The sequence below is a fragment of the Amycolatopsis sp. NPDC021455 genome (assembly GCF_040640995.1).
In the GTDB taxonomy this organism is placed as follows: Bacteria; Actinomycetota; Actinomycetes; order Mycobacteriales; family Pseudonocardiaceae; genus Amycolatopsis.
The window spans coordinates 172,064-229,734 of sequence record NZ_JBFACT010000006.1; the positions used below are offsets into that span (position 1 = coordinate 172,064).

At 72.2% G+C, this 57,671-nt stretch carries 45 protein-coding genes (1 of these 45 cut by a window edge); 24 read left to right on the forward strand and 21 right to left on the reverse strand.

Going from position 1 to position 57,671, the window contains the following annotated elements; translation table 11 throughout:
• The 5 genes from AB0G28_RS11865 to AB0G28_RS11885 all read right to left on the reverse strand — a co-directional run.
• Positions 1-1,133, reverse strand: partial view of a GH25 family lysozyme gene (locus tag AB0G28_RS11865; RefSeq protein ID WP_361086899.1) — the 5' portion only. The gene continues 406 nt to the left of window position 1, outside the view; only the first 1,133 of its 1,539 coding nucleotides appear in the window; it begins with the start codon at positions 1,131-1,133; the stop codon falls past the left edge of the window.
• 279 nt (positions 1,134-1,412) lie between these two features.
• On the reverse strand, positions 1,413-3,014 hold the full coding sequence (locus AB0G28_RS11870) for a metallophosphoesterase family protein (RefSeq protein ID WP_361086676.1): 1,602 nt from the start codon (positions 3,012-3,014) through the stop codon (positions 1,413-1,415).
• 74 nt (positions 3,015-3,088) lie between these two features.
• Positions 3,089-4,714 carry a M28 family peptidase gene (locus tag AB0G28_RS11875; protein ID WP_361086679.1) on the reverse strand — a complete coding sequence of 542 codons (1,626 nt, stop codon included), beginning with the start codon at positions 4,712-4,714 and terminating at the stop codon, positions 3,089-3,091.
• A 655-nt stretch (positions 4,715-5,369) separates the two neighbouring features.
• Positions 5,370-5,828, reverse strand: a complete 459-nt coding sequence (locus tag AB0G28_RS11880) for a hypothetical protein (protein ID WP_361086682.1) — start codon at positions 5,826-5,828, stop codon at positions 5,370-5,372.
• A gap of 338 nt (positions 5,829-6,166) precedes the next feature.
• Positions 6,167-6,850, reverse strand: coding sequence for a TetR/AcrR family transcriptional regulator C-terminal domain-containing protein (locus tag AB0G28_RS11885; RefSeq protein ID WP_361086685.1), 684 nt, complete (start codon positions 6,848-6,850; stop codon positions 6,167-6,169).
• A gap of 108 nt (positions 6,851-6,958) precedes the next feature.
• On the opposite strand from AB0G28_RS11885, the gene AB0G28_RS11890 reads away from it, so the two are divergent.
• The 3 genes from AB0G28_RS11890 to AB0G28_RS11900 all read left to right on the forward strand — a co-directional run bounded on the left by AB0G28_RS11890 (position 6,959) and on the right by AB0G28_RS11900 (position 9,672).
• Complete coding sequence (locus AB0G28_RS11890) at positions 6,959-8,110, forward strand: NAD(P)/FAD-dependent oxidoreductase (RefSeq protein ID WP_361086688.1); 1,152 nt, start codon at positions 6,959-6,961, stop codon at positions 8,108-8,110.
• Between the two features lie 236 nt (positions 8,111-8,346).
• Positions 8,347-8,508, forward strand: a complete 162-nt coding sequence (locus AB0G28_RS11895) for a hypothetical protein (RefSeq protein WP_361086689.1) — start codon at positions 8,347-8,349, stop codon at positions 8,506-8,508.
• A gap of 93 nt (positions 8,509-8,601) precedes the next feature.
• On the forward strand, positions 8,602-9,672 hold the full coding sequence (locus AB0G28_RS11900) for a class I SAM-dependent methyltransferase (protein WP_361086693.1): 1,071 nt from the start codon (positions 8,602-8,604) through the stop codon (positions 9,670-9,672).
• A 107-nt stretch (positions 9,673-9,779) separates the two neighbouring features.
• On the opposite strand, the gene AB0G28_RS11905 is transcribed toward AB0G28_RS11900, so the two are convergent.
• Positions 9,780-10,628, reverse strand: coding sequence for a helix-turn-helix transcriptional regulator (locus tag AB0G28_RS11905; RefSeq protein WP_361086696.1), 849 nt, complete (start codon positions 10,626-10,628; stop codon positions 9,780-9,782).
• Positions 10,629-10,713: 85 nt separating this feature from the next.
• Between AB0G28_RS11905 and AB0G28_RS11910 the strand changes: the two genes are divergently transcribed.
• The 11 genes from AB0G28_RS11910 (at position 10,714) to AB0G28_RS11960 (ending at position 21,424) form a co-directional block, all read left to right on the forward strand.
• Entirely contained in the window at positions 10,714-11,496 is a 783-nt protein-coding gene (locus AB0G28_RS11910; protein ID WP_361086699.1) for an SDR family oxidoreductase, read from the forward strand.
• A 261-nt stretch (positions 11,497-11,757) separates the two neighbouring features.
• A complete protein-coding gene (locus AB0G28_RS11915; RefSeq protein WP_361086702.1) occupies positions 11,758-12,402 on the forward strand; it encodes a response regulator transcription factor in 645 nt (214 codons plus the stop codon).
• A 297-nt stretch (positions 12,403-12,699) separates the two neighbouring features.
• Positions 12,700-13,611 (forward strand): AraC family transcriptional regulator, encoded by a 912-nt coding sequence (locus tag AB0G28_RS11920; RefSeq protein WP_361086704.1) that lies wholly within the window; start codon positions 12,700-12,702, stop codon positions 13,609-13,611.
• A gap of 21 nt (positions 13,612-13,632) precedes the next feature.
• On the forward strand, positions 13,633-13,770 hold the full coding sequence (locus AB0G28_RS11925; RefSeq protein ID WP_361086707.1) for a hypothetical protein: 138 nt from the start codon (positions 13,633-13,635) through the stop codon (positions 13,768-13,770).
• 44 nt (positions 13,771-13,814) lie between these two features.
• Positions 13,815-14,795 (forward strand): ATP-binding cassette domain-containing protein, encoded by a 981-nt coding sequence (locus AB0G28_RS11930; protein ID WP_361086710.1) that lies wholly within the window; start codon positions 13,815-13,817, stop codon positions 14,793-14,795.
• Complete coding sequence (locus AB0G28_RS11935; protein ID WP_361086713.1) at positions 14,792-15,571, forward strand: ABC transporter permease; 780 nt, start codon at positions 14,792-14,794, stop codon at positions 15,569-15,571. The genes AB0G28_RS11930 and AB0G28_RS11935 overlap by 4 nt, the downstream gene beginning before the upstream one ends.
• Positions 15,572-15,590: 19 nt before the next feature.
• Positions 15,591-15,791 carry a DUF5988 family protein gene (locus tag AB0G28_RS11940; protein ID WP_361086716.1) on the forward strand — a complete coding sequence of 67 codons (201 nt, stop codon included), beginning with the start codon at positions 15,591-15,593 and terminating at the stop codon, positions 15,789-15,791.
• A gap of 10 nt (positions 15,792-15,801) precedes the next feature.
• Positions 15,802-16,812: a beta-ketoacyl-ACP synthase III gene (locus tag AB0G28_RS11945; RefSeq protein WP_361086719.1), complete on the forward strand. Its 1,011-nt coding sequence runs from the start codon at positions 15,802-15,804 to the stop codon at positions 16,810-16,812.
• Positions 16,809-18,794, forward strand: a complete 1,986-nt coding sequence (locus tag AB0G28_RS11950; protein WP_361086722.1) for a CocE/NonD family hydrolase — start codon at positions 16,809-16,811, stop codon at positions 18,792-18,794. The genes AB0G28_RS11945 and AB0G28_RS11950 overlap by 4 nt, the downstream gene beginning before the upstream one ends.
• Positions 18,785-19,981: a hypothetical protein gene (locus tag AB0G28_RS11955; protein WP_361086724.1), complete on the forward strand. Its 1,197-nt coding sequence runs from the start codon at positions 18,785-18,787 to the stop codon at positions 19,979-19,981. Before AB0G28_RS11950 ends, AB0G28_RS11955 begins: the two co-directional genes overlap by 10 nt.
• Positions 19,982-20,128: 147 nt before the next feature.
• Entirely contained in the window at positions 20,129-21,424 is a 1,296-nt protein-coding gene (locus AB0G28_RS11960) for a glycosyltransferase (RefSeq protein ID WP_361086727.1), read from the forward strand.
• 69 nt (positions 21,425-21,493) lie between these two features.
• Here AB0G28_RS11960 and AB0G28_RS11965 read toward each other — a convergent pair whose 3' ends face one another.
• From AB0G28_RS11965 to AB0G28_RS12000, 8 genes are all read right to left on the reverse strand, one after another.
• Positions 21,494-22,198, reverse strand: a complete 705-nt coding sequence (locus AB0G28_RS11965) for a dipeptide/oligopeptide/nickel ABC transporter ATP-binding protein (RefSeq protein WP_361086730.1) — start codon at positions 22,196-22,198, stop codon at positions 21,494-21,496.
• Positions 22,185-24,107: a dipeptide/oligopeptide/nickel ABC transporter permease/ATP-binding protein gene (locus tag AB0G28_RS11970; protein WP_361086733.1), complete on the reverse strand. Its 1,923-nt coding sequence runs from the start codon at positions 24,105-24,107 to the stop codon at positions 22,185-22,187. The genes AB0G28_RS11965 and AB0G28_RS11970 overlap by 14 nt, the downstream gene beginning before the upstream one ends.
• Complete coding sequence (locus AB0G28_RS11975; RefSeq protein ID WP_361086736.1) at positions 24,104-25,045, reverse strand: ABC transporter permease; 942 nt, start codon at positions 25,043-25,045, stop codon at positions 24,104-24,106. The genes AB0G28_RS11970 and AB0G28_RS11975 overlap by 4 nt, the downstream gene beginning before the upstream one ends.
• Positions 25,033-26,385, reverse strand: coding sequence for a GH1 family beta-glucosidase (locus AB0G28_RS11980; protein WP_361086739.1), 1,353 nt, complete (start codon positions 26,383-26,385; stop codon positions 25,033-25,035). Before AB0G28_RS11980 ends, AB0G28_RS11975 begins: the two co-directional genes overlap by 13 nt.
• Before the next feature lies 1 nt (position 26,386).
• On the reverse strand, positions 26,387-27,925 hold the full coding sequence (locus AB0G28_RS11985; protein ID WP_361086742.1) for an ABC transporter substrate-binding protein: 1,539 nt from the start codon (positions 27,923-27,925) through the stop codon (positions 26,387-26,389).
• A gap of 26 nt (positions 27,926-27,951) precedes the next feature.
• Positions 27,952-29,817 carry a CocE/NonD family hydrolase gene (locus AB0G28_RS11990; protein WP_361086745.1) on the reverse strand — a complete coding sequence of 622 codons (1,866 nt, stop codon included), beginning with the start codon at positions 29,815-29,817 and terminating at the stop codon, positions 27,952-27,954.
• A 209-nt stretch (positions 29,818-30,026) separates the two neighbouring features.
• Positions 30,027-30,599 (reverse strand): TetR/AcrR family transcriptional regulator, encoded by a 573-nt coding sequence (locus tag AB0G28_RS11995; RefSeq protein ID WP_361086748.1) that lies wholly within the window; start codon positions 30,597-30,599, stop codon positions 30,027-30,029.
• A 128-nt stretch (positions 30,600-30,727) separates the two neighbouring features.
• Positions 30,728-31,576 (reverse strand): LuxR C-terminal-related transcriptional regulator, encoded by an 849-nt coding sequence (locus tag AB0G28_RS12000; protein ID WP_361086751.1) that lies wholly within the window; start codon positions 31,574-31,576, stop codon positions 30,728-30,730.
• A gap of 132 nt (positions 31,577-31,708) precedes the next feature.
• Here AB0G28_RS12000 and AB0G28_RS12005 point away from each other — a divergent pair, with 132 nt between their 5' ends.
• From AB0G28_RS12005 to AB0G28_RS12030, 6 genes are all read left to right on the forward strand, one after another.
• Positions 31,709-33,328, forward strand: a complete 1,620-nt coding sequence (locus AB0G28_RS12005; protein ID WP_361086754.1) for an AMP-binding protein — start codon at positions 31,709-31,711, stop codon at positions 33,326-33,328.
• A 247-nt stretch (positions 33,329-33,575) separates the two neighbouring features.
• On the forward strand, positions 33,576-34,643 hold the full coding sequence (locus tag AB0G28_RS12010) for an alpha/beta hydrolase family protein (RefSeq protein ID WP_361086757.1): 1,068 nt from the start codon (positions 33,576-33,578) through the stop codon (positions 34,641-34,643).
• 289 nt (positions 34,644-34,932) lie between these two features.
• Entirely contained in the window at positions 34,933-36,192 is a 1,260-nt protein-coding gene (locus tag AB0G28_RS12015; protein ID WP_361086760.1) for an aspartate kinase, read from the forward strand.
• A complete protein-coding gene (locus tag AB0G28_RS12020) occupies positions 36,189-40,247 on the forward strand; it encodes a Pls/PosA family non-ribosomal peptide synthetase (protein ID WP_361086762.1) in 4,059 nt (1,352 codons plus the stop codon). Before AB0G28_RS12015 ends, AB0G28_RS12020 begins: the two co-directional genes overlap by 4 nt.
• Positions 40,244-41,605, forward strand: a complete 1,362-nt coding sequence (locus AB0G28_RS12025) for a diaminobutyrate--2-oxoglutarate transaminase family protein (RefSeq protein ID WP_361086765.1) — start codon at positions 40,244-40,246, stop codon at positions 41,603-41,605. Before AB0G28_RS12020 ends, AB0G28_RS12025 begins: the two co-directional genes overlap by 4 nt.
• A 116-nt stretch (positions 41,606-41,721) precedes the next feature.
• Positions 41,722-42,246 carry a DUF4142 domain-containing protein gene (locus AB0G28_RS12030; RefSeq protein ID WP_361086768.1) on the forward strand — a complete coding sequence of 175 codons (525 nt, stop codon included), beginning with the start codon at positions 41,722-41,724 and terminating at the stop codon, positions 42,244-42,246.
• 70 nt (positions 42,247-42,316) lie between these two features.
• Here the strand turns inward: AB0G28_RS12030 and AB0G28_RS12035 are convergent, their stop codons facing one another.
• Positions 42,317-43,513 (reverse strand): MFS transporter, encoded by a 1,197-nt coding sequence (locus AB0G28_RS12035; RefSeq protein ID WP_361086771.1) that lies wholly within the window; start codon positions 43,511-43,513, stop codon positions 42,317-42,319.
• 256 nt (positions 43,514-43,769) lie between these two features.
• Here AB0G28_RS12035 and AB0G28_RS12040 point away from each other — a divergent pair, with 256 nt between their 5' ends.
• Entirely contained in the window at positions 43,770-47,468 is a 3,699-nt protein-coding gene (locus AB0G28_RS12040) for an ACP S-malonyltransferase (protein WP_361086774.1), read from the forward strand.
• 3 nt (positions 47,469-47,471) lie between these two features.
• The gene (locus tag AB0G28_RS12045) at positions 47,472-48,947 is read left to right on the forward strand and encodes a hypothetical protein (protein ID WP_361086776.1); all 1,476 of its coding nucleotides are present in this window, start codon (positions 47,472-47,474) and stop codon (positions 48,945-48,947) included.
• A 323-nt stretch (positions 48,948-49,270) separates the two neighbouring features.
• Here the strand turns inward: AB0G28_RS12045 and AB0G28_RS12050 are convergent, their stop codons facing one another.
• From AB0G28_RS12050 to AB0G28_RS12060, 3 genes are read right to left on the reverse strand one after another with little or no spacing between them, the layout of a single operon-like run.
• Positions 49,271-49,921, reverse strand: coding sequence for a response regulator transcription factor (locus AB0G28_RS12050; RefSeq protein WP_361086779.1), 651 nt, complete (start codon positions 49,919-49,921; stop codon positions 49,271-49,273).
• Positions 49,918-50,982, reverse strand: coding sequence for a sensor histidine kinase (locus tag AB0G28_RS12055; protein ID WP_361086782.1), 1,065 nt, complete (start codon positions 50,980-50,982; stop codon positions 49,918-49,920). Before AB0G28_RS12055 ends, AB0G28_RS12050 begins: the two co-directional genes overlap by 4 nt.
• A 13-nt stretch (positions 50,983-50,995) precedes the next feature.
• Complete coding sequence (locus AB0G28_RS12060; RefSeq protein ID WP_361086785.1) at positions 50,996-51,934, reverse strand: UbiA family prenyltransferase; 939 nt, start codon at positions 51,932-51,934, stop codon at positions 50,996-50,998.
• Positions 51,935-52,186: 252 nt separating this feature from the next.
• On the opposite strand from AB0G28_RS12060, the gene AB0G28_RS12065 reads away from it, so the two are divergent.
• Positions 52,187-53,050, forward strand: coding sequence for a BTAD domain-containing putative transcriptional regulator (locus AB0G28_RS12065; protein ID WP_361086788.1), 864 nt, complete (start codon positions 52,187-52,189; stop codon positions 53,048-53,050).
• Between the two features lie 76 nt (positions 53,051-53,126).
• Here the strand turns inward: AB0G28_RS12065 and AB0G28_RS12070 are convergent, their stop codons facing one another.
• Entirely contained in the window at positions 53,127-53,504 is a 378-nt protein-coding gene (locus AB0G28_RS12070) for a winged helix-turn-helix domain-containing protein (RefSeq protein WP_361086791.1), read from the reverse strand.
• Entirely contained in the window at positions 53,501-54,148 is a 648-nt protein-coding gene (locus AB0G28_RS12075; protein WP_361086795.1) for a hypothetical protein, read from the reverse strand. The genes AB0G28_RS12070 and AB0G28_RS12075 overlap by 4 nt, the downstream gene beginning before the upstream one ends.
• A 71-nt stretch (positions 54,149-54,219) precedes the next feature.
• Between AB0G28_RS12075 and AB0G28_RS12080 the strand changes: the two genes are divergently transcribed.
• Positions 54,220-54,462, forward strand: coding sequence for a hypothetical protein (locus AB0G28_RS12080; protein ID WP_361086798.1), 243 nt, complete (start codon positions 54,220-54,222; stop codon positions 54,460-54,462).
• Between the two features lie 6 nt (positions 54,463-54,468).
• Here AB0G28_RS12080 and AB0G28_RS12085 read toward each other — a convergent pair whose 3' ends face one another.
• Positions 54,469-57,657 carry a discoidin domain-containing protein gene (locus AB0G28_RS12085; RefSeq protein ID WP_361086801.1) on the reverse strand — a complete coding sequence of 1,063 codons (3,189 nt, stop codon included), beginning with the start codon at positions 57,655-57,657 and terminating at the stop codon, positions 54,469-54,471.
• Positions 57,658-57,671 lie beyond the last annotated feature (14 nt).

The window sequence follows — 57,671 nt, forward strand, 5'->3', positions numbered from 1 at the left end:
CGGCCGACGCCGTCCGGAGTCCCGGTCTCGTCGGTGGTGGGGTAGCCCAGTCCGGTTTCCCAGCCGAGCGCGGCCCACTTCTGCCGGATCACGCCGTAGACCGCCTTGGCACCGGTCGACGTCGTGTAGTAGATCGAGGCGCCCAGCGAACCGGTGAAGTGGTTGTAGCGCCCGACGCCGTCGGGCGTGCCGGTCTCGTCCGTGGTCGGCAGGCCCAGCACCCCGCCGGGGCCGCCGAGCTGCTGGTAGTGCTGCCAGATCGCGCCGTGCACCGCGTACGCCCCGGTCGCCGGGAAGTAGCCGATGATGCCTTGCTCGTAGTTCTGCGCCCAGCCGCCGGCGGCCGCGTATTCGCCGCCGGACGGGTTGCCGAGGTAGGAGGACGCGCCGCCGAGGTCGGTGTAGTGCTGCGTGATCTTGTCGGCGACGGTGCCGGTGCCGAAGGCCAGCAGATCGGCCAGGCTGCCGTTGAACACGTCCTGGTCACCGGCGAACGTGCCGGACGACGCGGTCTGGTCGAACGTGAAGTCCGTCCAGCTCGCCGGCATCGTGACCGTTCCCGCGATCCACAGTGGATCGTTGGTGAAGTTCGGGTCGTTCGCGGTGCAGTGCGTCCACCAGCCGTTGGTGGTGTAGATGACCGGCCACCGGTTCGTGCGGTCGTGGATCGTCGTGACGAAGTCCGAGATCCACGCCGAAACCTGCGCCGGGGTCATGTTGTAGCAGTACCCCGCCCAGTCCTGCGTGCTGTAGGGGTTGTACTCGATGTCGAGCACCGGCGGCAGCGTCTTGCCGTCCGCGACCCAGCCGCCACCGTGGCTCAGGAAGAACTGCGCCTGCGCCGCGCCGGACGAGGTGTCCGGCAGTCCGAAGTGGTACGCGCCACGCAGCAGCCCGGCGTTCGCGGAACCGGCGAAGTTCGTCGTGAACTGCGGGTCCACATAGGTCGTGCTCTCCGTGGCCTTCATGTACGCGAACTTCGCGCCCTGGTTCGCCGCCGCGCCCCAGTCCACAGTGCCCTGGTAGTGGGACACGTCCATGCCCGGCGTCGTCACCCCCGAGGCCGAGGTCGCCGCCGCGCGCGCGGCGGCCTTGGGCGTCGCGGTGTCGTGCGCACCGATCGTCGAGCCCATGTAGTCCGAGCCCGGATGAGCCGGCGCGCTCGCTTTCCCGGCGGCGCTCGTGACCGCCGGACCGCCCGATGCCGTGGCCGCCGCCGGAACCCCGGCCAGCACACCCGTGAACAAGGCGGTGACCGCACCCGCGGTCACCGCACGCTGAACCCAACCCACCGCAACCTCCACCCGGTATTCGTTCACACCGCTATCGACGGGAGCCCGGAAGCGTTACCGATGCACACGAGGAAATCTTCCCCGGGGGAAGTGTCGCCGCGTTTGTCCGAAAAGGACGTGTCAGCCGTCGGAGCGATGCCGTTCCAGGAGGAAAGTTTCGAACGGTTTCAGGGTGCCGTCAGTGCCGACCACGTCGTAGTACGTCACCCGCATCGTCGTCGTCCCGCCGGGGCGGGTGCCCGGGTCGACCGTGAAGGCCGCGAAGCCGTAGGAGTTCGCCGCGTCGCGGACCGCCGACCAGGGGGCGTCTTCGGTGACGTACACCGGTGGCCGTTTGCCGGTCGCCGGGTCGGGGTCGCCGACCTTCGTGATCACCCGGCACCGCGGCGGGGTGAAGAACAGCTGGTTCGACGGCGCCGACGTGCCACCGCCGCCGAGTACCATGTGGACAGTGCCGTTCGTGGTGTCGACGACGTCGGTGCGCGTCGACACCGGCACGGGGGTGCGCGTCGGGTTCGCCGTCGCGCCGCGGATCGGGTGGGAGCGCTCGTAGTGGTGCTCGTGGCCGCAGACGACGAGGTCGACACCGTAGCGGTCGAACAGCGGCACCCACTCTTCGCGGACGCCGAGGTCGGCGCCGTTGAACTGGTCGGCGGTGCTGATCGCGACCTGGTGCATGCAGACGACCACCCAGTCGACGCCGCGGTCGGCCCGGGCCGCCGCTAGCTCGCGCTCCAGCCACGCCTTCTGCGCGCCGCCGGAATAACCGCGGACGTAGGAGTTGCCGCCGTCCTGGTAGCAGATGTCGTCGTTGGCGAGGCTGATCACCCGCACCGAGCCGACCGTGAAGGAGTACCAGAGGCCGCGCGTGAGGTCCGTCTGACCGGACGCCGGCGGCACGGCGAAGTACGTCTGGTAGGCGGCGTAACCGATCGGGCCGTTGCCCAGCTCGTTCTCGTGGTTGCCGGCGGCGGGCATCCACGGCCGGTTGCGCGCGCTGCGGCTGTTGTTGGTCCAGAAGTCCCACCAGGTGCGGACCCGGTCGGTGGCCAGGTTGGCGTAGCAGAGGTCGCCGTTGAAGAGGTGGAACAGCGGCCGCACGCGCTCGACGCCGGCGGTGGTGTCGCCCGCGGCCGGCGAGCCGAGGTTGTCGTTGACCAGCGGCGGGTTCGGCAGCGTGACACCGGCCGGCGGGACGTAGCGCTTGCCCAGCGTCGGGGTGCCCTGGTCGCCGAAGCTGGTGAAGGTGAACTTCCCGCGCCCGCGCGGCGCGGTGCGGAACGTCGCGAGCACCGGCTCGGCGCCGTCGTGCAGCGCCGCGTAGATGTACTCGCGGTCCGGCTGCAGCCCCCGAAGCGACGCGTGGAAGGCGTAGACGATCTGCCCGGACTTCGCGTCGGTGTAGCTGACGGTCTTCGCCGGGGCACTGCGCTCGTACCGGCCGTCGGCGCGGCCGAGGAGCACGCGCGCGTTTCGCGTCGGCTGCAGCGCGTGCCACGAAACGACCACTTCACCGGCGGCGTCCGCCCCGAACTGCAGGTGCAGCCCGGCGACCGGCGGGGTCTTCGCCGGGTCGGCGCCGGCGGTCGCGGTGAGTTCCGCGGCCGGCTCGGCCTCCGCCGTCCCGGCGCCGGCGGCCCCGGCGGCGAGGGCGGCCCCGGCGGCGGTGAGGAACCCGCGGCGGCTCACGTGGTGGGTGAAGATCTTTTCGTCGTCGGTCATCCGCACACGGTGGTCCACCGGTGCCGGGCTTTCCACCCCCGTTCGGTGAACGGGGGTGGAACTCGGCCGGTCGGTTACCGTGCCGGCCCGCCCGTGCCGGCCGCCGCCGTCGCCTTGGCGGCCACCTTGCCGCCCGAGGACAGCACACTCGTGTCGAAGGCCATGTCGACCACCATGGTGGCGAATCCGCGGGACACGAACGTCATGACCTTCGGATCGTTGTTCGCGAGGTTGTCGCACCAGCGGAAGGGGTTGTCGACGCAGCCGCCGTCGGTGCCCGGGACGGTTCCCTCGAAATTGCCGAGCGAGCCGCCGAAGAGGTCGACGTCCGACTGCAGCTTGCAGCAGTCCTGTCCGGTCAGCACTCCGCTCGCGGGAATTCCCGCCTGGTTGAAGCTGAACGCGTCCGTGCCGACCGGCGAGAACAGGATGTTCTTCTTCCCGATCGAGGTGAAGTACCCGATGCCCTGGTCCCGCGCCACCTTCGACGGCTCGTACACCTGCGGCGGGAACTGCGTGGAAACCGTGCGGGTGAACAGGTCCACACCGGCCGGGTCGAGGACGCCGACGACGTAGTTCGGTGTCGCGGTGACGTCCGCGTCGAGGTCGTAGCCGATCTTGGACAGCTCGGCGGGGCTGAGGTTGTCGACGTAGAACGACGAACCCAGCAGGCCCAGTTCCTCGCCGCCGAACCAGATGAACCGCAGCTTGTTGCGCGGCTTGACCTTGTGCATCATCTGGGCGATGTCGAGGATCGTCGCGGACCCGGACGCGTTGTCGAGCATGCCGGCGCCGTAGATCGCGTCGAGGTGCGCGTCGACGACCACGACGTGGTCCGGGTCGCCGCCCCGGGATTCGGCGATGACGTTGTAGTCGTCGGCGTTCGGGTTGACGACCGCCTTGACGGCGAGGTTGATCACCGGCGGCGCGGTCCCGCCCTGGACGGCCGCGTTGTACTGGCTGAGCAGGTCCTGGCCGGTCGCGAACGAGGTGAACGAGACCGGGATCGTCGGGACGATCCGGTTGCCGGCGGCGTCGGTCAGGCTGCCGTTGAGCACCGCCGTCCGTCCCGGGTTGCCCTCGTTGAAGACGACCACGCCGGACGCCCCGGCGGCCTGCGCGTTCTGGACCTTGACGCCGAAGGGACAGGTGCCCCGCTGGACCAGCGCGACGCGGCCCGCGACGAACCCGGTGAAGTCACCCGCCGTGCATCCGCTGGCGGAGCTGGGCGTCTGCGTCGGCGGGACGACGATGCCGCCCGCGGGCTGCAGGGCCGCCGTCGTGGACCCGGTGGCCTGGCCCGGGTTCCAGTCGGTGACGACGGTGTAGTCGTGCGCCGTGGGAGAGGTTTCCCGGAACACGGGCAAGGCCGTGTAGGCGAAGTAGAAGAACTTGTAGGTTTGGATCTTGACGTCGTAACCGGCTTGCCGCATCACCCTGGCGACGTAGTCCGCGGAAGCCTTGTACCCCGGCTCGCCGGAATTGCGCGACGGATGGCCGTCGGGGCCGGGATGGGCGTTGGCGATCGCCTGGAAGACCCGCATGTGGTGCCAGAGATCGTCGGTTCTGATGCAGGGCACCAGCTTGCTCGCCGTGTTGTTGACCCGGTCGAAGCAGTCACCCGGACCACCACCCCCGTTCAATGCGGCGGCGGCTTGCGCCGTCGTGAACCCGGCGACGAGCGCGGCAACCGCGGCCACGACGCCGATCCGACCCGATGAACCCCGCAGAAAACCGGACATTCGGCAGCTCCCATCGTAGCGATCACATTCGCCAACCCGACCGAACCTTCCCACCGTCCCACACTTCGGACCGGGTGACCAGACGCACATTTGTGCATTGATTTTTTCCGGAACGGATGGCGTGTCGAATGTGTGAGAATCACTGTTTCGCGGGAAACATTGTTGACTGGTTTGCCGGTTGTGTGCCGGGGATCTGGAATGTCGATTTCGTCCTTATCTTGCTGTGTCGCGCAGGTCGCGGATTGCCGAAAATGCTCCCGGCGCCGTAACGCGGCGATAGGCGGGAGTGACTTGCCGTGCGGAGGTGGTGTCGTTGACCTTGGACTCGACAGCAGGAGCCGCATTGGATCGAAGACGCCGCGGTGATCGTCGCCGGCGTCCGGAGTACCTATCGCTGGCAGGAGAACTGGATCTCCCGCAGTCGGGCCCGCTACGCCATCGAACGCCGGATCGCGCACTTCAAGCACGGCGTCGCCCGTACGGCACCGCCGACGAGGCTGCCGTCCTGGTCCAGGCGGTGGGAGACATCGCGGAGGCCGAAGGGCGCGCCTGGGAGAACGACCAGCGCTCATGCCCGTACCGCCGACGTTTGGAAGGGCCGGTCTGCGGCGTCTCAGTGTCCCAGCAGGGCGTAGAGCACCGAGCCGAGGCAGAGTACACCTGATACACCGAATGCGATCAGTGAAGGAACATATCGCGGCGTGCGCACCGGCGGATTTTGAACCATGCGGAAGGAGTCGACCTCCAACCTCGTGGCGATGAGGTCCTGCAGATCGGAGAGGGCGAGCTCGCTCTTGGAAGCAAGGCGTCTTTGTTGGATTCCCGCCGAGAACGAAGCTGCTGTCAAGGCGGCTGACGCCAGTCCGATCACGGCGGCTACGGCGTAGAGTTTCGAATTCATCGCGTTGACATAGGCGGTGGCCAGGACCGCGATGGCCACGAGGAAGTAGTTGACCACCTGGAGGCCCCGGCCGATACGAGCGTCGTACCAGGCCCAGGAATGATTGAGTGCGGCGACTACGAGTGCTGTGTCGTCGTCGGAGTCGCTCTCCGGTGAAACCTGTTCGGCCATGCGGCATGATCGCCCGGCTGCGGCCGGCAAGTCAACGGTGGCGCGGCCGGCGGCGTGTTCCGCTAGCTTTCCGATTCCCTCGCCCACGCGAACGGAGGCGGCGTCCCCGGTGCGATCACGAAGTTCCCCGGGTAGTCGGCGGCGCAGACCGCGCACCGCGCGCGAAGGTCGTTCATCCGGGTCCGCGGACTGCCGTGCTCCGCCGGGATGGCGGGCATCGAATAGCCGTTCTGCTCCGTGACCAGCGAGGGCCACTGTGGATCGCAACGACATCCTCTGCGCTTCAGCCACCTGATGGCCATCCCCGCCCCCTCTGCTGACAGCCGCTTCACCGGAGCTTAGTGGGGCGATAAACCCGCGCGCGAAAGGATGCCGCGGAGGAGGACGTCGATCGACCAGGCGAACCTTTCCTCGCCGGTGCCCGACATGATCTCGGTGCGTGCCGCGTGGACGCGGGGGTACTCGTCCGCCGGGGCGCGGTTGATCGCCTGGGCGATCGGGCCGTCCGGTGCTCCCGGGTCCGGGCCTTGGGCGTGTTCCGCCGCGACCGCGGTGACGAACATCGTCAGCATGTCGATGGCCCAGGCCGCGTTCGCCCGGTCGGCGCCGGCTTCGGCGAGGAGTCCGAGGAGGTTCTCGGCGATGCGCAGCGCGTTGGGTCCCACGGCGGTGGTCCGGATGGCCATCAGGGCGACGGCCGGGCTGCTCATCAGGACTTCGGTGTAGGAGCGGAGGAGTCGTTCGAGCCGGTCGCGCCAGGTGCCTTCCGTCCGGCCGACCTCGACGGCCTCCAGGACGCGGTCGAGGACGAGTGCCTGGAGCTCGCCCACGTCGTTGACGTAGGCGTAGAGCGACGCCGGACCCGTGTCGAGTGCCTTCGCGATCTTGCGGAGGCTCATGACCCCGTCCGAGGTGATCTGACGCAGCGCCTCCTCGACGATCGCCTCCCGGCTGAGCAGTGGTTTCGCTGCTCTGCGACGGCTCTCGACCTCGGCGGCGCTGAAGGGATCATGCTGCGGCACGCCGTCGAGAGTAGCCTTCGCGAACCCTGTTCGTCAACTTGACGAACGGGGTTCGTCAAGCCTACTGTCCGTGGGGTCTCCACGAGAAAGAGGAAAGGTGGAATCGACATGTCCCCACGCGGTATCGCCATTGTGGGCGCCGGCCTGAGCGGTCTCGTCTGCGCGCGAATCCTCCAGCGGAACGGAATACCCGTCACCGTCTACGAGGCGGACGCCGCCCCGGATTCCCGTAGGCAGGGCGGCTCGCTCGACATTCACGACGACAGCGGGCAGATCGCGCTCAAGGAAGCCGGCCTTTACGAGGAGTTCCGTGCTCGTACGCACGTCGGCGGCGAGGACGTGCGATTGCTCGACAAGACCGGACGCGTGCTCGTCGACCGGCCTGAACCGGCGGGCGGCGGTGGCCGGCCGGAAATCGACCGGACGGAACTGCGGCAGCTGCTCCTCGGCTCGCTGGAGCCGGGCACGATCGCCTGGGGGCGCAAGGTCGTCGCCGCGCGGCCCGCCGAGCCGGGGTACGCACTGGAGTTCGCGGACGGGTCCGGGGTCCGCGCCGATCTCGTCGTCGGCGCGGACGGCGCGTGGTCGAGGATCCGGTCGCTGCTGACTCCGGCGAAGCCCCGCTACACCGGGATCACCGTGGTCGAAATGCGCCTGACCGACGCGGTGACCGAACACCCGGAAGCGCTGGAACTCACCGGGCGAGGGAGTTTCTTCGCGCTGTCGGACAACAAGTACATCGGCGGGCACGGCGGGAACACCATCGCGTTCGGCTGCGGCCTGCGTGTCCCCGAGAACTGGGTCGCCGACAGCGGCATCGACTGGCAGGACCCGGAATCCGTGCGCGCGGGACTGCTTCGCGAGTATTCCGGCTGGGACCCGGCCCTGACCGGCCTGATCCGCGAGTGCGACGACGACGCCGTCTGGTGCCGGCCGATCCACGCCCTGCCGACCGGGCTCACGTGGGAGCGCGTGCCCGGCGTGACCCTGGTCGGCGACGCCGCGCACCTGATGTCGCCGTTCGCGGGCGAAGGCGCCAACATCGCGCTGATCGACGGCGCCGACCTGGCGCGGGAGATTCTCGGTGGTTCCGACGTGGAAACCGCGCTCGCGCGTTACGAGAAAACGATGTTCCCCCGCGGCGCCGAATCCGCGGCGGCGTCGCAGAACGGTCTCGACATGATGTTCGTCGACGGCCGGCCGCTGAAGATGGTCGCGTTCTTCGAGGGTCTTTTCGCCGGCAACAGCGAGGGGAAATGACGACCGGCCGGCTGGACGCCGGCCTGACGCTGGGTGCGATCGAACCGACGGTCGCCTCAAGGTGACCGACACGGACTCGAGGCCACCGAGCCGTTCTACGTCGACCTGCTCGGCTTCGAGGTCCTTGGCAGGCCGGGGAACGCGTTCCTGGCGGTCGGGGTGACCGACCACCGGGCCCTGCTCGTCCTCGCCGACCGGTTCGGTGCCGGCGGGGCCGAACCCGTCCCGGCTACGCCGTGCGCCTTGTCGGCGTCGACCTGCTGCTGCCTGCGGCGGAGGACGTGCGCGCACCGGCCGGGCGGCTCGCCGCGGCCGGCCATCCCCACGCGCTCTCGGCCTTCCTCTACAGCGGAACGAAGGTCGCACCCCTTGTCCCGTCGGTGTCCTTCGGCTCCTGACACACGGAGCGGGAACGCCGGCCTGTTCCTCACACGCACTTTCGTCCCTTCGACGGTGCACTCCCGGTGGTCCGCGCACTAGGCTCCGCCTCCATGATCGAGGACGACGCGCCGGCCGATCAGGTCGCTTCCCGCCGACCGGCCTACCTGGAGGACTTGGCCGGCGGTGTGGATCGGTTCTTCGAGCCGCGCCGCACCCGCTGTCCGTGGTGTGACTCCGATGCCCTTCGTGCCCGGTTGCGCACGACCGACTTGCTGCAGCACAAGCCGGGCCGGTTCGTCCTCGACGAATGCCGGGACTGCGGGCACATCTTCCAGAACCCCAGGCTGAACCCGGCCGGGCTCGAGTTCTACTACCGGGACTGCTACGACGGGCTCGGCGAGAAGAACATGACCGGGATGTTCGAAAGCAACCGGGCGGGCTATCGCTCCCGGGCCGAGCTGGTCCGCGACATCGGCACATCGGGTGAGTGGCTCGACGTCGGCATGGGACACGGCCATTTCTGCCAGGAAGCCGCCACGGTGCTGCCCGGCGTCGAGTTCGACGGTCTCGATCTCGGCGACGGAGTGGAGTCGGCGCGCCGCCAGGGCTGGATCCGTACCGGCTATCGGGGGTCGTTCGTGGACGTGGCCGAGGACCTCGCCGGGCGTTACGACGTGGTCAGCATGTACCACTACCTGGAGCACACCACGGAACCCAAGCGTGAGCTGGCGGCGGCGATGACGGTGTTGCGGCCCGGCGGGTTGCTGGCGATCGAGCTGCCCGATCCGGAGTGCCGCTGGGCGAGGCTGCTCGGCCGGTGGTGGATGCCCTGGCTGCAACCCCAGCACCTGAACCTGATGCCGATCGCCAACCTCCGCGCGGAGCTGGCGGCCCTCGGCTTCACGGTGATCGCCGAGCAGCGCGCCGAGCCGCATTCCGCGATCGACGTACTGGCCGTCTCGCTCATGGCGGTCAACGCCCTGACCATCGCCGGCGAAGATCTTCCGTGGCGGGACGCCCCGCCGCGGCGGTGGCGGCGGATCGTGCGCAAGGCCACGTTCGTGGTGTGCGTGCCGTTGTTCGTACTGGCCTCGGTGGTGGACCGGATCAGCGCACCGTTCGGCCGGCAGCGGGGGTGGTCCAACGCGTATCGGGTGGTGGCCCGCCGGGACGCCGCATAGCCCGCACGTGCGCCTTCCGTCCGGGGAACGGTCGTGGCCCCGGGACGACGGGCGGCTGTTCGAGCCGATCGGGCTCGGCCACGTCGGACTCGAGTTCGTCCGGCCGCTCACAGCCCTCTTCCGGCCCCGGCCCCCAGCACGTCGAGAAGGGCCAGGGCCTCGGCGCCGGGGGATCCCGGCGGTGCGCTGTAGAGCACGAGGTGCTGGTCGCGGTCGGTGAGGGTGAGCGAGTCGCAGTCGACGGTGATCTCCCCGACGACCGGGTGGCGGAACGTCTTCGTGAGCGTCGGCGGGGCCTGCACGTCGTGGCGCTCCCAGAGCCGGGCGAAGTCGGGGCTGGCGGCGCGGAGTTCGTCGACGAGGCCGGTCACCGCGGGGTCCGACGGGTAGCGGGCGAGGGTGGCGTGGAGCTGCATGACCACGTGGTGGCGGAATTCGGCGGCGTCGGAGATGCCGTACAGCGCCGCGTCGGGGTGCGCCGGTCCGAGGAACGCCCGGCGCGCGAGGTTCCGGTCCTGCGGGGCGAGCTCGGCGAAGTCTTCCATGAGCGCGGCCGCGAGGTCGTTCCACGCGAGCACCTCGAACGCGGCGGAAATCACGAAGCCCGCCGTCTGCGGCAGCCGCTCGAGGAGCGCGAGGATGCTCGGGCGGACGTCGCGCCGGTGCCGCCGGGTACGGGTCGGCGCGGTACCCGCGAGGACGTGGAGGTGGTCGGACTCGGCGTCGGTGAGCCGCAGCGCGCCGGCGATCCCGGCGAGGACCTCGCCCGACGGCCGCGGTGCCCGGCCCTGCTCGAGCCGGACGTAGTACTCGGTGGAGATGTGCGCGAGGACCGCGGCTTCCTCGCGGCGAAGACCCGGTGTCCGGCGCCGCGGACCCGAAGGGAGGCCGGCGTCCTCCGGCCGGAGCCGCTCGCGACGGCTGCGGAGGAACGCCCCGAGCTGCTGCTTGTCCATACCCCGATTCTGCCCGCCGCGTGACGGCGGATCCTGGTACCGCCTGTGCCTGCCTCCCGCCGGGGACCGGGCCGAAGCTGTCGTCATGACGAACACCAGTGACATCGCACCCATCGGCCTGCTCACCGGCAAGGTCGTGTTCATCACCGGCGCCAGCCGCGGCATCGGGGCGGCCGCGGCCCGGCTCTTCGCCGCCGAGGGCGCCGCCGTCGTGCTCGCCGCCCGCGGCACCGACGCTCTCCAGCGGATCGTCGCCGAGATCCGCGCCGACGGCGGCGTCGCCGACGCCGTCACCCTGGACCTCGCCGACCGCGTGAGCATCCGCGCGGCGGTCGACCGCGTCGAGCAGCTGCACGGACGGCTCGACGGCGCCTTCAACAACGGCGCGGTGATCCAGCGGCCCGGTCCGCTCGACACCACCGGCGACGACGACATCGACGCGCAGTTCGCCGTGAACTTCCGTGCGCATTGGACGGCCATGACCGCCGAGGCCGCGCTCATGCGACGCCACGGTGGCGGGGCGATCGTCAACACCTCCAGCATCGGCAGCCGCCGCGCGAACCCCGCGCTTCCCGCCTACGGCGCCATGAAGCGCGCGCTCAACAGCATCACCGAGACCGCGGCCGTGACGTGGGGCCCGCACGGTGTCCGGGTGAACGGCATCACCCCCGGCGGCACCGCCACGGAAATGATCGACGCGTGGGAGGCGGTGTCCCCGGGCATCGTCGAGGCCAACAACGCGGCGACTCCCCTCGGCCGCATGGCCGAACCCCGCGAGGTGGCCGAGGCGGCGGCGTGGCTGCTCAGCGACCGAGCCTCGATGGTGACCGGCGCGATCGTGCCGGTGGACGGAGGCGCGGGCGCCTGAGCGCGTCGCCGTCCACCGCGGACCGGCGATTTCTCCTTGCCTGTAAGCATTCCTGACACGCACGGGCGAGGACCTCGTGCGGGAATCGGACGAAGATCGACGGTGGACCGCTGGTGCGCTTCGTCATCGCCGCGCTACTTTCCGGAGCCGATCCGTCGTGACGTGCGGCGGACCGTCTGCGGAGGTGACGCGGGTGCTCGCGGCGATTGGTCCGAACCATTGTCGGCTCGATGCGGGTGCCGGGGGCGGGCTGCCGCGATCGTGATCCGTGTCCTCTTGATCCTGGCCCGTGGCTGCCGTGCCCGCCGCATCGGGCGGCAGCTCGCCGCGGAGGTGGACATCGAGGTGCGGCAGCAGGCGCCGGAGACCTGGAGTGACATCATGACCGCGCTCGAGGACTTCGCGCCGTCCGTGGTCGTGCTCGATCGCGGCGTGCTCGGCGCGGACGGCCTCGCCGTCGCCGGGGACATCACCCGCGGCGGCCGGCCGCCCGCCGTCGCGCTCCTGACCGATACCTACCACCGGGAAGACGTGGTCCCCGCCGCGAAGGCCGGCGTGCGGGGCTACGTCGTCGACAGCGCCGGCGTCTGCCCGTGGGGCACCATCGTCCGGACCCTCGCGGCCGGCGGCGGCTGGCTGGCCCCCGCGGCGGCCGGCGAACTGCTCGACGAGTTCCGCGCCCGGGCCGCGCACCGGCTGCCGGAACGCACGCGGATCCCGCTGACCGACCGGGAACTGAGCGTCCTGCGGCTCGTCGCGCAGGGCTGCTCGAACCTCGAGGTCGCGACCGAGCTGGGGCTGAGCCAGTCCACGATCAAGACCCACGTCTCCCGGATGCTGGCCCGGCTCGACCTGCGCAGCCGCACCCAGCTGGCCGCCTTCGCCCGCGACCTCGGCCTGGTGTGAAACTGTCGATATTCGTTCTTTCGACCGATGTGTCGCCGCGGCCGCCCTCCTACCATGATTCCTGGCCGGCCACGCCCGCGGATTCGGGCCCCGGCCGCTGTTCCGATCACCCCGATGGCGGAGTCGGCTGGTCTCCCCGGGTGTCCAGAATGATCACGGAAGTCGCGACGGTGCGGGTTCCTGCCCGAAGAAAACCGTGAATAGTGGACGGAGGTCGATTTGTCCAGGGAAGACGACTCCGCGCCGGTGTTGCCGCTGGCGCGTTACGAGCTCTTCCATTCTTGTGACGCAGATCATGTGCGCGAGGAAGTGAGCCGGGTGTGGGCGCCGCACATACTGCGGGTGCACGGCGAGGGGCTCGACGCGCGGATGCATCACGTGCGGCTGTGCGACCTGTCGCTGAGCGTCCTCCGCTACGGCGAGGCCGTCCGCTTCGAATCCGGGCCCGTGGAGACGTTCTTCACCGTGTTCGTCCCCCTCAGCGGCCAAGCCGAGGCACGCTGCGGCGGCGACCGGGTGCGGCTGACCGCCGCGACCGCCGGGGTGCTTTCGCCGGCGGACCCCGTGGCGCTGCGCTGGCCGGGCGACTGCGCCCAGCTGGTCGTCCGCGTGGAGCGGGCCGGTCTCGAAGCCCGCCTCAGCGACCTGCTCGGTGCGCCGCTGCGGCGGCCGCTGCGGTTCGACCCCGCGATGGCGCTCGACTCGGGGAACGGCCGGAGCTGGCTGCGCGGGCTGCGGATGCTGGTCACCGAGCTCGGGCGCCCGGGATCGCTCATCGAGCAACGCGCCGTCGCCGAAACGTTCGAGCGCACGCTGATGACCGCGTTGCTGATGGGACACCCCAGCAACTACACCAGGATGCTCGACGGCGAGGTGCCCGCGGCGCCGACCCGGGCGGTGAGCATCGCCCTCGAGTGGATCGACAACCACCCGAAGTGGCGGCACACGACGGCGAGCCTGGCCCGCGAGGCCGACGTCACCGAGCGGTCGCTGCAGCTGGGGTTCCGCAAGCACCTGAAGATGGGGCCGATGGAGTACCTGCGGGAAATCCGGCTCCGCGGGGTGCACGACCAGCTGCGGGCGGCCCAGTCCGACGCGGTCACGGTGACCGGAGTGGCCGCGGAATGGGGATTCCTGCACGCCGGGCATTTCGCCGCCCGCTACCAGCAGCGATTCGGGGAACGCCCGTCGGAAACGCTCCGCCGCTGAAGCGGGCGCCACCCCGGGCGCATGACAGAAAAGGTGCCGGCCGAGGTCGGCACCTTTTTTGTGTTCCCGGTCACCCGGGAAGAAGACTTCGTTTTTCGGATGTCCCGGCCCGCGGTCGCCGGTGAATCATGGAACTCGGGCCGGACAAGCTTTCCGTGAAAAGGGAAAACGGCCGGTCACGAGCACGCGCCAAGGGAGGAAAAGTGCCACCGATGATCCGCGTGGAGAATCTGGTCAAACGGTTCGGGTCGGTCACCGCGCTCGACGGGGTCAGTTTCGCCGTTCCCGCGGGCACGGTGGTCGGCGTGCTCGGGCCGAACGGCGCCGGGAAGACGACCATGGTCCGGGTCCTGGCCACGCTCCTGCGGCCCGACCGCGGCCTGGTCCGGGTCGGGGGCTTCGACGTGGAGCGCGAACCGGCGCGGGTTCGCGCTCTGCTCGGGCTCACCGGCCAGTACGCGTCCGTCGACGGGGACCTGACGGGCACGGAGAACCTGGTGCTGCTCGGCCGCCTGCTGGGCCTGTCCCGCCCCGCGGCGCGGGACCGGGCGGCGGAGCTGCTCGAGCGCTTCGAGCTCGGGACGGCCGCCGCCCGGCCCGCGTCGACGTACTCCGGCGGCATGCGCCGCCGCCTCGATCTCGCGGCCAGCCTGGTCGGCCGGCCGCGGGTGCTCTGCCTCGACGAGCCGACCACCGGGCTCGACCCGCACGTCCGCCGGGAGCTGTGGCAGGTCGTGCGGGAGCTGGTGGCCGAAGGCGTCACCGTGCTCCTCACCACGCAGTACCTGGAAGAGGCCGACCGGCTCGCGGACCGCGTCACGGTCTTCGACGCCGGACGCGTCGTCGCCGACGGCACGCCCGACGAGCTCAAGCACCGCGTCGGCGGCCGCACGGTGCAGGTCCGGCCGGTGGTGGCCGAGGACATGGACGCCACCGCGCGGGTGCTCGGCAAGCTGACCGGCACCACCCCGGCCCGGGATTTCGGCACCGGCCTGCTCACCGCGCCGGCCGCCGACCCGATGGTGCTGTCCACCCTGGTCCGCAGGCTCGACCAGGCCGGGCTGGCCGCCGCGGAGCTGGGCCTGCGGCTGCCCAGCCTCGACGAGGTCTTCCTGGCGCTGACCGGGAAACCGGCCGAACGACCACCGGACGACCCGGCGGCGCGGGCCGGGAGCGCGTCGTGAAGGGCCGGGTCGCGCCCGCGGACGCCGTGCGGCACGGGCTGATCCTGGCCGGGCGGGGCGTGCTCAAGATCCGCCGCAACCCCGAGCACCTGGTCGACGTCACCGTGCAGCCGCTGCTGTTCCTGGTCATGTTCGGGTACCTGTTCGGCGGCGCCATCGCCGGCAGCCCGGGCGCGTACCTGACGGACCTGGTGCCGGGGCTGATGGTGCCGAGCGTGCTGATGGCCACCCTGTCGGCCGGCGTCGGCCTCAACAGCGACGCGGGCAGCGGCGTGTTCGACCGCTTCCGCAGCATGCCGATCGCCCGCTCGGCCCCGCTGACCGGGGTGGTGCTCGCCGGCGCGGTCCGCTACCTCGTCGCGATCGTCGTGCTGCTGGCGGCGGGTGCGGTCCTCGGCTACCGCGTGCGCACCGGCCCGCCGGAAGTGCTGGCCGCCACGGCGATCCTGGTGACGGCCGGCCTGTGCTTCTGCTGGGTCACCGTGTTCCTCGGCATGGTGCTGCGCGACCGGGACGCGGTGCAGGGCACCGCCGTGGCGCTGTTCATGCCGCTGGTGTTCGCGAGCAACGTCTTCGTCCCGGCCGCGACCATGCCCGGCTGGCTGCGGGCCTGGTCCGCCGTGAACCCGGTGAGCCTGCTCGCGGACGTGGTGCGGGGACTGCTGAACGGCGGTCCCGTCGCGGGCCCGCTCACCGGGGCGCTGGCCTGGTCGGCCGGCGTGCTCCTCGTGTTCTTCCCCTTGGCGATCCGCGCCTACCACCGGCGCGTCGCATGACGGAGAGGTGAAACCGGCGATGCCGACCGTGAAAGTGACCCTGAAGGGAGCACCCGAAGGAATGCCCGAAACCGTGCTCGTCGCCGCCCGCGCGCACGACCGGCTGAAGATCCCGTTCCGGGCGGGCTACGAGCACTTCGTCCCCGAAACCACCACCCGCGGAGTACCGGAAGACGGCGCCGTCTTCGTCTGGTGCGACCGGACGAAATTCGCGGAATAGAGAGGCGCCCATGAACACCGCCATTCTCGGTACCGGCTCGTACCTGCCGGAGACCGTCCTGACCAGTGCCGAGCTGGGCCGCCGGCTGGGGCTCGGCGAGCAGTGGATCTACGACAAGACGTGCATCGCCGAGCGCCGGGTCGCGGCGCCGGACGAGGCGACGTCCGACCTGGCCACCCGGGCCGCGGAGCACGCCCTGCGCGCGGCGAACCTGGCCGCGACCGACATCGACCTGCTGATCGTCGCCACCTCGACGCCCGACCAGCCGATCCCGGCGACGGCCTGCGCCGTGCAGGCCAACCTCGGCGCGATGCGCGCGGCGGCCTTCGACGTCGATTCCGTCTGCAGCGGTTTCGTCTACGCCCTGGTCACCGCGCACGCGCTGCTCGAGGCGGATCCCTTGCCCCGCAACGCTCTGGTCATCGGCGCGGACACCTACTCGCGCATCCTGAACTACGAGGACCGGCGCACCTGCGTGCTGTTCGGCGACGGCGCCGGCGCCGTCGTGCTCGGCAAGCGCGGCAACGGCCGCGGCCTGCTGTCGAGCGCGCTCGGTTCGGACGGGACGACCGCCGACTTCGTCACCGTGCCCGGCGGCGGGAGCAGGCGGCCGGCGAGCGAGGAGACCCTCGCCCTCGGCGAGCACTACTTCGCCATGCGCGGCAGGCAGGTCCGGGAGCTCGCCGCCCGGGTGCTGCCGGACCTCGTCGTCGACGTCGCGAAGTCGGCGGAGCTCGAGGTGTCGGAGATCGACCTCATCGTGCCGCACCAGGCGAACGGCCGGATGCTGCAGGACCTGGCGAAGACCCTGGACCTGCGGCCGGAGCAGATGCACCTGACCGTCGAGCGGTACGGCAACACCGGCGCCGCCTCGGTCCCCATCACCCTCGACGACGCCGTCCGCTCCGGCCTGCTGTTCGACGACGACGTCGTCCTGCTCGTGGCGTTCGGCGGCGGAATGAGCTGGGGCGGGGCCACGCTGCGCTGGACGCGTCCCCGCACGCCCGGGGAGATCCGGTGATCCGGCCCCCGGTGCGGCTGCCGCCGTCCCGGCCGCCCCGCCACGAGGTCGAGTTCCGCGGCGACGTCCGCATCCCGTCGAGCGAGCCGGGCCTGACCCTCGGCGCGGACCTGTACCTGCCCAAGACCGCGCACCGCGTGCCCGCGCTGGTGACCGTCCACACGGGACGCAAGGACGGCCTCGGCGGAGTCGCGGCCAGCCGCTACCTGCGCTACTTCGCGGAGCGGGGATACGCGGTCCTCTACGTGGACAGCTTCGGCATCGGGACTTCCGAGGGGACGCCAAGGCCGCTGCTCAGCCCGGGCGAGGTCGCCGACGGCGTGTCGGTGGTGGAATGGGCCGCCGCGCAGCCGTGGTGCACCGGCCGGGTCGGCATGTGGGGCCTGTCGCACGGCGGCATGACGACGCTGGCGGTCGCGGCCGAGCGGCCGCCGTCGCTGAAGGCGATCTTCCCGGTGATGGGCTGGACCGACGTCGAACGCGACCTCGTGCACCCGGCCGGCCAGCGCGGCGGGATCGGCATGTTCGGGCACCTGAGCCTGTACAACATCTTCTGCGCGCTGCTGCCGCCGCTGCGGGAGGCGGATCGGGAGAACTACGAAAGCCTGTGGAAGGAACGGCTGGAGAAGTTCGAACCGTGGTTCGCCGACGCCTGGCAGCACCCGCCGGGCCACGCGGTGTGGGCGCGGCGCCGGATCGACGCCCGGCGGATCACCGTGCCATCGCTGTGCGTTGCGGGCTGGCGTGACCTGTTCTGCGACGCGATGATCGACGCCTACCAGCAGATCCGCGCCCCGAAGCAGCTGATCGCCGGCCCGTGGCTGCACACCTTCCCGGACGTCGCGGCGGCCGGGCCGTTCCCGTCGGCGGTGCTGGCCTGCTCGTGGTGGGACCGGTGGCTGCACGGCCGGGCCCCGCGGGCCGGCCAGAACGAGCGGACCGCGACCTTCTTCGTCCAGGGCTCGGGCGCCCGCTGGGTGCGGGCGGCGCAGTGGCCGCCGGAGAAGAAGGCCGACCACCTCTTCGTCGCGTCCCGCTCCGGGCACCTCTACCGGTCCGCGCCGGGCGGCCGGACGTCCGCGGCCGCGACGGTGACCGGCCGGGGCGACCCGACCGTGGGCGCGCTGAGCGGCCTCACCAAGCACCCGACCGACCGGTTCGGCTACCCGCTCGACCAGCACGACGACGACGCCCGGACGCTGGCGTTCACCAGCGCGCCGCTGCCGGAGCCGCTGCTCGTCGCCGGCTCCCCGTCCGTCCGGCTGCTGCCGGCCCCCGGGACCACCGCGACCCGGTGCGTGCTCAAGGTGACCGACGTCGACGAGCAGGACCGGTCGCTGCTGGTCGCTTCGGGCACGGTGGACCTGACCGAGCGCGCCGACGTGGTCCAGGTGCAGCTCGACCCGACGTGCTACCGGTTCGCCGCCGGCCACCGCGTGCGGCTGGTGCTGGCCGAGGCGGACATCCCGCGGCTGTGGCCGTCCGCCGAAGCCGGGCGGCTCGGCGTCCGCGTGATCCGCGGTCCCGGCGACTACGTCGGCCTGGCCGCCGAGGAGTACGACGGCGAGCAAGCCACCACGCTCAGCCTGCCGGCCGCCGACCCGGAGGCACTCGCCGACGTCGTGGTCCCGGTGCCGTCGCGCCGGGCCACGGCGGCCTCCCGCCGCGACCGCTGGGAGATCGCCCGCGACCACCTCCGCTCGTCGGTCCGGCTGACCGTCGAGAAACGGGACCGGATCCGGTTCCCGGGCGAGGACCGCGACTTCCTCGCCATGACCACGCAGGTCGAGCTCGGGGTGCCCGAGCACCGGCCGGCGGCGGCGCGCATGACGGCGTCGGGGGAGAAGAGCGCGGAGACCCCGGACGGCGACCGGGTCGTCGTCCGGGCCGGGATCGAGATGGGAGCCGTGGACGCGGCCGTCACGGCCGAGGTGCTCGTCAACGGCAAGCAGTTCTTCACGCGGGAGTGGAAATGGACCTGACCATGCTGGAACGTCCGCTGAACTACCTGGAGCTCGCCCACCTCGACCGCGTGGTGATCATGGCCGCGGAGTACCGCGGCGACCTCGACGCCGACGCGCTCGCCCGGGCGTTCCGGCACCTGTGCACGGCACACCCGGTGCTGCGGGCCCGCGTCCGCGGCACCGCTCCCGAAGCGGTGCTCGCGGTGTCGCCGGAGCACGAACCGGAGCTGATCGTCCTGGCGGACGAGCCGGACGTGCTCACGAAGATCGCCGGGCTGCCGTGGGACGCCACGGCCGGCGTCGCCGACCTCGTGCTCGTCCGGGGCGACGGGCGCGGGTACGTCGCCCTCCGCACGGACCACTCGATCACCGACGCGAACGCCTGGCTCGGCACCTTCCGCGAGCTGCTGCGGCTCTTCACCGCCTACGCGTCGGGGGACGAGCCGGGCTGCGAGCCGGGGACGTCGCTGCCCGCCCCGCCCGCCGCGCTCTTCCACGAGCGGCTCGGCCTGATCCCGTACGACCGGCGGCTGTTCCACTCCGCCGTCCCGCCCGAGCCGCCGGCCGGGCCGGCCGGCCTGCTCAGCGGCTACCTGCGCCTGAGCGTCGAGGAGACCGAGTGGCTCAGGCGCGCGGCGCGGCGGTACGAGACGACGGTGCACGGGCTGGTCGCCGGGGCGATCCTGCTGGCCCAGCGGGTCCTGGCCGGCGGGCGCGAGGCCACGCCGATGTACTGCGTGTCGCCGGTCGACTTCCGGCGGCGCGTCGACCCGCCGGTGGGCGAGCTGGAAACGACCAACTTCATGATGTCCTACGTCGCCGAAACGGCCGTGTCCCCGCGCCTGAGCCCGATCCTGGTCGGCCGGGAGGTCAAGGCGCGGATGGACGAGGTGCTGGCGGTGCCGGAAGGGCTCCGCGACGCGGCGCCGATGGAGGACACGCTGGGGCGCAACCTTTCCTACGCGCTGATCAGCAACCTCGGGGTGGTCGGCGAGTTCCCCGCCCCGGCCGGGCTGGAGTTCACCGAGATCCACATCCTGAACACCGTCGGCGACACGTTCTTCCCCGGCTACTACGTCTCCACCTACCGGGACCGGCTGACGGTGCTGCACATCTTCACCGAGCGGTTCTTCACCCGGGGCGAGGTCGACCGCCTCGTCCGGGAGCTGTACGAGCAGCTGCTGATCATCGGCGCGTCGGCCTAGGGAGCGGGCCGGTTTCAAACGCCCCAATGTGGCGTTGGTTGCGTCCAACGCACCGAACGCCACATTGGGTGCGTCCAACGCACCCAATGCCACATTGGGGCGCTGGGGAGCCGGGCCGCGATCACGGGAAATCCAGGAGGAACGTTCGTGAAAGCCCTGTTGCTGACCCACGGCAGCCGCGGCGACGTCCAGCCGTTCGCCGCGCTCGCCGCCGCCCTCACCGGCGCCGGGCACGAAGTGGTGCTGGCCGCGCCCGCGTCGTCGGCCGCGATGGCCGATCCGTTCTGCGCGCGGGTGATCCCGCTCGACGACGGGACGAACAAGCTGGTCGAAGACCGGGCGGCGTGGGAGGCGGTCGAGCGCAACTTCCGCGGCCTGCGCGGGAAACGGCTCGGGCTGCGGCTGCTGCGCCACAACCGCGTCGCGATGCGGCGCGTGTTCGACGACCTCGCGGTGCTCGGGCGGATGCTCGCCGCGGAGGACGACGTCGACGTCGTGGTGCACCAGGTCAACGTGCCCGGCCACGCGATCGCCGAGCTGCTGGGCGTCCCGGCGGTACCGGTGTGCCTGCAGCCGTTCTGGGTGCCGACGCCGTCGTTCGCCGACCCGCTGTTCCCGTACCCGCTGCCCGCGGCGCTCAACCGGGTGTCGTACGCGTCGACCCGGACGTTCGTCCGTGCCCTCACCGGGGGCGCCGCGCGGTTCCGGCGCGAGGGGCTCGGCCTCCCTCGCCGCCGCTTCGCCCACGACCCGCTCCGGCGGCCGGACGGCACCCGGGCACCGGTGCTGCAGGCGTTCAGCCGGCACGTGCTGCCGCCGCGGGCGCGGTACCCGGAGTCAGTGCACACGCCCGGGTTCTTCTTCCTGCCGCCGGCCCCGTGGACGCCGCCCGCCGACCTGGCCGCCTTCCTGGCCGCGGGGCCGCCGCCGGTCTACGTCGGGTTCGGCAGCATGGTCGGCAGCGACCCGGCCCGCACCGGGCAGATCGTGGCGACGGCCCTGCGCGCGACCGGAGTCAGGGCGGTCGTCGCGCTCGGCCGCGGCGGCATCCGCCCGGACGGCCTCGGCCGCGACGCGTTCTGCCTGACGCAGGCCCCGCACGACTGGCTGTTCCCGAGAATGGCGGCGATCGTGCACCACGGCGGCGCGGGCACGACGGGCGCGGCACTGGCCGCCGGCCGCCCGCAGGTGGTGTGCCCGTTCATGTTCGACCAGCCCTGGTTCGGCCGGCGCCTGTCGGCGCTGGGCGTCGCCCCGCGGCCGCAGCCGTTGCGGGAGTTGACGGCGGGTGGCCTGGCCCGCGCGATCGGCGACGCCGTCCGCGGGACGGCGCCGGATCGGGCACGGGAGCTGGGCGAGCTGGTGCGGGCGGAGGACGGGACCGGGCACGCGGTGAAGGTGCTGGAGGCGCTGCACCTGGGGATCGGGTCGGCAAAGCCGTGAAGGCCTCCTTACCGGCTCTTATGGCCGGTAAGGAGGCCTTCACGGACAGCACCGTCCGAGTCGTTCACGTCATGGGGTTCCGCCCAGCGGGGCCGGGCCCTGCTCGACGATCCGCCCGCCGCGCAGCACCACGGTCCGGTGGCAGACGAAGCGGACGACGTCGATGTCGTGGGAGATGAACAGGTAGCTCAGGCCGAGCTGCTGCTGCAGGTCCAGCAGCAGGTTGAGGATCTGGGCCTGCACGGACAGGTCCAGCGCGCTGGTCGGCTCGTCGCAGACGACCAGCTCCGGCTCGAGCACCAGCGCGCGGGCGATGGCGATCCGCTGGAGCTGGCCGCCGGAGAACGCGCCGGGGTACCGGCTCGCCGCCGCGCGGGGCATCCCGACCCGGGCCAGGACCTCGGCGACCCGGGCCTCGGCCGCGCGGCGCGGCAGCTTGCGGACGGCTCGCAGCGGCTCCGCCAGCGTGCTGCCGATCGTGCGGGACGGGTTCAGCGAGCCGTGCGGGTCCTGGAACACGATCTGCACGTGCCGGCCCAGCTCGCGCCGCCGCCGGGCGGGTGCGTGCGTGATGTCCTCGCCGCGGAACAGGACCTGGCCCGCCGACGGCCGGACCAGGCCGACGACGGCGTGCCCGATCGTCGACTTGCCGGAGCCGGACTCGCCGAGCAGTCCGAGGGTTTCCCCTTGCCGGACCACGAAGTTCACCCCGTCCACGACCGGGTGGTGCGGGCGGTAGGCGACGCGGAGGTCGCGGACTTCAAGCAGAGGCACGTTCTCCTCCGGGGGACAGCTGCGCGTGGTGCAGGCACCGGGTGCGGTGCCCGGTTTCGGGTTCGGACACGGGGACGGGCCCGGTGGTGCAGCCGGCCGTCGCCAGGCGGCACCGCGGGGCGAAGTGGCAGCCCCGCGGCCAGTGCGCGGGTTCCGGGACCGACCCGGGGATGGCCGCCAGCCGCGAGCCCGGCTCGGCGCGCCGGGGCATCGCGCCGAGCAGCGCCTCGGTGTAGGGGTGGCGCGGCCGGGTCAGGAGGTCACCGACCGCGCCGGACTCGACGATGTGTCCCGCGTACATGACGTACGCGCGCCGGCAGAACGAAGAAACCACCGACCAGTCGTGGGTGATGAGCAGGATCGCCATGCCGCGTTCGTCCTGCAGCCGCCGGAGGAGCCCGAGCACCTCGGCCTGCACCGTGACGTCCAGGGCCGTGGTCGGCTCGTCGGCGATCAGCAGGCTCGGCTCCCCGGCCAGCGCCATGGCGATCGCGACGCGCTGGGCCATGCCGCCGGACAGTTCGTGCGGGTACCGGCGGGCCACCTGCCCGGGCTCGGGCAGGTTGACGTCGCGCAGCAGGGCGAGCGTCCGCTCCCGCACCGAAGCCCGCGATCCGCCGTGCCGCAGCCGGACCAGCTCGCCCACCTGGTGCCCCACGGTGAACACCGGGTCCAGCGCGCCCACCGGGTCCTGCGAGATCAGGGCGATCCGCGAGCCGCGCAGCCCGCGGATCGCCCGCGGCCCGGCGAGGGCGAGGTCCGTGCCGTCGAACACGAGGCTCCCGGCGGTGACCGCGCCGCCCGCCGGGAGCAGGTCGAGCACCGCGCGGCCGGTGATCGTCTTGCCGCAGCCGGATTCGCCGACCAGCGCGACCGTCTCGCCGCGGCCGACGTCCAGGTCGAGGTCCTCCACCACGACCTGCCCCTCGGGGAGAGTCACTTCCATGCCCCGCAGCGAAAGCAGCGCCGTCGAGGGCTCCTCCCGCGGTGTCAGCACCGGTGCCGGCGCGCGGTGCGCCCGGTGCAGGCGGTTCGACGGCGGCGCCGCGTGCCCGGCGGTCGCGTCCCGGACGACGTCGCCGAGCAGGCCGAAGGCCAGGATCGCCAGGCCCAGCACGACACCCGGGGGCACCAGCAGCCACGGCTGGCGGTCGATCACCGACGCCGCCTGCGCGATCATGTCGCCCCACGTGGGGTTCGGCGGCTGCGCGCCGAACCCCAGGTAGCTCAGCCCGGCGTCGATGAGCAGCGCCCCGCCGGCCAGCAGCGAGACCTGGACGATGATCGGCCCGGCGATCCGCGGCAGGACGTGGGCCACCACGATCCGGCGGTGCGGCAGCCCGCAAACGCGCGCCGCGGAGACGTAGAGCTCCTTGCGCACGGCCAAAGTCGCGCCCCGGACCACCCGGGCCAGGCCGGGGGAGACGAGGATGCCGAGCGCGACCATCACGACGGTCTGGTGCTCGCCCACGACGGCCAGCACCACCAGCAGGGTCATCAGGACCGGGATCGCGAGCAGCACGTCGACCACCCAGGTGAAGGCCCGGTCGAACCACCCGTCGGCGTACCCCGCGACGATCCCGCTGGTGACGCCGGCGCCGATCACCGTGACGACGACGATCCCGGCGTGCAGCAGGCTGACCTGACCGCCGTACATGAGCCGCGTCAGGACGTCGCGGCCGAGCGCGTCGGTGCCGAGCCAGTGCGCGGGGCCGGGCCCGGCCAGCACGTGCTCCAGGTCGGTCGCCACCGGGCTGTAGGGCGCCAGGACGGGCGCCAGCACCGAACCCGCGACGAGCAGGGTGAGATACCCCAGCGGCACCCACGCGAGCGGGCGCCGGAGCGCGGCCCGCCACCGCCCGCCGGGCCGCACGCCCCGGGCGACGAACTCCTCGACCCCCGCGGTCACCGGACCCGGGCCTTCGGGTTGAGCCGGCCGTAGGCCAGGTCGACGATCAGGTTCACCGCGACGACGATGACCGTGAACACCACCACCACCCCCTGGATCATCCGGATGTCGTGCTGCGAGGTGGCTTGGACCGCCAAGCCGCCGAGTCCCGGCATGGCGAAGACCGACTCGACGAACACCGTCCCGCTCAGCAGCCCGATGAACGTCAGCCCCACCAGGGTCGCCACCGGGATGGCCGCGTTGCGCAGCGCGTGCCGCAGGACCACCGACGTTTCGGGGACACCGTTGGCCCGCAACGCGGTCACGTAGTCGCGGGAGAGCGCTTCCAGCATGGCGTCGCGGGTCTGCTTGGCGAACACGGCGATGCCGGGCAGCGCGAGGGTCGCCACCGGCAGGATCAGGCTGCGGGCCCACCCGGCGGGCGAAGCCCCGAGCGGGACGTAGCCGGTGGCCGGCAGCAGCTGGATCGTGACCGCGAAGAGCGTCACCATCGTCAGCGCGAACCAGAAGCTGGGCAGCGCGTAGCCGACCAGCGAAAGCACGTCGACGACGCGGCCGATCCGGCCACCGTGGACGGCGCTGACGACCCCCAGCGCGACCCCGACGAAGGCCGTCACCGCCGTGGCGCAGCCGATCAGGGACAACGTGACGGGCAGCCGGTGGCCGATCTCCTCCGCCACCGAGAGCCCGCTGATCGGGGACGAGCCGAGGTCGCCGTGGAGCGCGTCCTCGAGCCAGTGCCAGTACTGCGTCAGCACGGGCTGGTCCAGGCCGAGCTGGTGGCGCAGCTGTTCGTAGGCGGGGACGCTGAAGTTCTGGCCCAGGATGGCGCGTGCCAGGTCACCCGGCGCGGCGGACTGCAGGAGGAAGGCCACGAGGGAGACGATGAAGACGAGCACCACCGACACGAGCAGCCGGTGCGTGATCAGGCGGAGCATCCCGGCACCTCCGTCCCGCCGCGCCGCTGGGCGGCGAGGAACCGCCGGTACCATCGGTAGGACTCCTTGGGGGTGCGGGCGAGCGTCGCGAAGTCGACGTGCACCAGCCCGAACCGCGGCCGGTAGCCGTGGTCCCATTCGAGGTTGTCCAGCAGGGACCAGACGTGGTACCCGCGGATGTCCGAACCGGCCTCGATGGCGGCGTGGACCTGGCGCAGGCAGCTTCGCAGGTACTCGATGCGCCGCGGGTCCCGGACCGAGCCGGTGGCGTCGGGCTCGTCGGCGTCGGGGAAGCCGTTTTCCGTGATCTGGATCGGCGGCGCGTCCGGGTAGTTCGCGCGCAGCCAGGACAGCAGCGCGCCGAAGTGCTCGGGTGCCACCGGCCAGCCGAGCAGGTTGGTGCCCGCGCCGGGGACCGGAACCCGCGTGTACCGGAAGGCGCCCGAGGCCGACGCGACGACCCGGGCCGGGGCGTACCAGTTCACGCCGAGGAAGTCCAGCGGAGCGGCGATGACCGCGTGGTCCCCGTCGCCGGCTTCGACGACCGGCCGGCCGTCCAGTTCGGGGTAAGCCCCGCGCAGCAAGGGATCCAGGAACAGCCGGTCTTCGTACACCTCGGCGCGGGCGGCCGCGGCGACGTCCCGCGGCTCGTTCCCGGCCGGGGAGAACCCGGCGAGGTTGAGGCAGATCCCGATCTCGCCGCCGCGGGTGTGGGCCCGCAGGCGCGGCACGGCCAGGCCGTGACCCAACATGAGGTGGTGGGCCATCCGCAGCCCGTGGCGGCGCGCGGACTCCGGCGGCAGCCCGGACATTCCGTCGTGCATCACCGAAAGCGGTTCGTTGATCGTGATCCAGCGCTTGACGCGGTCGCCGAACCGGACCACGAGTCCTTCGGCGTAGTCGGCGAACCGGGCCGGGGTGTCCCGGCCGGCCCAGCCGCCGGCGTCCTCGATCGGCTGCGGGTGGTCCCAGTGGTACACCGTGAGCATCGGCTCGATGCCCCGCGCCAGCAGCCCGTCGACCAGCCGGTCGTAGAAGGCCAGCCCGCGGCCGTTCCAGTGGCCGCTGCCGGCGGGCTGGACCCGCGGCCACGACACGGAGAACCGGTAGCTGCCGACGCCGAGGCCGGCCAGCAGGTCGAGGTCCTCGGCCAGCCGGTGGTAGTGGTCGCAGGCGACGTCGCCGGTGGCGCCGCCGGCCAGGCCGCCCGGCCGGTGCGCGCGAGTGTCCCAGTTGGACGGTCCCTTGCCGTCGGCGTCCCACGCGCCCTCGATCTGGTAGGCCGCGGTGGCCACGCCCCACCGGAACGCCGGCGGGAAGGTCGGTTCCTGGTCGCTCATGTCAGCCCACCGGGTGCCAGGCGGTGACGCTGGGGAACGGCTTGCCGGGTACCGGGTCGACGCCGACGGTGTCGCGGTAGAACAGCATGCCCGGGCTCAGGCACACCGGCAGGAACCAGCCGAGCTCCACCACGCGCCGGATGATCTGCTTGTCGAGGGCGGGCCGGGCGTGCTCGTCGGCGGCCGCCGCCTGCCGGTCCAGGCTCTCCAGCTGCGGATCGCTGCTGTGGAAGGGGTTCATCCCGATCGCGTCCCGCAGCCAGAGCCCGCGGCCCATGAAGTACGCCGGCAGCACGCCCCAGCCCATGCTGGAGGCCGGGAACTGCGTCAGCGCGGTGTTGGCGGACGCGGGCTCCTTGGCCGTGATCCGCAGCGTGACGCCGACCTGCTGCAGGTCGGCCGCGACGGCCTGGGCCAGGTCGCCCGGGAAGGCGGGGGTGGAGGGGATGACGACGGGCAGCGTGAAGCCGGCGCCCAGCCCGGCTTCGGCCAGCAGCTGCCGGGCCTTCACGGGGTCGTGGGTGTAGAAGGGCTGTTCGTTGTAGCCGGCTTCCCCGGGCGCCGACGGCTGGTCCACGGGGATGCCGTACTCGCCGAGCAGCGCCGACGTGATCTTCACGCGGTCGACGGCGTAGTTGAGCGCCTGCCGCACCCGCACGTCGGCCAGTGGCGGGCTCAATGTCCCGGCGCGGTCGTTGAGCTGCAGGCCCATCACGATGGCCGGGCTCGACGCGACCTTGAACCCGGCGGCCTTGGCGCCGTCGGCGATGGCGTAGCTGCCCGCGACGACGTCGACCTGGGCGGTCTTGAGCGCGGCGAGCGCGGTGTTCTCGTTGGGCAGGACCTTGACGGTGATCCGGTCGTAGAACCGGCCCGCCGAGTTCCAGTACTTCGGGTCGGGGCCGTAGGTGTAGTGGTCGCCGGCGACGGTCTCGCCGGCGAGCAGGACGTACGGCCCGGCGCCGAAGGTCCGGGTCGCCAGCTCCGCGGGCGCGGCGACCCCGGCCGGGCTTATCACGTAGCCGGCGAGGTAGTCCTGCGTGAACAGCGACGGCAGCAGGGGGTGCGGCTGGTTCAGCGTCAGCCGCAGGACGAGCCGTCCCTGCGGGGTCATCGTGGCGATCGGGGCGAGGAAGGCCGCCGCCTGCCCCTGGGACCGGCGGAAGTGCTCGATGCTCGCCTTGAGGGCGTCCGCGGTCAGCGGGCTGCCGTCGACGAAGGTGACGCCGTCTCTCAGGGTGATCTCGAACGCGGTGTTGCCGGTGCCGAGGTAGCGCCAGGCCGTCGCCAGCCGTGGCTGGTAGCTGCCGTCGGCGGCCCGGTAGATCAGCGGATCGTAGGCGGGCTGCAGGAACAGCTGGGACTCACCGCCGGCCTTCGCGGGGTCGAGGCTGGTGGGCGGCCAGTACTGGCCGATGCGCAGCGTGCGGTCCGTGGGCGAGCCGGCCGGCCCGCCGCACGCGCCGGCGGCGAGCCCGGCGGCGAGCAGGAGGCCGGCGCGGCCGAAGCCGCGGCGGGAGAGGACGGCGGGCGAGGACATGGTGCACCTTTCGCTGGGGGACGCGGTCAGCCGCGCCAGTGCCGGTCGAGCAGGGAAACGCCGTCCTGGACGACCTTCCCGGTGGCGTCGAGCGCCGTCGCGGTGGCCGTCACGGCGACTTCGACGGTGACCTGGGCACCGGTCGCGGTGACGACGGTCCCCGTGATCTGCCCGGTCACGGTGGACTCGCCGGGCTCGAGCCGGTTCGCGGTGGCGACGAGCTCCTGGTCGACGCTCATCGTGTGCCGCCCGCCGGGGACGTCCTCCGGGCGGATCCGGTTGGACGCGGTCAGGCGCAGGGAAACGGTGTCGTGCAACAGGTCTTCGGTGATCTCCCAGGAGGCCGCCTGTTCCGGGGGCTCGCCGTCGAGCCGGTCCTCGAGGTCCGCGAGCGGCGGCTCGGCCGGCTCCGGCATCGGGACTTCGCGCGCGCTCGCGGGGTCGGCGATCGGCAGCAGCAGGGTCCGGGCCACCGGCCACCCGCCGGGCGGTTCCTGCGGCCAGACGCGCGGGAAGTCGCCGGGGGCGATGACGACGCGGAGCCGGTGCCCGGCGGCGACTTCGTAGGTGGTCGGGGTCAGCGCCACGGTCGCTTGGCCGTCGCCGGGGGACTCGAGGCCCGCGCAGATCAGCACGGAACGTCCCGCGGGATCGACGTCGGTGAGCTTCACCGACACCCGTGGCCACACCGCGGCGAGCTCGACGACCGGGCGGCCGCTGATCAGCCGCGGCCGGGGCAACGGCGGTGACGTGTAGGTGAGGCTGCGGCTGTCGTCGCCGTGCTGGTCCAGCGGCAGCCCGAACTGCCCGCTGGGCGTGGCCCACAGCCCGGACTGCAGACCGGTGGCCGGGTCGGGGACTCCCGGTGCGGACCGCTGCCAGCCGGACAGGTCCTCGGCGCGGACGGTCCCCTCCGGCGGCCAGGACCGGAAGCCGAGCCACCGCGGCCGGTGGCCCTGGACGTACACGCGGACGTCGGGGGTGTCGTCACGGCTCTCGACGCCCAGCAGCCAGCGGTCCCACCACGCCCGGGCGATCTCCAGGAAGTCGATCGGGGTGACCGGGCACTCCTGCGGCATGACGTGCATCCACGGCCCGGCGATCAGGGCCTTCGTCCCGCGCAGTTCTTCGTACGCGCGGATCGCCCCGTCCACGAACAGGTCCCGCCAGCCGGCGACGCAGAGGGCGGGCACCTCCACGGCCCCGACGTCGATCCGCCGCCGCATCCAGACCGGGGCCCCGGGGCCGTTGCGGAACATGTCCAGCACGTAGGGGGCGAACGTCAGCCGGCGGCGCCAGCGAGCCTGCTCGTCCGGGTCGGCGAAGTCGTCCACCGGGGGCAGCAGCTGGTTGAACAGCGTGCTCACCGCCCACGACGCCAGCGGCGAGAACGCGCCCCGTGAACCGCCGGGGTGGACGAAGTCGCGGCCGGGGTCGGTCGGTCCTTCGAGCGCGATGACGGCTTTGAGCGCTTCGGGGCGCCGGGCGGCGGCGCGCAACGTCGTGATGGCGCCGTAGGAACCGCCCCACATGCCGACCGCGCCGGTGCACCAGGACTGGGCGGCGCCCCAGCGGATGGCGTCGAGCGCGTCGTCGGCGTCCCCGGGGTCGAACGGCGGCCGCTGGACGCCGTCGGAGGAGCCGGTGCCGAGCAGGTCGACGAGCAGGGAGGCGTAACCGCGCTCGGCGAACCACCGTTCGGTGGGCGAGCCGGTCAGTGCCGAGACGTCCCGCCGGTAGGGCAGGAGGGTCACCAGGAGCGGGAACGGCCCGGACCCCGCGGGCAGGAAGAGGTTCGCGGAAAGGGTGACGCCCGGGTCGGGGGTGGGGATCCGGACGTCGCGCCGGAGCACGACTTCACTGCGCTGGTCGGTGTCCGTGCGTGCAGGCATCATCGCCTCCGCTTCGCCCACACGGAAACCGGGTGGGTACGAGATCGAATACTTTAGTACCGCATTTCGTACGTTAGCCGGACGTGCGGGCGCGATGCAAGCCCGGCGGCCGGTCCGTGCTCCCGGTGCCGCCGGATTTTCGTTGTGTCACAAGCGATCGTGCGCGGTCGTACCCACGGAATCGGCACCACGAGCCGCGTGGAAAGGGGTTATCCGGCGTCCGGATTGGTCAGCGCCGCGAGCACGAGCGCCCCGAGTTCGGTGTAGGCGTCGGCCATGGAGAGTCCCGAGCGGTCGAGCAGCTCGCCGTGCTGGATGCCGTCGATGAGCAGGCTGACCGCGGCGCCGACGAAGTCCGCGTTGACCGCCCGGAACGCGCCGGAGGCCACGCCGTCCTGGATGGACTCGCGCACGCGGTGCGCCGCGGCGAGGGAATGGCGGGCGTACAGCTCCGCGGTCGCCTCGAACGTGAGCAGGTCCGCGTAGCACTCCGGCGACATGCGCCGCAGCTCGGCGCCCAGGCCGGCGAGGTATTCGGCGATGCGCTGCGACGGGTCGGTGATCGGCCCGACCTTCTCTTCGACGCGGGCCGCCGCGCCGGTGAAGAAGTGTCGGACGGCGACCACGACCAGCTGCTCCTTGCTGCCGGCCACCGCGTACAGCGTCGACTTGGAACACTGGAGCCGGCCGGCCAGGTCGTCCACGGTCAGCCGGGCGAAGCCCTCGTCGAGGAAAAGCCTTTCCAGGCGGAGGATCAGTTCCTCGCGCTTGGCGTCGGACATGCGCCGGCTTCGTGCCGTGCGCGCTCCCGGTGGCGTCATCCAAGGTGGCTTCGCGGTCATGGTTCGGTAGCCTCGCACACCTCCAGGTCGAGGACGCGCGCGATACTATCGTACCCTATTCAGTACCCTCACGGGAGAAGACCGAACCGCCGGGCGGTGACGACGGCTTCCATCCGGGTGCGGGCCACGAGCTTTCGCATGGCGCTGCGCAGATAGCTCTTCACCGTTTCCGACGTGATCCCGAGATCTTCCGCGATCTGGTTGTTCGTCCAGCCGAGCGCGACGCAGGCGAGGACGTCCAGCTCCCGGGCCGAAAGCGTGGGCACGTTCTCCCGCCGGGCCGGCCGCCCGGCGACGGCGGACAGCGTCTCGCACACCGCCCGGACCCGGCCGCGCAGCACCGGGTCGTCCACGGAGTCGGTGAGGATGCGGAGCTCGGCGTAGGCCTCGCGCACCAGCTCCCAGTGCGGCCGGTTGCAGTCGGTCGCGTCGTACCGGTCCAGCCACGCGAGCCGCCGGGTCACCTCGTCCCGCACGGCCAGGCTCTGCTCCAGTTCGCGCGCCGACTCCACGACGGTGTGGACCACGCGGTCGCCGAGCGGCATCGAACTGCGCAGCGCGCCGTAGAGCACCCCGCGCACGGTGCGCGTCACCACGACCGGGACGGCCACCATCGCCCGCAGGCCCTCCGCCTGGATGATGTGGTCGTAGTGGTGGCTGATGCCGGGGGAGCGCACGTAGTCGTCGACGACGACCGGCCGCCGCTGCGCCACCGCCTTCCCGCCCAGCCCGCGCCCGTACTCGAGGCTGACACCCCGGAGCGCGCCCGTGTTCGGGCCCGCGATCTGGCTGAGCTTCACCTGCCGCCCGGCGCCGACCTCACCGCCGAAGGTGATCGGCAGCCCGGTGGCGTCCCGCATCCGGGCCAGCGCGCGGTAGATCTCCGGTCGGTCGTCGGCCGCGGGGTTCGTCGTCACACCCGCCTCCTCGCCAAAGTCACGAACGGGTCCCGCTCCCCTCACCCGGGGGTGGCTGGGACCGCTTCACGATGGGACATTCGTTCCACGATACGGCATCGCGGCGGTATCGCGAAGATCCGGGAGGTCCCCATGACGAGTACCGACCGCCGGGTCGAGGATCTGGTCTCGCTCTTCGACCGTCCGCAGGCGTGTGCCGCGGAACTGCTGTGCGACCGGCACCCGGGCGACGCCGTCGCGTTCACCGTGGTGGAACCGGACCTTTCCCGCCGTGACTGGACTTTCGGCGAACTGCGGACGCGGTCCGCGTGCCTGGCGACGGCGCTGGGCGAGCTCGGCGCCCGTCCCGGCGACCGCGTGGCGACGTTGCTGGGCAAGTCGGCGGACCTGGTCGTGACGGTGCTCGCGATCTGGCGCATCGGCGCGGTCCACGTGCCGCTGTTCACCGCGCTGGCCCCGCCGGCCATCGCGACCCGGCTCGGCGGCAGCGGGGCGCGGATCGTGGTCACCGAGCCCTCGCAACGGGAAAAGCTCCGGCCGGGCGACGACATCCCGGCGGCGTGGCGGCTGACCGTGATCACCACCGGTGCCGCGGCGGACGGCGACCACCGGTTCGCCGACCTGCTGGAAGCACCGCCGCAGCCGGTTCCCGTCGCCGCGGGCGGCGACGCGACCATCGTCGAGCTCTTCACGTCGGGGACGACCGGAGCGGCGAAAGGCGTTCCCGTGCCGCTGTGGGCGGTGTCGTCGATGCTCGCGTACCAGGAGTTCGGGCTGGACCACCAGGAATCCGACGTGTTCTGGAACGCGGCCGACCCCGGCTGGGCCTACGGCCTGTACCACGCGATCATCGGCCCGCTCGGGCTCGGCAGGCGCAGCCTGCTGGTCCACAGTGGATTCTCGGTGGGGCTCACCTGGGCGGTGCTGGAGACCTTCGGCGTCACCAACTTCACCGCGGGCCCGACGGTGTACCGCGCGCTGCGCGCCGCGGACGACCAAGCCCCGCCGGAGCTCGCGCTCCGGCACTGTTCGTCCGCGGGCGAGCCCCTGCCCGCCGACGTCAGCGACTGGGCGGAACGCGTGCTCGGGGTCCCCATCCTCGACCACTACGGGCAGACGGAACTGGGCATGGCGCTCGCCGACGCCTGGCACCCGGACCTGCGGATGCCGCGGCGTCCCGGCTCGATGGGCCGCGCGCTGCCGGGCTGGCGGCTCGAGGTGCTCAAGCCCGATTCGGCCGAGCCCGCGGCGGCCGGGGACCGCGGCCGGCTCGCCGTCGACCTCACCGCCAGCCCCCTGATGTGGTTCACCGGCTACCGCGCCGCACCGGGGCGTACCGCCGAACGGTTCACCCCGGATCGGCGGTGGTACCTCACCGGCGACACGGTCGTGAAGGACGCCGACGGCACGTTCCACTTCACCGCCCGGGACGACGACATCATCCTGATGGCGGGCTACCGCATCGGACCGTCCGAAGTGGAGTCGGTGCTGCACACCCATCCCGCCGTCTCGGAGGCGGCGGTCGTCGCGGTCCCGGACGAGCTGCGGGGCGAGGTGGTCGCGGCCCACGTCGTCGTCCGCCCCGGGTGCGCCGCCGGTCCGGAGCTCGCCGAAGAGCTGCAGAGACTGGTCAAGACCCGCTTCGCCGCGCACGCCTACCCGCGGATCGTCCACTTCGTCCGTGAGCTGCCGAAGACACCCAGCGGCAAGCTCCAGCGGTCGGCGGTGCGGTACGCCGAGCGGCGTTCCTGAGCGACGCCGGTCCCGCCGAGCCCGGGTGACCCCCGGGCGGCTTCCCCTGCCCGCGCCCGGTTTCCGGCGCGCCGGCCGATCCCGGCTGCCCGGCCGGGGATCCCGACTCCCGCGCCGGTCCTCGCCGGCGTGGGCGGGAGAGCGGTCCGCTCTCCCCACCGCCTGGCGCCCCCGGGCCGGTCGCACCGACGCGACCGGGGTCCCCTCGGGGGCGCCAGGCTCCGTCCCTCACCCCCTGGAGGCAACGATGCCCAGGCCCGTCGAAGACCGGCAGATCCAGCCCCGCGCGGCAGCACTCGAGCGGGGACCCGCGTCCACGCGCGTGTCCCGGCGGAACTTCGTCCTCGGCGCGGCCGCGGGGTTGTCCGCGCTCGCCGTCGCGACCCCGTGGCCGGCGCGCGCCGCCGGTGCGGCACGAGCGGTGGCCGACAGTGGCGCCCGGGTGATCGCGGAAACCCGGCTCACCCCGACCATGCTCGACCTGACCGTCGATTCGCCCGCGCTGGCGGCCACGGCGATGGTGCGGCTGCTGCACCCCGCCGACTGGACACCCGGTTCGGCGCGCACCTGGCCGGTCCTCTACCTGCTCCACGGCGCGGGCGACGACTACACGTCGTGGACGCGCTCGACCGACGTCGCCACCTTCACCCGCGGCGCCGAGATGCTGGTGGTGATGCCCTCGGGCGGCCGGGACGGGTTCTACTCGGACTGGTTCAACCGCGGCGCCGGCGGGCCGCCGGCCTGGGAGACCTTCCACCTGACCGAGCTGCGCCAGATCCTCGAGCGCGGCTACGGCGCCGGAACCGTCCGCTCGATCGCCGGCCTGTCGATGGGCGGGCTGGGCGCGATGTCCTACGCCGGACGGCATCCGGGGATGTTCGCCGCCGCCGCTGCCTACAGCGGCGTCGTGCACACGACGTACCAGGCCGCTCGCGGAACGAGCCTCATCCAGGGCGTGCTCGTCAAGGACGGCTACGACCCCACGGCCCTGTGGGGCGACCCGAACCTGAACGCGAACGTGTGGGCCGCGCACAACCCCTACGACCTCGCGCCGAACCTGACCGGCATCCCGCTGTACCTGGCGTGCGGGAACGGAACCCCCGGCGTCCTGGACCCGCCGGGCACGCCACCGGACCTGTTCATCGAGCCGCTGTGCGCGGAGATGAACACGGCGTTCGCCCGGCGCCTGCGCGAGGTCGGCGCCACCGTCACGGCCGACTTCTACGGGCCGGGAACGCACAACTGGCCGTGGTGGCAGCGTTCCCTGCACCAGTCGCTCCCCCTGCTCACCCGGCCGCTGCGGCTGGGCGGGTGAACCACCGGCCGGCGGTCGCGCGTGGCCACCCCCGGGTGAGGGGGTGGTCATGCGGATTTCGCGTCTCCGTGGCGGCGAAATCGGTTTCCCGAAAGGCGCAGATGCATTTCCCCGACGTTTTACGAACGTCGACATTGGATGTTCCTCATCCCGGCTTTGCTTGACAGCAAAGGAGTTCGTTCCCGCAGACGGGGGTACCCGGTCGCGAAATGCCGCACTACTTTCGGTGCGGCGACGCCGGATTGGCGTCGCGAACGGGGAGGAAAGACGAGTGGGAAAATCATGCGAAATGACCGAACTCGGCATTTCGGACACCAAGCGGAGGGCCGCGGTCGAGGGGATCGTGGTCCGCAAGTACGGCGGGTCGTCGCTGGCCACGCCGGAGCTCGTGCGCGGCGTGGCCGCGCGGATCGCCGAGCTCGCCGCCGCGGGACGGTCGGTCGTCGTGGTCGTTTCGGCGATGGGCGACGCCACCGACCGGCTGGTCGCACTGGCGGGGCAGTTCGCCGACCGGCCGGACCCGCGTGAGCTCGACCAGCTGCTGGCGACCGGCGAACAGGTTTCCGCCGCGGTGCTGGCGCTGGCCCTGACCCGCCGCGGCGTCGACGCCGTTTCCCTCACGGGCGACCAGGCGGGCATCGAGGTGACCGGCGAAGCGGGCGCGGGGACGATCGCGGCGATCGATCCGGAGCGGATCCTCGACGGGCTGCGCGCCGGCCGCGTCGTCGTGGTCGCCGGGTTCCAGGGCCGTGACGCCGACGGCGAACTGCGCACGCTGGGGCGTGGCGGCTCCGACACGACGGCCGTCGCCCTGGCGGCCGCGCTCGGGGCGGCCGAATGCGAGATCTGCACCGACGTCCCGGGCGTGCGCACGGCCGATCCGCGCATCGTGCCGGACACGCGGCCGGTGCCGTCGGTCTCCTACGAGGCCATGGCGGAGTTCGCCCGGGGCGGGGCCCGCGTCCTGCACCCGAGATCGGTCGAGCTGGCCGGGCGGCACGGGGTGACGGTGCGGGTGCGGCACTCCTCGCGGACCGGGCCGAGCACCCGCGTGCACGCCGCGGAGCCGGCGCTGGAGCGCGGCGCCGAGGTCATCGGCATCGCGCACGACCGCGACGTGCGGCTGCTGCGGATCGGGGCGTCCCGGCTGTCCCCGGACCGCGGGGCGCGGCTGCTGGCCGGGCTGGCCGGGCACGGGCTGCACCCGGACACGCTGAGCTGGCCGGGCGACGGCGAACTGCGGTTCACCCTCCGGGGCACCGCGCCCTTCGCCGGACCCGCCCGCGAGCTGGTCGACGAGCTCGGTGCGCCGTGGACGGTGGACGACGACCTGGGCGCGTTGTCCGTGATCGGCACCGGCCTGCTCGGCCGGCCCGACATGCCCGCCGAAGTCCTGCGCACGGCCGGCGAACTCGGCGCCACGGTGCCGGCGATGGCGGTCTCCGCGGGCCGGCTCACCGCGGTGCTGCCGCTGGACCGGCTCGACGTCGCCGTCCGCGCGCTGCACCGGTCGTTCCACCTCGACCTGCCGCCGGAGGCGAGGCCGTGAGCCCGCGCGAAACGCCCGCGGGCGTGCTGACGGCCGACGGCCGGGTCCTCACCGGCGAGGGGGCCGGCCACCGGAGCCGGGACGGCGACCGGCTCGACCGCCTCTTCGAGCAGCTCTGCGACCGGCTGGCGGCGGACGGGCAGTCCCACCGGCTCGCCGTCGACGCGGACGGGCTCCGCCTGACGTTCGGTGAGCTGGATGCCCGGGCCGACCGCCTCGCCCGGCACCTGCGGGCGCGGGGCACGCGACCCGGCGACCGGATCGGGCTGCTGCTCGCCGAACCGGCCGACAGCTACGTCGCGATGCTCGCCGTGCTCAAGGCCGAAGCGGCGTACGTGCCCCTCGACGCCGCGTTCCCCGATGACCGGCTGAGCTTCATCCTGCGGGACGCCGGGGTGCGGCTCGTGCTGACGGCGTCGCCGCTGCGCGATCGCTTCGCGGAAGGCACCGAACTGCTCTGCCTCGACGAGGAGGCGGACCGGATCGCCGCCCGCCCCGGCGGGCGGCTCACCCCGGCCGAACGCGGCGACCCGGCCGGCGATCTCTGTTACGTCGTCTACACCTCCGGCTCGACCGGGCAGCCGAAGGGCGTGCCGATCCACCACGCCGCCCTCGCCAACTTCGTCCGCGTCGCGGCGGGGAGCTACGGCATCGAACCCGGCGACCGGATGTACCAGGGCATGACGATCGCCTTCGACTTCTCGGTGGAGGAGATCTGGGTGCCGCTGCTGTCCGGGGCGACGCTGGTGCCGCGGCCCGGCGGCGCCGCACTGGCCGGCGCGGAGCTGCGGGACTTCCTGCGCGACAACGGGATCACGGCGTTGTGCTGCGTGCCGACGCTGCTGGCCACCCTCGACGACGACCTGCCGGACCTGCGGTTCCTGCTGGTCTCCGGCGAAGCCTGCCCGGAGGACCTGGTCGCCCGGTGGCACCGGCCCGGCCGCCGCTTCCTCAACGTCTACGGCCCGACCGAAACGACGGTCACGGCGACGTGGTCGGTGCTGCACCCGGACCGGCCGGTCACCATCGGGGTGCCGCTTCCGAGCTACTCCGTGGTCATCCTCGATCCCGCGGAGCCGCGCGCGCTGCCGGCCGGCGCCCTCGGGGAGATCGGGATCGCCGGGATCGGCCTCGCGGCCGGCTACCTGAACCGGCCCGAGCTGACCGAGCGCGCGTTCGTCCCGGACTTCCTCGGCATCGCGGACAACCCGTCCGGGCGGATCTACCGCACCGGCGACCTCGGCCGGATCACCGCGGACGGCGAGATCGAGTACCACGGCCGCACGGACACGCAGGTCAAGGTCCGCGGCTACCGCGTCGAGCTCACCGAGATCGAGTCGGCGCTGCTGCGGGCGCCGGGCGTGGCGCAGGCGGTCGTCGGCACGTACTCGCCGGAGCCCGGCACCACCGAGCTGGTGGCCTACTACAGCCTGCGCCGCGACACCGCGGCCGTCGACGTCGAAGACCTGCGACGCCTGCTGCGCGAGCGGCTCCCCGGTTACATGGTGCCGGTCTACTTCGAACAGCTCGACCGCATCCCGATGACCCCGAGCCACAAGGCCGACCGCGCGCACCTGCCGGCCCCGAGCGGGCCGCGGGCCGTCTCCGGCGAAGCCGCGTACGTGGCTCCGGAAACCCGGGCCGAACGGATCCTGGCCGAGGCGCTCGCCGAGGTCTTCCGGCTCGGCCGCGTCTCGGTCACCGCACACTTCTTCGACGACCTCGCGGCCGATTCGCTGCTGCTGGCCAAGTTCTGCTCCCGGGTACGCGAGTCCGGCGAGCTGCCCCCGCTGCCGGTCAAGCAGCTGTACCTGCACCCGACGGTCCGGGAGCTGGCCCGGTCGGTGTTCGAGGCGGGGCCACGGCGGCTCGTGCCGGCGACCCCACCCCGGACTCCGCACCGGGCCGGCAATCTCGCCTACGCGCTGTGCGGGGCCTACCAGCTGCTGGTGTTCCTGGCGTACGTCGCCGCGTCGGCGTCGCTGCTGGACACGGTTTACGCCTGGGTTTCCGGGGCGGCGGGGCTGCTCGACGGCTATCTGCGTGCCGTCGCCGCCGGCGGAGCCGGGTTCGCCGCGCTCTGCGTGGCGCCGATCGCGGTCAAGTGGCTGCTGGCGGGCCGGTGGAAACCCGGCGAAATCCCGCTGTGGAGCCCGGCTTACCTGCGCTTCTGGACGGTCAAGACCGTGCTCCGGTTCTGTCCCCTGTCGTTGTTCACCGGTTCCCCGCTGTACTCGCTCTACCTCCGGTTGCTGGGAGCGAAGATCGGCGCGGGAGCGGTCATCCTGTCGCGGACGGTTCCGGTGTGCACCGACCTGCTGACCGTCGGCGCCGGCGCGGTCGTCCGGAAGGACTCTTACCTGACCGGCTACCGGGCCGAGGCGGGCCGCATCCGGACCGGGCGGGTCACGGTGGGGTGCCACGCGTTCGTCGGCGAAACCGCCGTGCTCGACATCGACACGGCGATCGGCGACGGCGCCCAGCTCGGCCACGCGTCCTCGCTCGCCGCCGGGCAGGCCGTGCCGGCCGGGGAGAGCTGGCACGGCTCGCCCGCCCGGCCGGCCACAGTGGACTACCGGACACTGCCGCCCGGGCTGGCCGGGCGGGCGCGCCGCATCCTGTTCGCGGTGGCCCAGCTGGCCACCTTCCTGCTGGTGACCACGCCCGCGACGATCGGCGTCGCGAGCGCCGTGATCCGGTTCGTCCAGCCGGGCGGGGCGGACGCCGGCAGCTGGGCGTTCTACCGGGACGAGCTGGCCGGGTCGACCGTGCTGTACTTCGGCACGCTGGCCGGCGGCCTCGCGCTGGTGCTCACCGCACCCCGGCTGCTCAGGCCGTTCCTCGCACCGGACCGGGTCTACCCGCTCTACGGCTTCCGGCACGCCGTCCAGCGGGCGATCGCGCGGCTGACCAACGTCCGCACGTTCACCTACCTGTTCGGCGACAGCAGTTACATCGTCCACTACCTGCGCGGGCTGGGGTACGACCTGTCGGCGGTCCGGCAGACCGGGTCCAACTTCGGCGTCGAAGTCAAGCACGAAACGCCGTTCCTGAACACGATCGGCACCGGAACCATGGTCTCGGACGGGCTTTCCCTGGTGAACGCGGACTACTCGGGTTCGTCGTTCCGCCTGCGCCGCACCGGCGTCCCGCCGGAAGCGTTCCTCGGCAACGACATCGCGTACCCGCCGGGAGCCCGCGTCGGCCGGAACTGCCTGCTGGCGACCAAGGTGCTGGTGCCCCTCGACGGCCCGGTCCGGGAGGACGTCGGCCTGCTCGGCTCGCCGGCGTTCGAAATCCCGCGCTCGGTCCGGCGGGACACCGACGTCGCCCGGCCGCGGACCGGCACCGAGCTGCGCCGGGCGCTCGCGGCCAAGCTGCGGCACAACACGCTCACCATGGGCTGGTACGTCGCCGTGCAGTGGCTCGATCTGACCGCGGTCATCGGCATCGGCGTCGTGGCGGGCGCGCTGCACCCGCGGTTCGGCGTGTTCGCCACGGCCGCGGGAATCGTGGCCGCGATGCTGTTCTCCGTCCTGTTCCTCGTGCTGGCCGAACACGCGGCGCAGGGCTTCCGGCGGCTGCGGCCGCGGTTCTGCTCGATCTACGACCCGGTCTTCTGGCGGCACGAACGGTTCTGGAAGCTGAGCCCGGGTCGCTATCTCGCCTTCTTCAACGGCACGCCGTTCAAGGGGTTGCTGTGGCGCCTGCTGGGCGTGCGGACCGGCCGGCGCGTCTTCGACGACGGCTGTGCGATGCCGGAGAAGTCGCTCGTGACCCTGGGCGACGACTGCACGCTCAACGCGGGCAGCGTGATCCAGTGCCACTCGCTCGAGGACGGCACGTTCAAGTCGGGCTGCACCGAGGTCGGAGCCGGGAGCACGATCGGCGTCGGTGCGTTCGTCCACTATGGAGTGACGATGGGAGAGGCGACGGTCGTCGAGGCCGACGCGTTCCTGATGAAGGGCTCGGTGACGCCGCCGCGGTCGCGCTGGCGGGGCAACCCGGCCATGGAAGGCGCCGGCGAAGCGGTCGTCGCGGGGAGGCTGTCATGATCGAAACTCAAACTGTGGGCACGGTGCCCCACGTGGCCGGGGAGCTGCCCGGCCCGCGTTCGGCCGAGTACCTCGCGCACCAGGGGCGCTGGGAGTCCAACGCCCGGGTCTACCCGCGGAACCTGCCGATCGCGCTCGCCGGCGGAGCCGGCAGCCACGTGCGCGACCTCGACGGGAACGTGTTCATCGACTTCCTGTCCGGCGCCGGGGTGCTCGCGCTCGGGCACAACCACCCGGAGGTGGTGGCCGCGGCGACCGAACAGCTCCGGCGGCTCACCCACGGCCTCGACTTCCCGACCCCGGCGAAACGCGCGTTCGTCGACGCGCAGCTGTCGATGCTCCCGCCGGGGCTGCGCTCGCGGATGAAGATCCACTTCTGCGGGCCGGCCGGCGCGAACGCCGTGGACGCCGCGCTGAAGCTCTGCAAGACCGCGACCGGGCGCGGGGAAGTGGTGTCGTTCCAGGGCGGTTTCCACGGCGCCAACCATGCCGCGATGGCTGTCACCGGCCTGGTCGCGCAGAAGCAGCCGATCGCCCATGGTGTGCCGGGCGTGCACTTCTTCCCGTATTCGTCGTGTTCCCGGTGCCCGCTCGGGCTGACCGAGGACAGCTGCGAGACGAACTGCGCGGTATTGCTGGAACGCGCGTTGCGCGACCCGCTCGGCGGCATCCCGCGGCCCGCGGCGGTGGTGATGGAGCTGGTGCAGGGCGAAGGCGGGGTGGTCCCGGCCCGGCGGGAGTTCGTCCGGCGGGTCCGCGCGGTGACCCGAGAGCTCGACATCCCGCTCGTCGTCGACGAGGTCCAGACCGGGTGCGGACGCACCGGCACGTGGTTCGCGTTCGAGCAGTACGACATCGAGCCGGACGTCGTCGTCGCCTCGAAGGCGTTGAGCGGCCTGGGTTTGCCGGTGGCGGTCATCCTCTACGACCGCCGCCTCGACGTGTGGGCGCCCGGCGCGCACACGGGCACGTTCCGGGGCAACCAGGCCGCGTTCGCCGCCGGCGCGGAAACGGTCCGGATCATGCGACGCGACGACGTGCTCGGCAACGTCCGGCGGCGTGGCGAGCAGCTCGGCCGGCGGCTGGCGGTGCTGCGCGACCGGCCGTGGGTGCGCGAAGTCCGGGGGCTGGGCCTCATGTGGGGGATCGAGCTGGCCTCCCCGCACGACGGCCGCCCGGCGACCGAGTACGCCCGGGCGGTCCAGGCCCGGGCATTGCGCACGGGACTGATCCTCGAGCTCGGCGGCCGCGACAACGGCGTCGTGCGGCTCCTGCCCCCGCTGAACGTGACGGCCGAGGTGGTCGACGCGGCGTGCACCATCCTGCTCGACGCGCTCGAGCACTGCCGGCCCGGCTGAGTAGTCCCGACCGAGTAGTCCCGGCCGAGCGGATCGGACGGCGGGGTTCGGGCCGCGGATTGCCGTGGTGGCGCGAAAAAGCCGAAGATCGGAACCCGAAACTCTTTGGAGGAGCAATGAAAGCAAGGTTTTCGGCGATCGCGGTCGCGCTGCTGGCAGTCCTGCTCGTCGCCACGCCGGCGTCGGCGGCCGAGCCGCCCACCGTGTCCGCCCAGGACCGCGAATACCTGAACCGGGCGCACGGGGACAACTTGTTCGAGATCGTCAGCGGCAACCTGGTGAACCGCGGCAGCTGCGCCCGGGTACACGAGCTGGGACCGGAGTTCGTGGCGCACCACACCGCACTGGACACCGAACTGGTGGCCGTCGCGACCGAAAACGGCGTCCCGCTGTATTCGGCGCCGGGTTCCGCGCACCTGGACCGCATCGCCGACGAGGCGTTCCGCACCGGCCGCGACTTCGACATCGCCTGGCTGCGGGACCAGATCGTGGTGCACCAGCAGGGCATCGCCGTGGCCGAGTGGGAGACGCGGTACGGATGGTCTCCCGACGTCAAGAAACTGGCGGCCCGGTCGATACCGGTCCTGCAGGAACACCTGGACGAGGCGACGGCGGCGCTCGAGACCTGCGCTCTGGCGTGAAGGCCGTCCCGTGCACACGAGGACGCCCGCTCCTTGGGGAGCGGGCGTCCGGCGCGGTGCCGTGAGCGCGTCACGTGGTGACGGCTCGGTGAGCCTCCTGCGGTGCCTCCGTGACCTGCGGCCGCCGCCGGTGCGCCGCCGCCGTGCCGGCCAGCAGGACGGCCAGGCCCACGACGTTGACCCCGGCGCCGACCCACAGCGGCGAGACGAACCCGAGTCCGGCGGCCAGTGCCAGGCCGCCGAGCCAGGCGCCCAGCGCGTTGCCGATGTTGAAGGCCGCGATGTTGGCGCCCGACGCCATCGTCGGCGCGTCCTCGGCGTACCGCATGATCCGCAGCTGCAGCCCGGGCGCGGTGGCCAGGCCGACGGTGCCCATCAGGAACAGCGAGACGATCGTCAGGACCTTGCTGTGCGCGGTCAGGGCGAACACCGCGAGCACCGCCGTGAGCAGGCCGAGGATCACCAGCAGCGACTTGTCCAGCGCGCGGTCCGCCGCCTTGCCGCCGAGGAAGTTGCCGGCGAACATGCCGACGCCGAACAGCACCAGCAGCCAGGGCACCGTGCTGGTGGCGAAGCCGCTGACCTCGGTGAGCGTGAAGGCGATGTAGGTGAACGCGCCGAACATGCCGCCGTAGGACAGCACGGTGATCGCCGCCGAGATCCAGACCTGCGGACGGCGGAACACGCCGAGCTCGCCGCGCAGGCTGGTCTTGCCGACGGGTTCCGGCTGCGGCACCAGCAGCCAGATGCCGGCCAGCGTGATGACACCGATGACGGTGATCGCCCAGAACGTCGAGCGCCAGCCGAGCTGCTGGCCGAGCAGGGTGCCCAGCGGCACGCCCAGCACGTTGGCCACGGTCAGGCCGCCGAACATCAGCGCGATGGCGCTGGCCTTCCGGTTCTCCGCGACCATCTCCGCGGCGACCACCGCGCCGACGCTGAAGAACGCGCCGTGGCACAGGGCCGCGACGATCCGGCCGAGCAGCATCACCGAGTAGACCGGCGCGACCGCCGAGATCAGGTTGCCGGCGATGAACAGGACCATCAGCCCGAGCAGCACCTTCTTGCGGTCGAACCGGGTGATCGCCAAGGTGAGCGCGATGGCGCCGATCGCGACGCTGAGCGCGTACCCCGAGACCAGGTACCCGGCCACCGGCTCGGTGACCCCGAAATCCGCCGCCACCTCGGGCAGCAGACCCACGATCCCGAATTCGGTCAGCCCGATGCCGAAGCCTCCCAGCGCCAAGGCGAGAAGCCCGATAGGCATGTCTACCCTCCATTCAATGCGCACGCCCTCGTGGGTGAATGACCTCATCGTAGGAACGGCGCCGGAAGGGGCGCCGCCATCGTAGGTGGAATCGTCACTACGACTTTGGTGACAGTGCGTCCTGCCTGATCGGCTCTACCGCCGCCGGCTCGCTTGAGCCGTGTGCCCGGCGCTCCTACTTTCGGTACCACACGCGACATCGGCGGTAGGGCGAGGTTTCCCGTTTCCGCCCTGGACCAAACTCTAGGGAGAGGCGATGAAAGTGGTTCCTTCCCGTTCCCGGCCGGCCGCGCTCCCGTCACCGCGGGAGCGCGTCGTCGGCTTCTTCCCCGGCCTGGGCAGCCGGGACGCGTACCGGGACCTCGGCAGCGACCTGCCGGACTCCGGGGATCCGGAGGTGCTCGAGGTCTACCGGCAGGCCGCGCGGGCGCTGGGGTGCCGGCCGGAGGATCTCCTGCTGGTCCCGGAGAACCTGCCGGCGGGAAAGCTGGCGCAGCAAGCTTTCCTGGGGGCGGCGTTCCTCACCCACAGCCTGGCTCTGGAGGCCCACCTGCGGAGCACGGCGGCGAAGAGCGGCGTTCCGCTCGGCTTCCTGGCCTACACCGGCGAGAGCTTCGGGATCATCGCCTCGGCGGTGGCGAGCGGGGCGCTGAGCGTCGGGGACGGCGTCAAGATCGCGCGGGCGTTCACCCCGCTGACCCTGGTGGCCGCGGAGGGCGGGGTGCCGGACGAGCCGGTCGCCCGTGAGGTCGCCGCGTACCTCCCCGATTCCCTGCGCGGACGGCCGCTGGTGCCCGAACCGTTCCACGTCATCGCCCTGAAGGGGGAACCCGCGGATCTCGCTGCCGTTCTCGGCGATCTCGGGAAAGCGTTCCCGGAGGCGGACGTCGAGGTTCACAAGCGCTATTCGGACCGGCAGGCGAACGTGTACGTGCGGTCCGGCGTGAAAGCGGATTTCGACGCGTTCCTGACGCGGTTCTCCGCGATTCGTGCGGAAGAGCTGAAGAAGCCGACGAAGTTCCTGGCCCACTCCGCGCGGATGAGCGGCGTCCGCGAGGCGCTCGGGGAGTTCCTGGACGCGAACGGCATCGTGTTCCGCGAGCCCCGCACGCCGGTGGTCTCGAACCACGGCGGCGGCCTGCTCACCACGGCCGAGGACGTCCGCGACGGCGTCCTCGCGATCACCGACCAGGTCATGGCGTCCCGGGACACCGTGGCGACCCTGGCCGGCCTCCGTCCGGGGCTGGTGGTGGAACTGGGGCTGGGGGACAAATCCGTGCGGCTGCTGCGCGACAACGCCGTCGCGGCGCCCGTGACCGCCTACACCGGCACCGCGGATCCGGTGCTCCCCGTGGTGGAACTCGTGGACGGCCTGCTGGCCGAGCTGGCGGAACTGCGCGGCTCGGGGGACCGCCTGGACCACCGGCACCTGGACACGCTGCGAGACCTCTTCCGGCTGGCGTCGGAGGACTCCTTCTGCGCCGAATACCTCCACCGCACCATGCGGGACGTCATCACCGGCGAGATGCTCGGCTCCCGGCGTGACGCCGCACCGGCGTTCTACGAGCTCCTCGAGGTCTTCCAGCACACCTACCGGCACCGCGGCGACGTCGACGCCGCGCACGGCGAGCTGGTGCTGCGGGCGCGGCTGAAGAAGCGGATCACCGGGGAGGGGCTCGGCCAGGTCGACACCGAGCTGAGGGTGCTGGACCGGACGGGCCGGGTCACCGACCGGAGTCTCGCCACGACCGGCGCGACCGAGGTCGTGGTCGTCCACTTCGACCGGCTCTCCGATCACAGCCAGGCGGCGATCGCCCGGCAGCTGGCGCTGTTCCAGGCGCTCCGGCACGACCGTCCGGCGCTGTTCCGGCAGAACGACTGCTACCTCGAGGGAAGCGACCCTGTCGGCTGGCTGGCGGCGCTGGCGGCGTCCGGCGCGGCGCCCGTGGCCGACGTCGTGGCGGCCGGCGACCTGTACCGGGAGGTGGGCGTGGGACTCGACCTGGAGGCCGAGCTGGACCGGGTGCTCTCCTCGCTGACCGAGCCCGAGCTGCCCGTCGTGTCGCCGGCGGGTGTCCCGCTGTGGTCGGCGAAGGACATCGCGGCCGCGACCCGTGCCGTCTTCTTCGGCGACGCACTCGACGCCGGGGTCCGGCGGATCCACCTCAACGGGAACTGCCGGATCCTCTCGCTCGGATCCGCGCTGGACGCCGCCGGCGTCGACGCCGGGCCGCACCGGGCCGACATCATCGGGGTGTCGTCCGTGGCCGAGGTCCGGACCGAGGGCCTCAACCCGGCGCTCGACGCGTTCGAGGACGACTGTGTCCTGGCCATGACCGTGGAGAACGAGCGGGTGGTGCGCTACGCCCAGGGCAGGCGGGTGCTCAGCGGCACGGTCAACGCCTACCTCGGCATCGGCGAACGGGTGCTGGGCTTCGGCAACGGCGGCAGTGAGTCCATGACGATCTTCCTGCGCAAGGACGGCGAAGACCGGACCACCGTCCGCAAGGTGCTGAGCGAGGCGCTGACCACGGTCGGCTGGAACCCGGACGGCCGGGGCGTGATGCTGCCGCCGTTCGCCAAGGCCCGGAAGCAAGCGGAGTACCTGCGGGCGCTGCCGGCGTCCGTGCGCCGGTACTTCCCCGAGGTCCACGACGTCCGGGAGCGGGTCATCCCGGTTCCGCCGCACGCGCGGACGGACGGCACGGCCACCGGCTGCGCGGAAGTCGTCTACGAGATGAGCTACGTGCCGGGGGAGGAGGTCAGCCGGTTCGTCGAGCGGAACTCGCCGCCGCCGGCGGTGATCGCCCGGCTCTACGAGGAGATCTTCCGGGTGCTGAACCGGACCGTGCACACGGTGAACCGCGTCCCCGCCCCGGGCGAGACCCTGGACGTCTCCTACTTCCGGAAGATCGAGGACCGCCTGGCGCTCTGCCGGCGCACCGCGCCGCGCACGTTCACCCCGGAACTGCTCGACACCGAGCACATCGTCATCGACGGCGTCACCTACCTCAACTCCCGGGCGCTGCTGGCGCGGTTCCGGGCCCACCCGGAGTACCTCCGGATCCTGGAGCCGCGGTTCCACTCCCTGGTGATGGGGGACACGAACACCGAGAACATCAAGGTCGGGAACACCGTGCCGCTGCTGCACGCCCAGCGGCTGATCGAGACCGGCGCGCCCCGCGAGGAGATCGACGCGGCGCTGGCGGCGATCACGGCGGAGTCCGTCGGGATCCGGTTCCTCGACCCGCGGGCGATCGGCTTCAAGAGCGACGGCGCGGACACCCGCGACGACGCGATGTACGACAACAAGCCCTGGCACAACTGCCTCGGCCACTACGACGAGATCCACTACGAGCAGTTCACCCTGCGGGTCCGGACCGGCGAGGGGCGCACACCCCGCGTCGACGTCGGCTTCGTGGCGGGGAACCCGTACCAGCAGTCCTACCGGGTGCGGGACGTGGTGGCCAAGGGCGAAGCGGTCGATCCGGCCGCCCCGCGCGGGATGGAGGACTACTTCGCCTCCGTGATGGCGGCCGTGCACCGGGACGACCCGGAGTCCCGCCAGCTGAAGGATCCGTACTGGATCATCCGGTTCGTCTTCCTGATGGGCACGCACTTCGCGGCCATGCCGCCGTTCCACTTCCAGTCCGAGCTGGACGGGACGCTGACCGACACCTACCAGGCGCAGCGCCGGCCGGTGGCCATCTACTGCGAAGGGATCAAGTGGCTCAACTGGGCGCTGCAGATGCTGACGGGGGAGCGGACGGAGTTCCTGGGCGTGCCGGTGCCGCCGCTGGCCCACCTGGAGCGGCCGCGGCGACGCACGGCCACCCGCCGTCCCGCCGTCCCCGGGCACCGCGCTCCCCGGTCGTCGCGGCCGGAGGCGCGGCCGGCAACCGATTCACGTCGAACCAGCCGGGTGCCGCGCACCCGGCAGAGGGAGGAGGGTTGATCGATGGCCGACGCATCGCCGGCCCTGCCGGTGGCCGGGCTGGCCGACCTCACCGCCGAGTCCCGGATGATCGCGACGCCGTGGAGCCGCATGGTGCGCGGCATCGGGCTCGGCCAGTACCCGATCGACTACGACCCCGTCGCCGCCGAGCGGATCCGGCACACGTTCGACCTGCTGGCGGCGAAGGTGCCGCCGGTCAACTCCTACACGCTGTTCGCCCGGCGGCTGGCGGACCTGATCCTGAACGTCGCCGCCCCGGACGTCGGCTTTTCCCGCACGGACGTCGGCTCGGCGGTCGGGGCGATCGTGGACGCCGTGCGGTCGGAGGCGAACCCGTACTACCGCGTCACGGCGGGCTGCCTCCTGATGGACGCGTTCGCCAAGCTCGGCCTGGACCGGAAGCTGCTGGTCAACGAGTGGATGGACTTCCCGGCGGAGATCCTCGCCGTGACCGACCAGATCCGGCCGGACCGGATCGAGGACGAGAACAGCGGCCGCCACGGCGACTACGAACGGCTGTCGGCGTGCACGGCGGTGTTCCTGGCTTTCGGGCAGCTGGGCCTGGCGGACCGGCTGGTCACCGGCGAGCGTGACCACGTCCGGGAAGCTCTGGACCTCCTGGAGCGGATCCCCGCGCCCTTCTTCCGCGGGCGCGGCGGATCCATGCTGCTCTCGGTGATCTCGCTGCTGGGTTACGACGGGCACGTCTTCGACGGCCCGCGGGACTACCTGAAGGAGGTCCTGGACCACCTCGACCGCGCGGACGAGCTGAACCTCCCGCCGGCCTTCCCGCAGCCGATGACCGAGGACTTCGGGAAGATCTACCCGCTGCTGACCATGCTGAACGCCATCGCGACGGCCGGCCGCGCCGAGTACCTCACCTACCGGAAGGACCGGCTGGCGGAGGCGAAGGAGCTGCTGGGCCGCATCGACCCGGTGGAGCGGACCCACATGGGGCTGTACTACCTCGTGGCCCTGCACAACCTGGGCCGGCTGGCCGAGCAGGTGCCGGACCTGGACGCCTTCGTGGAGGACGTGCTGGGGCCGTGGGACCACGCGGATCCCGGCGCGAACTTCTTCCGCAACGGGATCGCGTACCCGTACATGATCGAGACGGCGATGGTGACCGGCCGGGCGGACCTGATCACCGGCCGGGGGCTGGACCGCCTGGTGGACTCCTACCCCGACCTCGACCGGACCGACCTGGACCGGGCGAACCGGCCCTATCCGTTCAGCTACACGCTGAACATGCTGGGCGAGATCGGCGAGGCGGACCGGCTCTACACCCCCTCGCCCCGGTACGGCGGCCGGTCGGCCGTGGCCTGGGTCGTCGGCCACCTTTCCGAAGGCGGCCGCGAAGAGGGGACCCGGCTGTACATGCTGGACCACGCGTTGATCAGCTACGCCCTGCGGCTGCGGGGCCGGGACCGGGGTGAGACGGAACTGTTCAAGAAGTTCCGGTTCCCGTTGGCGTCCTGAGCCGAAACAACGGAAATCCCCGGCCGCCGGCCGGGGATTTCCGTTGTGGCGCTCAATGGTTCGCCCCCGCGAGGGCACCGCGGGGTGCCGCCGGCGCGGGAGTTCGTTCGCATTCGGGCCGCCAGGTGCCCACGTGCACCCAGCGCCGCTGCCACCGGAACGTCGCCAGCACCGTCGACCGCGCGCACCGCGGACACGGCTGGGGTGCCGAGTCGACCCACATCGTCGCCATGGGAACCTCCAGGAATATCGATGGTTACCGATACCCGGAGGATGCCTTGTGACGGCTATGAAACGGTTACGCGCAAGTCCTCAATGGACACTCAACGGTCGAGGTCGTCGATCAGCCGGGCCTTGACGGCCTTCTTGATCGCGTCCACCCGCGACACCGCCCCCAGTTTCCCGTAGATGTTCGTCAGGTGCCGTTTCACGGTGCCCTCGCTGATGAACAGGCGCGAGGCGATCTGGGCGTTGCTCATCGCCGCGGCGACCAGCCGGAGGACCTCGAGTTCCCGTTCGGACAGCAGGGTTCGCTGCTCCTGCTGGCGCTCCAGCGACTCCATCGTCGCGCGCGGGATCGACAGCAGCACGTTGTCCCTGCTCCGGCTCACCGACCGGATCGCGGTGATGAGCTCCTCGCGCGCGATGCTCTTCACCAGGTACGCCGCCGCGCCGTAGTCCAGCAGTTCGCGCACCAGCGCGGGCGCGTCGTGCATGGTGAGGATGACCACCGCGGTCTCGGGGGACGTCCGCCGGACGCGCTCGATCACCGCCTTCGCGCCGGGCCCCGGCATTTCGACGTCGAGCAGCAGGACGTTCGGCCGGTGCCGTTGGACCAGCGTGATGGCCTCGTCCCCGTGGGCGGCCTCGCCGGTCACGTCGAACTCCGGGTCCGTGGACAGCAGCTCGCGCAGCCCCTGCCGGAAGAGGGTGTGGTCGTCGGCGACGACGATGGTGACCTTCGGCCCGGTCATCGATGGGCTCCGAGGTGGGTGACCGCGATCGAGATCGTGGTCCCGCTGTCCGGGACCGCGGTGATGGTGAACGTGCCGCCCAGGAGCTCGAGCCGTTCGCGCATGGACGACAGCCCGACACCCGAGCGGGCGGCCAGCGCGGCGGCGAGGTCGAACCCGCGCCCGTCGTCCCGCACGGTCGCGCGCACCGCCGCGTCGGCCACCGTGACGGTGACCTCCAGCGTGCGCGCGCCCGCGTGCAGCACGACGTTCCGGATGGCTTCGCGCAGGACGATGTACAGCTCCTCGCACACTTCGTCCGGCAGGTGCTCGTCGCCGGTCACCGACACGGTGGTGTGGATGTCCGGGGGGACCCGGGTGGCCACGTAGTCGTCGAGCGCCTTGGCGAGGCCGCCGATCTCGACCGCGGATTCCCGCAGTTCCCTGGCGAGCCCCCGGATCGCGTCGAGGGCTTCGCGCAGCGCGGTGCGGGCGGTCCCGATCCGGGCCCGGGCGCGCGGCGGGTCCGTGTCGGCGTACACGTCGTACAGCTCGAGGTCCTGCAGGCCGACGCCGATCGAATGGGCGGCGCGGTCGTGCAGCTCCCGGCCGATCCGGCGCCGTTCGTCACGGTGCGAGTGGTTCACCTTCTCGAGCAGGAAGCTGGCGTAGGACACCGCGCCGATCCCGACGCGGTGCATGATCGACTCCTGCAGCGCGCCGGCCGCGGTGAGCAGCGCGCTGTCCTCCTCGCAGCGTGGCCGGACCCGTTCCAGCACCACCGGGAGCAGGACCCGGTACATCGTCACGGCGGCGTGCGCCGACTCGATCGGGTGAACTCCCCGGCTGGCGCGGCTGGCCCCGATTTCGGCGCTGAGCCGGTCCGCCTCCGCGGCGGGTGCCGGAGCGCCGGTGAGCGCGGTGTCGACGTCGTCGAGGACGGATTCGGCCTGGCGCAGCAGCTGGGCCGTCGCCTCCGGGACGTCGGCCAGGCGGTTGCCCTCCGCCCGCAGGTGGTCGTGGAACGACCGCACGGCCGTGCGTCGGAGGACGGCGGGGAACAGCACGTTCTCGTCGGCCACGCCGGGAATTGTCTCACAGTGGCGAACCCGGCCAAAGACTGCCGAACAGCGTGAGGTGCGCGCAGTACTGGGTGACCATGAACACCCGGTACGGACGGCGTTCCGCGGACCGGCCGCCGCGGCTCAGCGACGTGAGAACCGTGACCGAAAGCGCCGCCGAACCGGCGAAAACGACCGCGGCCGCGGGGAGTATCCCGCTCGCCCGGATCGCGCAGAGAACGGCGAACGTCCAGCCGACCGAGCTCGCCGCGAGCGCCATCACCACGCGGGCCTGGCGGTCGCCGAGCAGCACCGGCAGCGTTTTCCGGCCGGCCAGCCGGTCGCCTTTCGCGTCGGCGAGATCCTTGGTCGAGCCGCCGAACCCCATCCACAGGGACATCATGAGACCGAAGAGGAAAACCGGTCCGGTCAGCCGCCCGCCGCCGGCGGCCGACCAGCCGGCCAGGTAGGTGAGCAGGCCCAGCGCGGTCACCGCGGCGACGAACCCGGCCAGGTTCGCCTTGAGCGGCCACGGTCCCAGCGAGTAGGCCCACCCGACCCCGAGCATCGCCGCGGTCAGCAGGAACTGGGTCGCGGACACGGTCATCGCGAGCCCGAGCCCCGCCGCCGAGAGAGCCCAGACGATCGAGACGGCCGGGCGGCGGGGCAGGTCGCCCCGCGCGATCGGGCGCGCCTTGCCGTTGGCGCGGTCCTCGACCACGTCCGCCACCCCGTTCAGCAGGTAGACGGCCCAGGTCGTGGCGAGCCAGCCGAGCGCGGCCGCCAGGAGCGCGGGTCTGGGCACGGCGCCGTGCGTGCCGGCCGCCGTCCCGAGCGCCGCGCCCGCGGCGAACCGGAGCAGGAAGACGAGCTGCACCACCGGCCGCGCCTCCCGCCACGCGAGAGCGAGCCGGCGCCCCAGCGACGTGTGCGCGGATCGGGCTGCGGGAAACAGAATCGTCGTCGACGTCATCGGCACCTCCGTTCGACCGGGGTATTCCACGGCAGTGGTATGGACAACCGGAGATTCTGCGGCCGGGTCGGAGGGGACGACATGGCCGGAGGCGGAAGGCGGGCTACGACGTTCGTGACATGCCCCCTGGACCATCGTCCCGAGCTGGTTCCTCCTTGGCGGGCCGGACGTTGAGCGGCGAACCGCGGCCGCCTAGCGTGGGATCGCGCCTCGGCGTGAGGGTTCCGGGTGGTTCGGATGGGGGACGAAATCATGCGAAACGACGGTGATTCCGCGGTCACGGTCCGGTGTTTCGGCGCTTTCGAGGTGTCCCTGGCCGGCGAACCGGTGACGTGCTGGCACGCGGGCAAGGCGCGCAACCTCTTCCAGTACCTGCTGTTCAACCGAGGCCGGATCGTCCGGCGGGAGAAGCTGTACGAGACGTTGTGGCCGGGTGCCGCGCCGTCGGCGAGTTCGCTGAAGGTGGCGGCGCACGCGATCCGCCGGACGTTCGCCGGCCATCCGCTCGAGATCGCCGGCCGCGCACACGGTTACCGGCTCGTCGCCGAGGACCTGTGGCTGGACGTGGACGAGTTCGACGCCGCCCTGCGCGAAGCGCACGCCGCGGAGTCACGCGGAGCGCGAGCCGAAGCGGTCGCGTGCTACCGGCGGGCGGCGGACCTGTACGCCGGCGACTTCCTGCCCGGGGAAACGGGGGACTGGGTCGAACAGCAGCGGGAGTACTACCGCACCCGGGCGCTCTACGCCCTGGGTTCGCTGCGCGCCGACGCACTGCGGCGGGGTGACGACGCCGAGGCCGTCGAACTGTGCCACCGGATCCTGGAAATCGACCCGTACCAGGAGGAGGTGTACCAGACGCTGATGGTCCTGCACGCCAGGCGCGGCGAGCTGGGGCAGGTACGCAACTGGCACCGGATGTGCACGCGAAGGCTCCGGCACGACCTCGACACGGCCCCGACCGAGACGACAAGCCGCATCTTCGCCAGAGCGGTCCGCGGCGAGCTCCGGGCGCCGGAATTCTCGGCGAGGCGAACCGATGGCGCGCGCCGTTGTCCGGCACCGCGGTCGAGGCGTCCTCCGCGGCCGGCGCCGGGGACGGTCGGGCCCCGCCGTTGAGTGGCCGCCGCTGCAGGGGTTGCAACGCTTTCAGTGCCGGCCGAGTTCGGCCGGCCGCTTCCCGGCTGCCTTGGGGTCACCGTATCGCGGCTCGCGGCCGCGTCTGCTCCACGAACTCGGGAACCGCCTCCTCACGCGAACCGATCGCGAGCAGGGCAGAGCCGTAGGAAGCCGGCCGATGCCGGGCCGCGCCTCCGGCACGGTCGGTCGTGATCAGCCCCGAATCGCGCAACACGGTCGCGTGCTGACTGGCACTCGCCGGTGAGATACCGAGCTCGGTCGCGATCTCCGTGGTGGTCGGCACGGGGAGCGCGCAGATCGCTTCGAGGACGGCGGCCCGGGTGTGGCCGAGGAGCCTGGCCGCCGAGCGGTTCGGCGGCCCGCCGAACCAGCCGGGACGCCGGTCGACCGGGTACACCGGCACCGGCCGGCGGCCCGGGTCCAGCAGGGTCACCGGCGATGCCGGCAGAACATCGACGGCACGAGCAGCAGCCCCCGGCCGTCGAGACGCAGTTCCTGGTCCACCGGGTAGTCGACCTCGAGCACCGGCGACTGCCACCGCACGGCCGGGGGGAGCGTGGCCGGCAGCCCCTCGACGCCGTCGCCCAGCATCACGTGCCCGCGCCGCAGGCGGTCCGCGCGCGCCAGGTCGGTGATCGCCGGCCAGGAAGGAGCGAGCGCGGCCGAGAAGTATCGCCGGATGGCGCTGCCGAGCCGGCGCAGCACGTCGAGGCAACCGTTCGCCGGCGGCGACACCCACGCCGGCGTGCGGCGCTCGGCGGCGAGTGCGGTCAGGTCGGATCTGAACACCGCCCGCGGCGTGCTCAGCACGGAATCGATCGCGCTGTCGAGCCCGCCTCCGCCGGCCGGCGGGGTGAGGAAGTCCACGGAGTAGCCGCGCGGGGGCGCCAGCGCGAAAAGCATGCCGACCGAGCGGTCCAGGCAGGCCCGGACCGACGCGCGCCACTCCCCGAACACGGCGTGTCCCGCGCCGCTCTGCAGCTGGTGCAAGCTGAGCAGCGTCTCCCACAACGGATCCGGCGCGTCCAGAACCCGTGTCCGTGCGAGGTCGTCGGCCTCGAAATGGATGCGCAGCATCGTCCCCCGGTCCCCAGTTCCGTCGACTGCTGTCCCTCGGGCCGGGTACCTCGTCGGCGTCGCAGCAGGTGATGTGCGATCCGCACGAGGGTCTCGTCTGCCTGACCAACCTCGACGTCACGAACGAGCGGATCCCGCCCGTCGCGTCCGGCTCCTGCCGGGCCACCGATTTCCACTACCAGGGGATGATCAACTACGCGGGCTACTACCAGCGGAAATGGGAGAACTCCAACTGCACCGGGCAGAACGTGCTCGTGGCCCCTGGGGAGAACGCGTACACCAGCTTCTGGGGCAAGTCCGTCGGCGGTTACTGAGCCACCTCAACCGATGGTGATCTCCTGGCCGATACTCGGGACGCCGTCGGCGTCGAGGGCGTACAGCAGGTAGCGGCCCGGCGGCGCGGCGCCCGGCGAGGCGGGGACAGTGACGCGGTAGGCGGTCGGGCTCAGCGTCGCCGGGGCCAGCGGGACGCGTCGCTGGTCGGTGTCGACGGTGTGGGTCGCCGAGCCGGCCCGCATGAGCGCGAAGGCGGTGACCGCGCGGTCGGTGCCGACGGTGAGCGTCGCGCCGTTCGCCGCCGTCGGCGGTGCCGAGGTGATGGCCGGGCGGGCTTTGGGGGTGCCGTCGGGGTTGAGCAGGTACGGCGGCGTGAACACCTGGCCGTCGAAGTGGTTGGTCGCGCAGTTCCCGCAGAGCCCGCCGCCGCCGGAGAAGACGCGGCCGTCGGGCAGGAGGTTGGCCACCGAGTGGTAGTTGCGCGGCACCGCCATCGACGCGAGCCGGGTGAACTTGCCGGTGGCGGGGTTCCACAGTTCCGGAGTCAGCACGGCGGTCTGGTCGCTGAAGGGCACCGCGCGCGCCTGACCGCCGATGACGACGACGGTGCCGTCCGGGAGCACGACGCTGTTGGCGAACGCCCGCGCGAAAGCCATGTCGCCCACGCGCGCGACTTTGGCGGTGCCGGTGGTGATGTCGACGGTATAGGCGCGGTTGGTGGCGTCGGAGTCGTCGTAGGCGGGGGCACCACCGACGGTGAGGATCTTGCCGATGTCGTACATGACCGCGTTGCCGTTCATGGCGTCCGCGCTGTCGCCGCGTGCTCCGGCGCCGGTCACCGAGCCCGGCCCGGTCGTGGACACCCAGTGCATCTGCTTGCTGGGGCCGGCGTGGAAGACCCGGCCCCCGTCGGCGGCGAACAGCCAGGTGTGGTTGTCGGCGCGGAAGACGCCTCGCGGGTCGGCGGTGAAGAACGGTTCCGGCGGCACTCCCGGCAGCGCGCGCCAGCTGTCGGCGGCCGGGGAGTAGACCTCACCGGCCTTGCCGCCCCGGCCGCCGCTCCACGACCCGCCGACGGTGAAGACTTCGCCGGTGGAGAGGGTCACCTGCGACTGGTAGCCGCGGGCGGTGTTCATCGGCGCGGCCGCGGTCCAGGTGTTCGTCCCGGGGTCGTAGACGCTGGCCTGCTTGGCATCGCTGCCGCCGGTGACCAGCACCCGTCCGTCGGCGAGGATGGAGAGGCCGGGACAGAACATGTCGTGCCCGGTGCCGTCGACGCGCCGCTGGGTGACCTCGCCGGTGGTCAGGTCCATGATCGCGGTCTGGGTGTAGCCGTGGGTGCCGCCGTAGTTGTCCGCGGCGTAGGCCGACCAGGTCAGCAGCTTGTTCCCGGGCAGCAGGGCGGAGGCGACCGGGACGATCGGGAACCCGGCCGTCGCGCCCCACTGCCCGGTCTTGCCCGGGTCGGGGGCGGCGGTGGCGGAGAGGACGTCGATCTCGGCCGCGGCGGTCGAGGGGCCGCGGCCGCCGGCCTCGGTGAGCGCGGTCAGACGGACGTAACGGGCCGCCGCTTCGGGGAACCGCGCGGTCTTCACCGCGGTGTCGTCGGCCCAGGTCCCCGCGGTCGCGGGGGCGAACGTCGTGCCGTCGGTGCTCGTCTCGACCCGGTACCGGCCGATGGTGCCGTCGGGTTCGCCGCCGGGTGGCCGCACCTGGACGCCGGTGACCACGTGGGTGGCCTTCATGTCCAGGGTGACCGAGTGCGGCAGCGGCGCGGCCGGCTTGGAGTGCCAGGCCGTGCCGGGGTCACCGTCGAGCACGTTCGCGGCCGGGCGCGCGGCGTCCTGGTCCGACGCGGTCGCGGTCCAGCCGCTGCGGGGGAGCGGACCGACGTCGACCGGTCCCGGTGCCGGGCCGTAGGCGTGGAACTCCACCGCCGACGAGGTTTCCGTCGTGGTGACCCGGATCTGGCGGGCGAAGGCGTCGAGCGCTACCGCCTTCGGCGTGCCGTCATCGGCCCACGTGCCGGTGGCGGCGGTGGTGAAGGTCGACCCGTCGCTGCTCGTGGCGACGGTGACGCCGCCGGCGCGCCCGGTGGGCGCCGGGGTGACGACGACCGCGGTGATCCGCTGCTCCTGCTGGGTGTCGACGGTGAACGAGGTACCGCGCCAGGCGGTGGCGAGGTCGTTGTCCAGCAGCTCGCTCGCGCTCGCGGTCCAGCCCAAGCGTGAGAGCGGCGCCGGGGCGCCGGGCAGCGGGCCGAGCAGCGAGATCTCCGCCGCCGAGGTGAACGGGCCGCGATCGCCGGCCTCGGTGAGGGCCGTCAGCCGGACGTACCGGGCGGTGACGACGTGGTCGAACGCGGCGTCCTGCGTGGCGTTCACGTCCGGCCAGGCACCCGAGGAAACGTCGGTGAAGCCCGTGCCGTCGGCGGAGACGGCGATCCGGTACTCGCCGACCCGGCCGTTGGCCCCCGTGGCGCGGGGCCGGTAGAGCAGGCCGCCCACCGCGGTGGGCCGCTTGAGGTCGAGGGTGATGCGGTGCGGGAGCGGGGTGGCCGTGCTGTAGCGGGAATGCCAGATCGTCTTCGGGTCACCGTCCAGGACGTTGGACGCCACATCGTGCTCTCGTGCCGTTTCCTCGTCACTGGCGGCCGCGGTCCAGCCGGCCCGATCCAGCACGGCCATCGGCACGGGCGCACCGGGATCCCCGAGCACGTCGAGTTCGGCGGCCGCGACGGAGGTTTTCTCCGCCCCGGAAAGCGCGGTCAGCCGGACGAAACGCGTCCCGGCGACGGCGAAGGAAATGGTCTTGGGCGTGCCGTCGTCGGCGAGGGTGCCGGCGGCCACCGGGGCGGCCCAGGTGGTGCCGTCCAGGCTCAGGCGGACCTCGTAGCGGCCGATCGCGCCCCGCCCGCCACCCGGCCTCGGCGTGGCGACCAGGCCCGAAACCGTGCGGGTGGCCCGCATGTCCACAGTGACCGATTGAGGCAGCGCCCCGGCGGACTCCCAGACGGTCCCGGTGTTGCCGTCGAGCAGGGAAGCGGGCGAGCCGCTCGTCGCCGTGGCGGTCCAGCCGGCCTTGGGGAGCTTGGTGGCCGACGGGATCATGGCCTGGGCGTTGGCCACCACATGCCCGCCGTGAGGGTCGTGTCCGCCGGTGTCATCGTGCCCTCCCGCCAGCAGCGAGGCGACCACGACGCCCGCCAGAACCGAACCACCGAACCGCCGCATCCATCGCACGACGC

Excerpts from the sequence above, each read along its gene's own strand:
- AB0G28_RS11870 (WP_361086676.1), bottom strand. The coding sequence starts at position 3,014 with ATGACCGACGACGAAAAGATCTTCACCCACCACGTGAGCCGCCGCGGG.
- AB0G28_RS11880 (WP_361086682.1), bottom strand. The coding sequence starts at position 5,828 with ATGGCCGAACAGGTTTCACCGGAGAGCGACTCCGACGACGACACAGCA.
- AB0G28_RS11890 (WP_361086688.1), top strand. The coding sequence starts at position 6,959 with ATGTCCCCACGCGGTATCGCCATTGTGGGCGCCGGCCTGAGCGGTCTC.
- AB0G28_RS11900 (WP_361086693.1), top strand. The coding sequence starts at position 8,602 with ATGATCGAGGACGACGCGCCGGCCGATCAGGTCGCTTCCCGCCGACCG.
- AB0G28_RS11905 (WP_361086696.1), bottom strand. The coding sequence starts at position 10,628 with ATGGACAAGCAGCAGCTCGGGGCGTTCCTCCGCAGCCGTCGCGAGCGG.
- AB0G28_RS11910 (WP_361086699.1), top strand. The coding sequence starts at position 10,714 with ATGACGAACACCAGTGACATCGCACCCATCGGCCTGCTCACCGGCAAG.
- AB0G28_RS11925 (WP_361086707.1), top strand. The coding sequence starts at position 13,633 with ATGACAGAAAAGGTGCCGGCCGAGGTCGGCACCTTTTTTGTGTTCCCG.
- AB0G28_RS11940 (WP_361086716.1), top strand. The coding sequence starts at position 15,591 with ATGCCGACCGTGAAAGTGACCCTGAAGGGAGCACCCGAAGGAATGCCC.
- AB0G28_RS11945 (WP_361086719.1), top strand. The coding sequence starts at position 15,802 with ATGAACACCGCCATTCTCGGTACCGGCTCGTACCTGCCGGAGACCGTC.
- AB0G28_RS11955 (WP_361086724.1), top strand. The coding sequence starts at position 18,785 with ATGGACCTGACCATGCTGGAACGTCCGCTGAACTACCTGGAGCTCGCC.
- AB0G28_RS11975 (WP_361086736.1), bottom strand. The coding sequence starts at position 25,045 with ATGCTCCGCCTGATCACGCACCGGCTGCTCGTGTCGGTGGTGCTCGTC.
- AB0G28_RS11980 (WP_361086739.1), bottom strand. The coding sequence starts at position 26,385 with ATGAGCGACCAGGAACCGACCTTCCCGCCGGCGTTCCGGTGGGGCGTG.
- AB0G28_RS11985 (WP_361086742.1), bottom strand. The coding sequence starts at position 27,925 with ATGTCCTCGCCCGCCGTCCTCTCCCGCCGCGGCTTCGGCCGCGCCGGC.
- AB0G28_RS11990 (WP_361086745.1), bottom strand. The coding sequence starts at position 29,817 with ATGCCTGCACGCACGGACACCGACCAGCGCAGTGAAGTCGTGCTCCGG.
- AB0G28_RS11995 (WP_361086748.1), bottom strand. The coding sequence starts at position 30,599 with ATGTCCGACGCCAAGCGCGAGGAACTGATCCTCCGCCTGGAAAGGCTT.
- AB0G28_RS12005 (WP_361086754.1), top strand. The coding sequence starts at position 31,709 with ATGACGAGTACCGACCGCCGGGTCGAGGATCTGGTCTCGCTCTTCGAC.
- AB0G28_RS12010 (WP_361086757.1), top strand. The coding sequence starts at position 33,576 with ATGCCCAGGCCCGTCGAAGACCGGCAGATCCAGCCCCGCGCGGCAGCA.
- AB0G28_RS12015 (WP_361086760.1), top strand. The coding sequence starts at position 34,933 with ATGACCGAACTCGGCATTTCGGACACCAAGCGGAGGGCCGCGGTCGAG.
- AB0G28_RS12025 (WP_361086765.1), top strand. The coding sequence starts at position 40,244 with ATGATCGAAACTCAAACTGTGGGCACGGTGCCCCACGTGGCCGGGGAG.
- AB0G28_RS12030 (WP_361086768.1), top strand. The coding sequence starts at position 41,722 with ATGAAAGCAAGGTTTTCGGCGATCGCGGTCGCGCTGCTGGCAGTCCTG.
- AB0G28_RS12035 (WP_361086771.1), bottom strand. The coding sequence starts at position 43,513 with ATGCCTATCGGGCTTCTCGCCTTGGCGCTGGGAGGCTTCGGCATCGGG.
- AB0G28_RS12040 (WP_361086774.1), top strand. The coding sequence starts at position 43,770 with ATGAAAGTGGTTCCTTCCCGTTCCCGGCCGGCCGCGCTCCCGTCACCG.
- AB0G28_RS12045 (WP_361086776.1), top strand. The coding sequence starts at position 47,472 with ATGGCCGACGCATCGCCGGCCCTGCCGGTGGCCGGGCTGGCCGACCTC.
- AB0G28_RS12050 (WP_361086779.1), bottom strand. The coding sequence starts at position 49,921 with ATGACCGGGCCGAAGGTCACCATCGTCGTCGCCGACGACCACACCCTC.
- AB0G28_RS12060 (WP_361086785.1), bottom strand. The coding sequence starts at position 51,934 with ATGACGTCGACGACGATTCTGTTTCCCGCAGCCCGATCCGCGCACACG.
- AB0G28_RS12065 (WP_361086788.1), top strand. The coding sequence starts at position 52,187 with ATGCGAAACGACGGTGATTCCGCGGTCACGGTCCGGTGTTTCGGCGCT.
- AB0G28_RS12075 (WP_361086795.1), bottom strand. The coding sequence starts at position 54,148 with ATGCTGCGCATCCATTTCGAGGCCGACGACCTCGCACGGACACGGGTT.
- AB0G28_RS12080 (WP_361086798.1), top strand. The coding sequence starts at position 54,220 with ATGTGCGATCCGCACGAGGGTCTCGTCTGCCTGACCAACCTCGACGTC.
- AB0G28_RS12085 (WP_361086801.1), bottom strand. The coding sequence starts at position 57,657 with ATGCGGCGGTTCGGTGGTTCGGTTCTGGCGGGCGTCGTGGTCGCCTCG.